General features: G+C 40.2%; 44 protein-coding genes (2 of these 44 only partly in view). 21 read left to right on the top strand and 23 right to left on the bottom strand.

Features of this window, described 5'->3' with window-relative positions; translation table 11 throughout:
- Positions 1 to 1,076, bottom strand: partial view of a GAF domain-containing protein gene (locus HZB59_04825; GenBank protein ID MBI5020738.1) — the 5' portion only. Its footprint begins 718 nt before the window's first position; only the first 1,076 of its 1,794 coding nucleotides appear in the window; the start codon lies at positions 1,074 to 1,076; the stop codon falls past the left edge of the window.
- On the bottom strand, positions 1,073 to 2,107 hold the full coding sequence (locus tag HZB59_04820) for a phosphoribosylformylglycinamidine cyclo-ligase (GenBank protein MBI5020737.1): 1,035 nt from the start codon (positions 2,105 to 2,107) through the stop codon (positions 1,073 to 1,075). Before HZB59_04820 ends, HZB59_04825 begins: the two co-directional genes overlap by 4 nt.
- Before the next feature lie 143 nt (positions 2,108 to 2,250).
- On the opposite strand from HZB59_04820, the gene HZB59_04815 reads away from it, so the two are divergent.
- The 7 genes from HZB59_04815 (at position 2,251) to HZB59_04785 (ending at position 12,891) form a co-directional block, all read left to right on the top strand.
- Entirely contained in the window at positions 2,251 to 2,913 is a 663-nt protein-coding gene (locus HZB59_04815) for a fumarylacetoacetate hydrolase family protein (protein MBI5020736.1), read from the top strand.
- A gap of 5 nt (positions 2,914 to 2,918) precedes the next feature.
- Positions 2,919 to 5,213, top strand: a complete 2,295-nt coding sequence (locus tag HZB59_04810; protein ID MBI5020735.1) for a M23 family metallopeptidase — start codon at positions 2,919 to 2,921, stop codon at positions 5,211 to 5,213.
- Positions 5,214 to 5,266: 53 nt separating this feature from the next.
- Positions 5,267 to 8,026 carry a valine--tRNA ligase gene (locus HZB59_04805; protein ID MBI5020734.1) on the top strand — a complete coding sequence of 920 codons (2,760 nt, stop codon included), beginning with the start codon at positions 5,267 to 5,269 and terminating at the stop codon, positions 8,024 to 8,026.
- Between the two features lie 307 nt (positions 8,027 to 8,333).
- Positions 8,334 to 8,882 carry a hypothetical protein gene (locus tag HZB59_04800; GenBank protein ID MBI5020733.1) on the top strand — a complete coding sequence of 183 codons (549 nt, stop codon included), beginning with the start codon at positions 8,334 to 8,336 and terminating at the stop codon, positions 8,880 to 8,882.
- A gap of 142 nt (positions 8,883 to 9,024) precedes the next feature.
- Positions 9,025 to 11,094: a S9 family peptidase gene (locus tag HZB59_04795; GenBank protein MBI5020732.1), complete on the top strand. Its 2,070-nt coding sequence runs from the start codon at positions 9,025 to 9,027 to the stop codon at positions 11,092 to 11,094.
- Between the two features lie 32 nt (positions 11,095 to 11,126).
- Positions 11,127 to 12,371 carry a DUF418 domain-containing protein gene (locus HZB59_04790; GenBank protein ID MBI5020731.1) on the top strand — a complete coding sequence of 415 codons (1,245 nt, stop codon included), beginning with the start codon at positions 11,127 to 11,129 and terminating at the stop codon, positions 12,369 to 12,371.
- Positions 12,372 to 12,546: 175 nt separating this feature from the next.
- Entirely contained in the window at positions 12,547 to 12,891 is a 345-nt protein-coding gene (locus HZB59_04785; protein ID MBI5020730.1) for an RNA-binding protein, read from the top strand.
- Positions 12,892 to 13,024: 133 nt separating this feature from the next.
- Here the strand turns inward: HZB59_04785 and HZB59_04780 are convergent, their stop codons facing one another.
- Both HZB59_04780 and HZB59_04775 read right to left on the bottom strand, forming a co-directional pair.
- Positions 13,025 to 14,440 (bottom strand): beta-lactamase family protein, encoded by a 1,416-nt coding sequence (locus tag HZB59_04780; protein MBI5020729.1) that lies wholly within the window; start codon positions 14,438 to 14,440, stop codon positions 13,025 to 13,027.
- Positions 14,441 to 14,616: 176 nt separating this feature from the next.
- Positions 14,617 to 15,678, bottom strand: coding sequence for a branched-chain amino acid aminotransferase (locus tag HZB59_04775; protein ID MBI5020728.1), 1,062 nt, complete (start codon positions 15,676 to 15,678; stop codon positions 14,617 to 14,619).
- A 200-nt stretch (positions 15,679 to 15,878) separates the two neighbouring features.
- Here HZB59_04775 and HZB59_04770 point away from each other — a divergent pair, with 200 nt between their 5' ends.
- The 3 genes from HZB59_04770 (at position 15,879) to HZB59_04760 (ending at position 18,784) form a co-directional block, all read left to right on the top strand.
- Positions 15,879 to 16,679 carry a creatininase family protein gene (locus HZB59_04770; protein ID MBI5020727.1) on the top strand — a complete coding sequence of 267 codons (801 nt, stop codon included), beginning with the start codon at positions 15,879 to 15,881 and terminating at the stop codon, positions 16,677 to 16,679.
- A gap of 32 nt (positions 16,680 to 16,711) precedes the next feature.
- Positions 16,712 to 18,181, top strand: a complete 1,470-nt coding sequence (locus HZB59_04765) for a flavin monoamine oxidase family protein (protein ID MBI5020726.1) — start codon at positions 16,712 to 16,714, stop codon at positions 18,179 to 18,181.
- A 399-nt stretch (positions 18,182 to 18,580) separates the two neighbouring features.
- Positions 18,581 to 18,784, top strand: a complete 204-nt coding sequence (locus tag HZB59_04760) for a cold-shock protein (protein MBI5020725.1) — start codon at positions 18,581 to 18,583, stop codon at positions 18,782 to 18,784.
- Between the two features lie 127 nt (positions 18,785 to 18,911).
- Here HZB59_04760 and HZB59_04755 read toward each other — a convergent pair whose 3' ends face one another.
- From HZB59_04755 to HZB59_04720, 8 genes are all read right to left on the bottom strand, one after another.
- Positions 18,912 to 19,127 carry a PGPGW domain-containing protein gene (locus HZB59_04755; protein ID MBI5020724.1) on the bottom strand — a complete coding sequence of 72 codons (216 nt, stop codon included), beginning with the start codon at positions 19,125 to 19,127 and terminating at the stop codon, positions 18,912 to 18,914.
- Between the two features lie 48 nt (positions 19,128 to 19,175).
- A complete protein-coding gene (locus HZB59_04750; GenBank protein ID MBI5020723.1) occupies positions 19,176 to 21,686 on the bottom strand; it encodes a SpoIIE family protein phosphatase in 2,511 nt (836 codons plus the stop codon).
- Positions 21,687 to 21,849: 163 nt separating this feature from the next.
- Positions 21,850 to 23,952 carry a M3 family metallopeptidase gene (locus tag HZB59_04745; GenBank protein MBI5020722.1) on the bottom strand — a complete coding sequence of 701 codons (2,103 nt, stop codon included), beginning with the start codon at positions 23,950 to 23,952 and terminating at the stop codon, positions 21,850 to 21,852.
- 90 nt (positions 23,953 to 24,042) lie between these two features.
- Positions 24,043 to 24,576, bottom strand: a complete 534-nt coding sequence (locus tag HZB59_04740; protein MBI5020721.1) for a hypothetical protein — start codon at positions 24,574 to 24,576, stop codon at positions 24,043 to 24,045.
- A gap of 170 nt (positions 24,577 to 24,746) precedes the next feature.
- Positions 24,747 to 25,451, bottom strand: a complete 705-nt coding sequence (locus HZB59_04735) for a hypothetical protein (GenBank protein MBI5020720.1) — start codon at positions 25,449 to 25,451, stop codon at positions 24,747 to 24,749.
- 138 nt (positions 25,452 to 25,589) lie between these two features.
- Positions 25,590 to 28,775, bottom strand: a complete 3,186-nt coding sequence (locus HZB59_04730) for a S8 family serine peptidase (GenBank protein ID MBI5020719.1) — start codon at positions 28,773 to 28,775, stop codon at positions 25,590 to 25,592.
- 207 nt (positions 28,776 to 28,982) lie between these two features.
- Entirely contained in the window at positions 28,983 to 31,256 is a 2,274-nt protein-coding gene (locus tag HZB59_04725; protein MBI5020718.1) for an MBL fold metallo-hydrolase, read from the bottom strand.
- Between the two features lie 228 nt (positions 31,257 to 31,484).
- On the bottom strand, positions 31,485 to 32,855 hold the full coding sequence (locus tag HZB59_04720) for an MFS transporter (protein ID MBI5020717.1): 1,371 nt from the start codon (positions 32,853 to 32,855) through the stop codon (positions 31,485 to 31,487).
- Positions 32,856 to 32,957: 102 nt separating this feature from the next.
- Here HZB59_04720 and HZB59_04715 point away from each other — a divergent pair, with 102 nt between their 5' ends.
- From HZB59_04715 to HZB59_04700, 4 genes are all read left to right on the top strand, one after another.
- Positions 32,958 to 33,482, top strand: coding sequence for a hypothetical protein (locus HZB59_04715; protein ID MBI5020716.1), 525 nt, complete (start codon positions 32,958 to 32,960; stop codon positions 33,480 to 33,482).
- Positions 33,483 to 33,788: 306 nt separating this feature from the next.
- Positions 33,789 to 34,244 (top strand): hypothetical protein, encoded by a 456-nt coding sequence (locus HZB59_04710; protein ID MBI5020715.1) that lies wholly within the window; start codon positions 33,789 to 33,791, stop codon positions 34,242 to 34,244.
- Positions 34,245 to 34,280: 36 nt separating this feature from the next.
- Positions 34,281 to 35,939: a hypothetical protein gene (locus HZB59_04705; protein MBI5020714.1), complete on the top strand. Its 1,659-nt coding sequence runs from the start codon at positions 34,281 to 34,283 to the stop codon at positions 35,937 to 35,939.
- 53 nt (positions 35,940 to 35,992) lie between these two features.
- A complete protein-coding gene (locus HZB59_04700; GenBank protein ID MBI5020713.1) occupies positions 35,993 to 36,751 on the top strand; it encodes a TSUP family transporter in 759 nt (252 codons plus the stop codon).
- 135 nt (positions 36,752 to 36,886) lie between these two features.
- On the opposite strand, the gene HZB59_04695 is transcribed toward HZB59_04700, so the two are convergent.
- The 3 genes from HZB59_04695 to HZB59_04685 are packed head-to-tail and all read right to left on the bottom strand — an operon-like array spanning position 36,887 to position 38,361.
- Complete coding sequence (locus tag HZB59_04695) at positions 36,887 to 37,276, bottom strand: energy transducer TonB (protein ID MBI5020712.1); 390 nt, start codon at positions 37,274 to 37,276, stop codon at positions 36,887 to 36,889.
- Between the two features lie 24 nt (positions 37,277 to 37,300).
- Positions 37,301 to 37,813, bottom strand: coding sequence for a zf-HC2 domain-containing protein (locus tag HZB59_04690; protein ID MBI5020711.1), 513 nt, complete (start codon positions 37,811 to 37,813; stop codon positions 37,301 to 37,303).
- A gap of 2 nt (positions 37,814 to 37,815) precedes the next feature.
- Positions 37,816 to 38,361 carry an RNA polymerase sigma factor gene (locus HZB59_04685; protein MBI5020710.1) on the bottom strand — a complete coding sequence of 182 codons (546 nt, stop codon included), beginning with the start codon at positions 38,359 to 38,361 and terminating at the stop codon, positions 37,816 to 37,818.
- 307 nt (positions 38,362 to 38,668) lie between these two features.
- On the opposite strand from HZB59_04685, the gene HZB59_04680 reads away from it, so the two are divergent.
- Complete coding sequence (locus HZB59_04680) at positions 38,669 to 38,995, top strand: hypothetical protein (GenBank protein MBI5020709.1); 327 nt, start codon at positions 38,669 to 38,671, stop codon at positions 38,993 to 38,995.
- A 59-nt stretch (positions 38,996 to 39,054) separates the two neighbouring features.
- On the opposite strand, the gene corA is transcribed toward HZB59_04680, so the two are convergent.
- Complete coding sequence (gene corA, locus HZB59_04675; protein ID MBI5020708.1) at positions 39,055 to 40,050, bottom strand: magnesium/cobalt transporter CorA; 996 nt, start codon at positions 40,048 to 40,050, stop codon at positions 39,055 to 39,057.
- Positions 40,051 to 40,316: 266 nt separating this feature from the next.
- On the opposite strand from corA, the gene HZB59_04670 reads away from it, so the two are divergent.
- The 5 genes from HZB59_04670 (at position 40,317) to HZB59_04650 (ending at position 47,112) form a co-directional block, all read left to right on the top strand.
- Positions 40,317 to 42,503, top strand: coding sequence for a S46 family peptidase (locus tag HZB59_04670; GenBank protein MBI5020707.1), 2,187 nt, complete (start codon positions 40,317 to 40,319; stop codon positions 42,501 to 42,503).
- A gap of 85 nt (positions 42,504 to 42,588) precedes the next feature.
- Positions 42,589 to 43,548, top strand: a complete 960-nt coding sequence (locus HZB59_04665; protein MBI5020706.1) for a hypothetical protein — start codon at positions 42,589 to 42,591, stop codon at positions 43,546 to 43,548.
- Entirely contained in the window at positions 43,545 to 44,201 is a 657-nt protein-coding gene (locus HZB59_04660; GenBank protein ID MBI5020705.1) for a DUF1684 domain-containing protein, read from the top strand. The genes HZB59_04665 and HZB59_04660 overlap by 4 nt, the downstream gene beginning before the upstream one ends.
- Positions 44,202 to 44,265: 64 nt before the next feature.
- Positions 44,266 to 45,495: a serine/threonine-protein phosphatase gene (locus HZB59_04655; protein ID MBI5020704.1), complete on the top strand. Its 1,230-nt coding sequence runs from the start codon at positions 44,266 to 44,268 to the stop codon at positions 45,493 to 45,495.
- 21 nt (positions 45,496 to 45,516) lie between these two features.
- Positions 45,517 to 47,112, top strand: a complete 1,596-nt coding sequence (locus tag HZB59_04650; protein MBI5020703.1) for an ATP-binding protein — start codon at positions 45,517 to 45,519, stop codon at positions 47,110 to 47,112.
- A 96-nt stretch (positions 47,113 to 47,208) separates the two neighbouring features.
- Here the strand turns inward: HZB59_04650 and HZB59_04645 are convergent, their stop codons facing one another.
- The 4 genes from HZB59_04645 to HZB59_04630 form a co-directional block, all read right to left on the bottom strand.
- Positions 47,209 to 51,993, bottom strand: coding sequence for a DUF3320 domain-containing protein (locus HZB59_04645; GenBank protein ID MBI5020702.1), 4,785 nt, complete (start codon positions 51,991 to 51,993; stop codon positions 47,209 to 47,211).
- A gap of 15 nt (positions 51,994 to 52,008) precedes the next feature.
- A complete protein-coding gene (locus HZB59_04640; GenBank protein ID MBI5020701.1) occupies positions 52,009 to 52,197 on the bottom strand; it encodes a hypothetical protein in 189 nt (62 codons plus the stop codon).
- Positions 52,198 to 52,202: 5 nt separating this feature from the next.
- Positions 52,203 to 52,805: a hypothetical protein gene (locus HZB59_04635; GenBank protein ID MBI5020700.1), complete on the bottom strand. Its 603-nt coding sequence runs from the start codon at positions 52,803 to 52,805 to the stop codon at positions 52,203 to 52,205.
- A 94-nt stretch (positions 52,806 to 52,899) separates the two neighbouring features.
- Entirely contained in the window at positions 52,900 to 53,580 is a 681-nt protein-coding gene (locus HZB59_04630; GenBank protein ID MBI5020699.1) for a DUF4065 domain-containing protein, read from the bottom strand.
- A 244-nt stretch (positions 53,581 to 53,824) separates the two neighbouring features.
- Here HZB59_04630 and HZB59_04625 point away from each other — a divergent pair, with 244 nt between their 5' ends.
- On the top strand, positions 53,825 to 54,184 hold the full coding sequence (locus HZB59_04625) for a hypothetical protein (protein ID MBI5020698.1): 360 nt from the start codon (positions 53,825 to 53,827) through the stop codon (positions 54,182 to 54,184).
- A gap of 240 nt (positions 54,185 to 54,424) precedes the next feature.
- Here HZB59_04625 and HZB59_04620 read toward each other — a convergent pair whose 3' ends face one another.
- The 3 genes from HZB59_04620 to HZB59_04610 form a co-directional block, all read right to left on the bottom strand.
- The gene (locus HZB59_04620) at positions 54,425 to 55,399 is read right to left on the bottom strand and encodes a T9SS type A sorting domain-containing protein (GenBank protein ID MBI5020697.1); all 975 of its coding nucleotides are present in this window, start codon (positions 55,397 to 55,399) and stop codon (positions 54,425 to 54,427) included.
- 222 nt (positions 55,400 to 55,621) lie between these two features.
- Positions 55,622 to 57,013 carry a T9SS type A sorting domain-containing protein gene (locus tag HZB59_04615; protein MBI5020696.1) on the bottom strand — a complete coding sequence of 464 codons (1,392 nt, stop codon included), beginning with the start codon at positions 57,011 to 57,013 and terminating at the stop codon, positions 55,622 to 55,624.
- Positions 57,014 to 57,118: 105 nt separating this feature from the next.
- Positions 57,119 to 57,671: the final stretch of a T9SS type A sorting domain-containing protein gene (locus HZB59_04610; GenBank protein MBI5020695.1), read on the bottom strand. Its footprint extends 1,709 nt past the window's final position; only the last 553 of its 2,262 coding nucleotides appear in the window; its start codon lies off the right edge, out of view — the gene reads right to left on this strand; its stop codon occupies positions 57,119 to 57,121.

Here is a 57,671-nt window from a genome sequence, read left to right as displayed (position 1 = left end):
GCTTTGCGTATCTCGTCATACAGCTTGGCATTCTTCATTGCACTCCCGAGCTGATCCGAGAGTGTTTCTAAAACAACAACATCAGTTTCATCGAACGCGTGGAGTTTTGTATCTTCAATATTCAAAACGCCAACAACATCTTTATCAATCATAATCGGAACAGTCAGTTCGGATCGTGTGTTGTGATATTCGTATGCAATATACCGTTCATCTTGAAGAACATCGTTGCATAAAATCTTCTCACCATTTTTAAAAACCCAACCGATTAAGCCGCTATCGATGCTTTGCTTATAACCATGCGGTAGAAAATCTATGAAACTTCCCGAATGCGCTGCCAGCTCAACGAACGAACTGTCATCGGTACGAAGAAAAACAGTAACGTCAAAATAATTGAATGTCTTTTGAACCATCGATGCAGCGGTTTTTAACAATTCATCCAGTTGAAGAGTCGAACTCATTTGCCGCGATATGTTATTGATCAATTCAATTTGATTGATACGTTTCCTCGTGTCTTCAAATATGGAAGCATCTTTTAAGGATGTCGCGACATACAATCCCATCAACTGAGCGATTGCGGCGTCCGCTTCGGTGTACAGATGTGGTTTCAGTGAACCGAACGTCAATGATCCGATCACTTCATTACCGGTTTTCATCGGAACAACAAGTATCGACCGAATGCCGAGATCCTGCAATCGTCCTTCAATGGCATGGCTAAATTTAAGTGCCGATTCTATTTCTCCGATAAACGATGCTTGATTTTTCACCACCCAACCCGGAATTCCTTCATCAATAAGAAAATGTTTATGATCGAGTTCGCTCGCATCGGCGATCTGTGAAATGGAATATATCGCGTAATGTGTTCGAGTCTGATTCAACAAAGATACAAAACAAACATCATAAGTGAGCAGCCATTTTGCTTCAGAGCGTAAGATATTCAGAATTTCTTCACGCGATTTTGTATTATCAAATTTCGAAGCTACGTCATGTATGGTATTTAATTTTTGCAGTAAACCTGTACCATGTACAACCCCTTGAACTTTTTCTTTGACGTTCTCAGTGTTTTTCGGTTCTTTCAACGTGTCCTCTTCAGGTGATTGATTTTTTCTTGATCCTGAACTACTTCACCAAGAATAAAAGGCACCTCACCTGCCTCATGTAAAGTTTCCATGATTTTATCCACGCCGCGCTTCGAAGTAATTATAACAATTCCAACCCCCAAATTAAAAACTTTCCGCATTTCATCTTCCGGTACATTTCCGGTTTTTTGAATCACCCGGAAGATTGCTGGCCGCTCCCAACGATTCCAATCGATTTTGAGAGAACAGCCATTAGGGATTACTCGTTTGGTATTTCCAACAATCCCTCCGCCTGTTATATGAGCAAACGAGTGAACTTCGGCTAAGGGAGATATTAGGCCAATCGCTTTCAGATAGGAACGATGTACCTTCAACAATGCTTCGCCAATTGTTGATCCAAGTTCATCGATATAGTCGTCGACTTCATACCGTTCAAATAATACTTCGCGTGCTAACGAATATCCGTTCGTGTGAAGTCCGTTGGAAGGTAAACCTATCAGCACGTCGCCAGCTTTTACTTTTTTAGCATCGAATATTTTTTTTCTGTCAGCAACTCCAACAATTGTACCTGCTATATCATATTCATCATCACGATAAAATCCAGGCATTTCAGCTGTTTCTCCACCTATCAAAGCACAACCGTTTTCACGACATGCTTTCACCATACCGGCAACTACGCTTTCGGCAACTGCAGGTTTCAGTTTGCCTGTTGCAAAATAATCTAAGAAAAATAATGGTTGGGCGCCGCAAACGGCAATATCGTTGACACAATGATTAACAAGGTCTTGACCGATTGTATCATGCTTATCGAGAAGGAATGCGACTTTTAATTTTGTCCCAACGCCATCAACGCTCGAGACAAGAACAGGTTCTTGAATTTTTCCGAATTTCGCGTCATAGAATCCGCCGAATGCTCCTATACCCGATAATACAGCATCTGAGAAGGTTGTTGCAACATTATCTTTGATGCGTTTGACGAAATCATCACCGGCATCTATGTTAACTCCCGCTTGTTCATAACGTTTTACCAAGCGAATCCTATCTTTTTATGAATTAATTTCGATTAATATAATCATTTTATTTTAAATAAAGCAAGATTTAAGTGATATTTCGTCACAATTCCTTGCAACAATCATCATTTTTAACTAAATTTTAGATATTTTAAAATTACTATATGAAAAAAATCAAAATAATAGGGTCAACTGAATCTGTCGAAGTGAAAAAAATTCTTTGCCTGGGCAGAAACTATCTCGAACATGCGAAGGAAATGAACGCCACGGCACCAAAACAACCGGTGATATTCATGAAACCTGCGACAGCAGTTATAATTGGTGACGAAAAAATCATTCGGCCATCGATTTCAAAAGAAATGCATCACGAAATCGAACTTGTTGTCGCGATTGGTGAAAATGGGAAAAACATTTCTAAAAAAAATGCTTACGACCATGTGGTCGGATATGCTGTTGGACTTGATATGACTTTGCGAGACTTGCAGTCTGAAGCGAAAAAGCAAGGATTACCATGGACATTGGCGAAAGGATTCGATACATCGGCGCCGTTATCCGATATAGCTCCTATTTCTAATATTCCCGATCCGCACAATTTACGTATGATTTGTCGGGTAAACGGAGAAGTTCGGCAAAATGGCTATACCGGGAATATGATTTTCTCGATCCCGCAGATAATTGAATATATTTCAAAATATATATCACTCGAAAAAGGAGATCTCATATTTACAGGTACACCGGAAGGGGTATCCGAAGCGAAACCCGGAGACATCATCGAAGCTGAGATAGAAGGAATCGGAAAAATTGTACATGAAGTTACAGGAGAATAATAATTTTGCTCGTTAAACATTTGGCAATAAGAGCTTTGACTTGTTTGATCGGATTATTGAATATTTCTGTACATCCTTCATCGAATAGAGAGACCGAAAATATTCCGGTAACGCCCAAGACTATCCTCAAGTGCTGTGACTTTGATAGTGTGAAAACCGATTTATCTCAGTATCTCTGGCCCACGGATGCAAGCGACCGGATAACTTCCTCGTTCGCCGAATACCGAACGAAACACTTCCATGGGGGAATCGATATTAGCACGAACGGACAAACCGGATACAATGTTTTTTCCGTTCGTGAAGGATATGTTGAAAGAATTTGGATTATGCCGAATGGATACGGAAAAATGTTGTTCATTAAACATCCAGACGGTTATGTCAGTACCTATGCTCATTTGAAATCTTTCAGTAAAAAAATTACCGAGGTTTCTTCAAAGGAACAATATCGTAAAGGAACATATTCAATCGACCTGAAACTTGAACCGAACTCTTTGCAAGTTGACAAGGGTGAAGTGATTGCTTATACCGGAGATACGGGATTTGGTCCTCCTCATCTTCACTTTGAAATAAGAGACGAAAATTTAAATCCGGTAAATCCTTTGTTGATCAGCAGATACAATATCCCTGATAACCTTCCCCCATTCATTAGACGAGTGGTTGTTTCGCCGCTTTCACATAATTCCATTGTCAATAACAACGCTGAGCCAAAATTTTTCAGCCGGATACCGAAGCGGCATGGTTCATACATCATACCACAAACAATAAGAATTCATGGCGATATCGGATTCGGCATCGATGCTGAGGATCGTTCCAATGGAAATTGGAGGGAAACCGGTATTTATCGAATGAAGTTTTATATCGATGATTCACTTTATTATTTCATGGAGTTGAATCGCGTACCTCAACTTGAAACTAAACAAATCGATTTACATTACGACCTCCCTCTTCTGCTTGGAGGGCTTGGGCGTTTTCAAAAATTATATATCTCCGATGGAAATTCGTTACCGTTTTTCAATCACCAACCGAACGGTACGGGAATCATCCACACAGATCGACTCACAGAGGGTGAGCACGACTACAAAATAACTGTCGCAGATATACAAGGAAACGAAAGCGAACTGCATGGAAAAATTTTCGCTAACCACAGTCCAAAAATCGAATTTTCCGATTTCGATCTCAACCAAATTTCCATATCATCATCACAATCGGGCTCAATCAACCAGTTTGTCGTTTCCGGTAAACGAACATATCAAACTAATTGGACAATACATACTTTGGACAAGACCAGATTTTCCAGTCGCGATTCAATCATCGAGCTCCCGATTAATTTAAAACCGTATGATGTGGTTCGTGTTGTAGCAGAAACTAAAAATGGATCTCGCTCCAATCCGCTCTATCATTTCGTCAAAAAACCGTTCGGACCACCCAGAACTATCTTTGTTGATTGGAAAATTATCTCGACCAAAATTGTTATCACTATTACCACTCCGGGCGTTTTCACTGAACCACCGGAAGTATTAGTTACCGAAGGAGCAACGAATCAAATAGTGCCTGTAAATCCTATCGACCTATCCAAGTACGAAGGAACATTTACCCCTTCAACATCATATCAAGGAATTCGCAGTTTAAAAGTGAATGGAGAAGTGAATGGGAAATCATCCGAAGCAGCTTCAGAGATGTCGTTTTTTGTTATCTCACCAAAAACCTCCGGTGAGTTTTCTGCATTGAATGGCGAAATTAAAATCAAGTTTGATTCCGGTTCTGTTTATACTCCATTAATATTTAACATAGATCAACAAAAAAATGCTCGCTCGGTAATATATTCACTTACACCTACAGATATATTACTTCATAGAGGTATTAAAGTATCACTACCACTAATCAAAGAAGATCAGAAAATAGGGATTTTTTACCGATTAAATGGCGGCTGGGTTTTCCACAGTTCGACGATCGATTCGACTGATAATACGCTTAGCGCGATGCTCACCAGGACACTTGGAGATATAACAATTCTGAAAGACGAAAATCCACCTTCATTGGGCCGGGTAAAAGTTTCGGCGCCTAAGAGGTTCTTAAACATATCATTTCGTTACTACGATAATTTATCGGGCGTTGATACCGACGAAATAAAAATGTACATTGATGATGTGCCTATTATTCCTGAAATCGATGGTGAGCATCATCGCGCATTCTACTATGGAGACACACAGTTAACCATCGGAAGACATCAATTACACCTATCGATAAAAGACAAGGTTAATAATTCCAGCGAGTATACCCGATCATTTGTCGTCAAATAATTTCATAATACATTTATTATTTTTCATCAATTTATTTAATAACTATCTCTATTATGCCCGAAATTCCAAAAGCATTTAACCCCAACGAAGCTGAAGCGAAATGGTATTCTTACTGGGAAGATAATGGTTTCTTCCGTGCTACAGCGAAGGCCGAAAAAAAACATTATACAATCGTGATACCCCCGCCAAATATCACCGGTATATTAACGATGGGACATGTTCTGAACAATACTCTTCAGGATGTTTTCATCCGCTGGAAACGGATGGAAGGTTATGAAACTCTTTGGATGCCCGGGACAGATCATGCAGGTATAGCGACTCAAAATGTAGTTGAAAAATCATTGGCGAAGGAAGGTAAAACCCGTCACGATTTAGGGAGAGATAATTTTGTTGATAAAGTATGGCAATGGCGCGAACAGTACGGGCATACAATTATTAAACAATTGAAAAAATTAGGAACCTCATGCGATTGGGATCGTGAACGTTTCACGATGGACGAGGGATTGTCAGAAGCCGTCCAGGAAATTTTCGTTCGTCTATACAATAATGGATTGATATATCGAGGAAAATATATAATTAACTGGTGCCCGAAGGATCACACGGCTATAAGTGACGATGAAGTGAATTTCACAGAGCAAAGCGGCAGCTTGTGGTATATCAAATATCCCATTATCGGATCGAACGATTATGCAACAGTCGCCACAACGCGTCCTGAAACAATGCTAGGCGATACAGCGGTTGCTGTAAATCCAAAGGATAAGCGATTTCAACATTTGATTGGCAAGAAAGTTCTACTGCCAATTTCTGACAGAGAAATTCCTATAATCGCCGATGAAATTGTAGATCCCGAATTCGGTACAGGGATGGTAAAAGTAACTCCCGCTCACGACCCGAACGATTATTGGATTGCCCAGAGATTTAATGAACACACCGATGCTTCAAATCAGATGCCGTTCATAAATATTTTTGATATCTCAGCCCGGTTGAACGATAATGTGCCTCAAAAATTCATAGGAATGGACAGGTTTGAAGCTCGGAAGGCGGTTGTTAAAGATCTTGAATCATCCGGATTGCTGGTTAAGATCGATCCGTACACTAATAACATCGGCCGTTGTTACAGATGCGATACAGTAATCGAACCATATTTATCTGACCAATGGTTTGTAAAAATGAAACCGCTCGCCCAACCGGCACTGCAAGCTGTAACAGAAGGATATATTCATTTTCATCCCGACCGTTGGACAAAAACGTACGAACATTGGATGAATAATATTCGTGATTGGTGCATCTCCCGGCAACTTTGGTGGGGTCATCGAATCCCGGTTTGGTATTGTGTCGGTGATACAGAATGTAAAATCGAATGCAAAGAACCGATCGTCTCAAAAACCGCTCCGGGAAAATGTCCACATTGCGGTTCAACGAACCTTCGACAGGATGATGACGTTCTCGATACATGGTTTTCATCATGGCTCTGGCCCTTTTCAACTCTGGGTTGGCCTCACGACAATAAAGACCTTCGATACTTCTATCCGACAGACACACTCGTTACCGCACCCGACATAATTTTCTTTTGGGTTGCGAGAATGGTGATGGCAGGTATAGAAGTGATGGGTGAAATCCCGCACGTTGATGGTTCCCCACGGTTATCCATAGAACAAAAAATTCCATTCAAGGACGTGTATTTCACCAGCTTGATACGTGACATGCAGGGAAGAAAGATGAGCAAGTCTCTCGGCAATTCGCCCGATCCATTAGATGTGATTTCGGAATTCGGAGCCGATGCATTGCGATTCACCGTACTTTACCTTGCCCCCCTCGGACAAGATGTGCTGTATTCAAATGAAAAGTGTGAACTAGGAAGAAATTTTGCAAATAAGATTTGGAACGCGGGCAGATTTCTCCTCATGAACAAATCTCAATTAGCAGAAAATATTTCATCAACCACCGATTCGGTTGCAAAAATTTCCGACCTCCATCTTGATCTCGCCGATCGCTGGATTCTGTCACGTCTAAATTCAACAATTTCAGAATTAACATCTGCGCTTAATTCGTTCGATATAAACATTGCTACAAAAATGTTATATGATTTTTTGTGGCATGACTTCTGCGATTGGTATGTTGAAATGATCAAAGGAAGGTTGTATGGAACAGAGTCGGATGAGATAAAATCAATCACTCTCGACCGTGCGATTTTAATTTTTGATGAGGCATTACGATTGTTGCACCCTTTTATGCCATTTGTAACCGAAGAATTATGGCAGCATCTTTCTGAACGTCCGGCTGGTTCTTCCATAATGATTTCTCCATTTCCAAAATTTGATAAAAGATGGATCGATAAAAATACAGAAGAAGAAATGCAATATGTGCAAAACGCGATCAACAGCATACGAAATGTTCGCGGTGAATTGACTGTTCCACCCTCAAAAGAAATATCGCTGATACTTAAATTCACCGATAAGACCAAAGAAGATATAATCAAACGATATCAGAAATATTTTCAACGCTTGGCACGTGTCAATAATATTACCTCTTCTACCGATGGAACAAAACCCAATCAAGCAGCAAGCGCCGTTGTTGCAGGAGGTGAAATATTTATTCCCCTGGAAGGCATCATAGACACTGCTGCGGAGAAAGAACGGATTGAAAAAGAATTAAAGCATATCGAAAATATGATTCAGGGAATTGAGAATAAATTATCGAACGATCAATTCGTAAGCAGGGCTCCGAAGGATGTTGTGGAAAAAGAACGAAATAAGTTGACCAATTTCAAAGAGTCTTATACAAAATTGAAAAATAATTTAGATCAATTATAGCTATCTTTTCAGGATATTAATATACTACCAGATGATCCTTATATAATTATTTTGATTATATTCCTCCATTTCTCAAAGAAAGTAGAGCTTTCATAGGATTGACACCGGGCACACTTCAGGAAAAGCTTAACATTTTTCAAAAATGAAAGACTAATCAAAGTACTATCCTTCCATTTATCATCCGATCAGCGGGCATACAAAATCGCGTGATCCACCACACCAAGGGTGATTAGATTAACATCCGGTCTTTATTTTTCTCCACATATTTTGTCAAAATATTTCGACAGTTTAATGAGGTGTGAAAATAATGACGAGAAAAATATTAGCTTTGCTGTTCCTTTTTATAGTAGTCGATCTGAGCTTTGCTCAGGAATTAGGTGTTGTTGATTTTTCGGTCACAATAGTTCAAGCACCGCTGGTAGTTGGAGTTGTCAACGGGGCAACTTACGAAAATCTGATCCCGGGAATTTCATATGAAGCAATCGCAATTGAAAACGGAGTGGCAGAAAACATTAATAGATTCAATGGAGAGGAATCGTTCTCACCCGCACTGATTGAAATTGATGGAATACCGAACGCTCAAATATTCGTCACCTTCTCGCTTCCGCGAAAATTATTTCCAAAAAATGAAGGAAGTGGCGTTGTCAACATGACTTATGATCATCTCTCCGGAAGCTTATTTAATCCGGTTAATGGAAATTATCATTTTTTTAATCCTGAGAATGGCTTTAGGTTCAATTTTCCGAACAACGGCGAGCGTGCGATAATATATATCGGTGGAAATCCAACCATTTCTCCTTTTGCTCCTGTCGATGAATTTTTTGGAATAGGGATCGTTACAGTTGAATATTCTTGATAAGATTGTAATAGATTTGTTTCTATCCCCCTAGAATATCTCCCCAATTTCTGAGGGTGGATCGGAATTGAATCCATCCTCAGAAATCCGTATATTCTCTCTGATTTTCATTACCTTTTTATATTAGCTTAATGGAGTTTTTATGAAAAAGATTTTCGTACTGCTTGTTTTAATTTCTTATTCAATTATAGCGATGGGACAAAAGGGCGCTTTCACGATTGGAGATCTTTATAAATTGAAAGGTGTCAGCGATCCTCAAATCTCTCCCGACGGGAATATGATCGCGTATGTTGTAACAGAAAATTTTCTGGAGAAGGGAAAATCCAACCAAGATATTTGGATAATGTCTGTCGATGGAACCAACCCAACAAAACTCACTGATCATTCAGCTGCTGATAATCACCCGCGTTGGTCTGCCGATTCAAAAAATATTTATTTTGTTTCAACACGGAAAAACGGTCCGCAACTCTGGGAAATTTCAACCACAGGCGGAGAACCGAACCAGATTACTGATTTTCCGATGGGAATTTCAGACGCGGAAATATCTCCTCTCAACAACACGCTCCTGTTCGCAAGCGATGTATTCCCTGATTGTCCGATCTCAGGAGATTGCAATAAATATACAGATAGCACAATGCATAACGGTCCTATTCAAGCACACATGGCTGATGAGTTATTGTATCGCCACTGGACAGATTGGAAAGACGGTAAAAAAACACATATCATAAAATATGATTTCGATACAAAATTGTATTCCGATCTCACCCCCGGTAATTTCGATTCCCCCGCATGGGAACAAGGCGGTATTGGTTTCACTTTTTCCCCTGACGGAAAAGAAATCTGCTTCGTTTCTAACCATGATGTTGATCAGGCCGAATCAACGAACAAAGATTTATTTATTCTATCACTTGAGAACAATGAATTAAAAAACCTGACCCTGGAGAATAAAGCATACGACGGTAATCCGCAATATTCGCCCGATGGCAAATATATTGCCTATAAATATCAGACCATTCCGGGATACGAAGCAGACAGATTCAGTATCGGTCTCTGTAATCGGAAAACTGGCGAACTAACAAGGTTGTCCGATAAATTCGATAATTGGGTAAATGATTTCGTCTGGTCACCTGATTCGAAAAATATTTATTTTACCGCACAGGTAGAAGGACATGTCCCTATTTTCAAAGTTGAAATAAAATCAAAACCAATATCCAAAGTGGTGGATATGAAAACAATCGATGCATTCTCTTTATCATCGAATGGTAAAAAGTTCATAGTAGCAAGACGTGCTGTTGGCGAACCAGTGGAGATTTGGAGTTGTTCAACAGATGGAAAAGATATAAAAAGGCTAACATTCCTGAACAAAGAAGTCGCTGATCAGGTAGATATTCGCCCGGCGGAAGAAATGTGGATAGAGTCACCGACCGGAAAAAAGATACACACTTTCGTGGTCAAACCTCATAACTTTAATCCTTCAAAAAAATATCCGTTGATTTTGAATGTTCATGGTGGTCCTCAATCGCAATGGGCTGATGCATTCCGCGGAGACTGGCAAGTATATCCGGGCTCAGGATATATTGTTGCGTTTCCAAATCCGCACGGTTCTACAGGTTACGGACAAGAATTCACCGCTGCAATTTCAAAAGATTGGAGTGGAACAGTCTATCAGGATATTATGGCAGTTGCAGATTCGTTAGAGAATATTCCATGGGTTGATAAAGACCGAATGGGTGCAATGGGTTGGTCGTATGGTGGTTACATGATGATGTGGCTTGAGGGACATACAGACCGGTTCAAAGCAATCGTTTCTATGATGGGAGTTTACAATTTAACAGCAATGCACGGCGCCACTGAAGAATTGTGGTTCCCTGAATGGGATTTGGGTGGATCGCCATGGGAATCAGATTTATATCAGAAATTATCTCCGAATAATTTTGTGAAAAATTTTAAAACACCATGCTTAGTTATAACCGGCGAACGTGACTATAGAGTTCCATATACCCAAAGTTTGGAATTTTTTACACATCTGCAAAAAATGAATGTTGATTCACGTCTCATAGTATTCCCAAACGACGGACATTGGCCCTCAAGTGTGAAGTCGATGCCATTGTACTATAATGCTCACCTGGATTGGTTCCATAGATATTTAGGTGGTGAACCGGCACCGTACGACATGACAAAAATGATACGCAACCAGGCATTCACTAAATAGCTCATCCATTCACTAATAAAGATATTCACTATTTGGAAACGATAACACCCACCGCAACAACAGAACGTCTCGATTATATTGATATACTCAGAGGAATTTCAATAATCGGAATCCTCCTGATGAATATTGTAATCTTCAGTTTGCCAACCAAAATGTTCGATGTCTCAACTCATCCATGGCCCGGTACAATGGATGTATTAGCCAATTGGTTCACTGTTTTTTTCGTGAAAGACAAATTCTACCATTTATTCGCTCTGCTTTTCGGGATTAGTTTTTCGATTATGATGGAGCGATCTAAATCACGCAATACCGATTTTTTATCGTTATATTCAAGACGGTTGGTGGCACTTTTCTTCATTGGGCTAATCCACGGATTTCTAATTTGGTCAGGCGACGTTTTGGTCATTTATTCAGTGCTTGGATTCATCCTCCTGATAATCCGAAATCATCCCCCGAATCGGTTACTTATTTATTCAATAGTATCTATCTCAATTCCGATAATCATCCCAGTGATAAAAAAGATAATCGAGATGATAGCATCAAACAACTACACTGACGAGGGGTCAACGAATTATCATTCGCTGGCAATGCATCAATTATTCATTTACGGTAAAGGATCATTTTCACAAATCACCGGCTACAGGGCAACAGAAGTTGTGCATTTTTATGTAAGCGGACTTGACTCGTTCACGACCCGTGCTTTTTCGATGATGGTGTTTGGTTTATTCCTGTGGAAAAATAAAATCATTCAAAACATAAAACAATATATTCCTCAATTGAAAAAATTTATGTGGTGGTTTTTAGCGATTGGATTTGCTGGACAATTTTTACGCGTAACCGCTGATGAATTGTCTTTCCCTCACGACAATACTCATCCGCTAATAAAACTCGCGACCCTTTGTTTAAATGTATTCAGTGTGCCGTTGCTAACTTTCGGGTATGCAATAGTGATAATTATTCTCATTCAACACACCAGGTGGAATAAAATATTTAGACCAATAGGATATGTTGGCAGAATGGCTATCACTAATTATTTGTTTCATTCAATTTTCTTCACGACAATTTTTTACGGTTACGGTTTCGGATTGTATGGTCAAATAGAACCTGCGTCCGGAATTTTACTTTCGACCGGTATGTTCATTTTCCAAATAGGATTTAGCAACTGGTGGCTTAGCAAATACCGATTTGGCCCTGTTGAATGGATTTGGCGATCGTTAAACTATGGAAAGATCCAACAATTGCGTCTTAATCCGGAATCGGTCAAAAATCACAGATGAATATGGCTATTTTCGATTAATTTTGGTTATTTTTGGAATTATACTAAAAATTGAAAGATTTGTTATTGGTTTCTCAGAATCTTTTCATATATTAACAAGTGCATTATCCGGTGGAGGTAAACCTGAGTTCTGCACCAGGGTATTGCTTAATTAAAACTAACTATAGGAGTTGTATATGAATTTATTTGTAGGCAATTTGTCGCACGGAGTAAGTGAAGACGACTTGCGCGCAGAATTCCAGGCATTTGGTGAAATAAAAAGTATCCAAATCATCAAAGACAAGTTTAGCGGAGAATCCAAAGGTTTTGGTTTCGTTGAAATGCCTAAGAAGGAAGAAGCAGAAGCGGCAATGAAAGCTCTCAACAGCAAGCCATTAGATGGCAAGGCAATTGTTGTGAACGAAGCTCGTCCACGAGAAGAACGTGGTGGCGGCGGTGGTCGCAGAGGCGGTGGCGGAAGAGGTGGATTCGGTGGCGGTGGTGGTCGACGCGGCGGTGGCGGCGGCGGTCGACGTTTCTAACATCGTGAAAATTCCAAATATATAAAATGCGACTCACACAAAATGCGAGTCGCATTGTTATTCTAATATCGTACCTTTATAAAAAGCGTAATCAAGCGGTATGGAATAATCTTAATTGTTCATCTTATAATGTTCAATGGACAGCGCTGAGGAATGATCGAATCTTTTTCATTGCCTTCATCGCCGTGGGTGGATCGTAATTCGACATCACGATAGCACTGTACCCTTTTCCAATATCAGTTTCGATACCTGAATTTATACCAGGAGCTCCGCCAAAAATTCCCATACCTCCCTGTTTTTTATCATCCTTGTTCACAGGTTCACCCTTCAGAATATTCCATGTGTCTTTTTCCTTAAAGAGAATCCCTTTTTCAAGCGCTGAGACAAACGAAAGTAAGTCTTCGACCGTTGAATAACCTCCGCCTGCAGAGCTCCCCAGGGCAGGTCTGGTATATATATTTTTTCGCCACAGCCGATTCAAACTGTCTCGTGTATATCCCTCAGCAAGATTCGGGATGGGGATATCCGTTTCGTACGAATCTGTATTTGGCATACCGGCAATTTTAAAAATATGCTCTTTAACATAATCGTAGTAACTTTGTCCGGAGACCTTTTCGATGATCAGACCTAAAACGATATATCCACCATTCGAGTATTGCCGTTGAGTTCCGGGTTCAAAGGTTAACGAGTCATTGGCAAACATCGACAGGAAATCACCGAGAGTACGAAAACGATCTTTCGGTGTGCTATCAAATTTCTCACCAAAGAAATCACCAATCCCCGACGACATATCGAGCAGATGACGGATAGTTACTTTCTCTGCCGCAGTTTTGTTCGGATATTCGGGAATATATTTTACGATAGGATCGTTAAATGACAATCTGCCGTGCTCATATAACTGACCAACCGCAATCTGAGTGAATATTTTATTTATAGATCCGAGATTGAATTTTGTATCTGGTCGATTACGTACGTTGAATTCTTTATTCGCCTCTCCGTAAGCACGTTTAAAAATCGGTTTGCCGTTTTTAGCAATCAAAGCTACACCCGAGAATTGATCTTTCGATGTTTCTTCATCGAGATATTTTATGATTGATTGCAAAGCTTCTGTTTCCGACAATTTTGCAGAGCTTGAAGATTGCGGTTCATCCGTATCCTCGATGCGGATACTTAAGATCTTATTCGACATCTCGGTATCAAGTTCGAATAAAAATTGAAACCACTCTTTTTTTTGAGTATAAACAACTGCCGATACCATCGATTCAGAAACAATTTCAATTTTCTTTAGTTCGATGCTTCCCATATCACTCTTCAACTGCTTGTAAACAGCAAGCCGGGTTTCTATGGGTCTCGCCTTCAAACTCTTACTCGAAATATTTTCTAAAAAATATTTCTTCATACTTTCTTCACCGCTATTAAACGCTTCAACATACTTTTCAACAATCTTTGAAGAGTTTATATCTTGCTTCATCTGAGCAAAACAATTAGATTTCACCGAGAAAAAGAGTAGAGTAAAAATCAGCAAGCTACTGATGAATTTGTATTTCATATAGTTTCCTTACCTGATAAACATGTTGTTATTCTAATTAGACAGGATATAAATAGTTCCGTTGACATTACATCTAATGTATAAAACAAATCAGACCGGTTTTCATGTTCATTAAATAGAAATGGCAAGCGGAATCGCTTGCCATAAAGTAAATTAAAGATGCAAACCCACTCTCATCATACTTCCACAGTCCAACCAAACTCATCTTTCACCCTGCCGAATTGGATCCCTGTGAGTGTTTCATAAAGTTTGTGAGCTATCTCGCCGGTCATCCCGTTATTTAATATCATTTTGCTCCCATTCCAATTCAATTCACCTATCGGAGAAATAACAGCGGCTGTCCCGGTTCCGAATGCCTCTTCCAATTCTCCTTTCGTGAAGGCTTCATTGAGTTCATGGATGGAAATCCTGCGCTCGCTCACTCTCATTCCCCAATGTTTCAGTAAAAATATAACGGATTCACGTGTCACCCCCGGAAGAATACTTCCCTCTAGTGCAGGAGTAACAATTTCACCTTTGAGTTTGAAGAAAACATTCATGGCGCCGACTTCTTCGATATATTTTTTCTCAACACCATCAAGCCACAGCACTTGCACATATCCCTTTTTCGCGGCAATAGATTGTGCCTTCATACTGCCGGCGTAGTTGCCTGCGGCTTTCGCGTATCCTGTACCTCCCCGAACCGCGCGAACGTATTCCGGTTCAACGTAAATCTTTACTGGTGCTATACCTTGAGGATAATATGCACCCACAGGTGAAAGAATGATTATGAACTTGTAACTGCCCGATGCTTTCACTCCGAGAAACGGATCAGTTGAAATAATGAATGGGCGGATGTAAAGTGAAGTTCCATCGGCTGTTGGAATCCAATCCCGGTCTACTCTTACCAAAGTTTTTATCGCCTCTACACCGAAATCCACATCGATAAGCGGCATGCACATGCGATCATCGCTGTTGTTGATGCGTTCCATATTTTTACGCGGACGGAATAGAAGTATTCTGCCTTCAGCTGTAAGATACGCTTTCATACCTTCGAATATCGCCTGACCATAATGAAATACCGAAGTTGCAGGATCGAGAGAGAGTGGTTGGTACGGAATGATGCGTGCGTCGTGCCATCCCTTCTCCTCAGAATAATCGGCGATAAACATATGATCCGTAAAATATTTACCGAAACCAAGATTTGATTGATCCGGTTTCGGCTTTGAGTTCTTCGTGGTTTCAATTTTAATTTGCATAATTTTTTAAAATCGTTTGTTATTATGGAATAAAATGAAGAACAGATGGCACTTGATTGCATGGATGTTCTAATTATAATACTTTTTTCAAGACAATACAAACTCATAATTTTATTTCTATTAATTGAAGATATTTTGTAACTTAAATGAAATGAATTATTTATTTTTGTTCCGCACGAAAGCATAAAGGATAGTGATAGGTGAATACACAAATTATTAGAGTTCTGTTTCTTGGTTTTGCCTGTATATTCTTCATATTTGATGGATTATCTCAATCGTCATCTGTATTTATTGAAGAACTCACTTCAAAGGAGGTTCAGGATAAAATTATTGAGGGGAAAACCACAGCAATATATTGTGCAGGCAGCACGGAGCAGAACGGATCGCATCTAATCTTGGGGAAACATAATTTTATCTCTCGCTATATTGCCGAGAGAGTTGCGATTGAGCTCGGCAATGCGCTTGTTTATCCTATCATGCCGTTCGCTCCGACAGGTGATCCATTATTAAAAACAAAACATATGCGTTATCCAGGGAGTATAAATGTTTCGGAGGGTGTATTTGCGTTAGTAGCACACGATGTTGCCAGCAGCGCGATATCATCAGGATTTAAAAATATTATATTAATGGGTGATCATGGAGGAGGTCAGAAAGCTCTTGAAAGTGTCGCTGCTTCCCTTGATTCCGAATGGACGCAACAAGAAGTTCATATATATTATATCCCAGATCTTTATTTCAAATCAAAAGAAAATATGAGGGAATATCTGACGAAAAATAATCTACCCGCCGATACTCATGCCGGAATTGACGATACATCTGAATTATTATTCATCGATAAAGAGAATACTCTGGTACGAGTATCAAATCTGAAATCGACAAATGAAGAAGTGAAACGTGAAAAGGGTATCAGCAAAGCATCTCGGGAACTAGGAGAAATTTTTGTTGGTTATAAGATCAAGAATGCAGTCGACCAAATTCGTTCACTTCTATCTAAGAAGTGAAATAATATTGAAACATGTATCCGGAATCCCCAATGACAATCATGATTAATCGCAGAAAATTCTTAAAACAATTTGTCACCACCGGCGCTATATGGGCAGTTACTCCACTGCCAAATATCATTTCCGATGAAACTCCGATACTCAAGCGAGTCATTTCAAAAAAAATAATTGTACTTGGAGCAGGTTTAGCGGGACTCTCTGCCGGTTATGAATTAACACAAGCAGGTCACGATGTTACAATTCTCGAAGCACGGTCGCGTCCAGGTGGTCGGGTTTATACTTTACGCAAACCATTTACCGATGGTTTGTATGCAGAAAGTGGAGCTACACGTATTCCTGAAAATCATGAATTGACAATGAAATATATCAAACATTTCGATCTACCGCTTGATGAATTCAGACCCATCGATCTGCGCGATGTACATTACGTACGCAGCAAGCGCATTGTAGCCGGACATGGAGATAATATAGATTGGCCCGTGGATTTAACTGTCGAAGAAAGGGAAATGGGATTAACCGGCATGCGGAAAAAATATATCACACCGGTTGTAAAAGAAATGGGCGATGTTTCTTCTTCTGATTGGATTCCGTCTGATACGATGAAAAAATACGATAAGTTGACATGGATAGAATTTCTTCACAAGCAAGGTGCATCTGCAGGGGCGATTCAATTACTCACGATGGGACATAGTGCAGGGTTGTACAAGGATATTTCTGCTCTACAAATGCTGCATGTATCGGCAGAAGGTCGAAAGAGACGACAGATGTATAAAATCAGAGGGGGAAATGATCTTTTACCGCAAGCTTTCGCTGATAAATTGAAAGAGAAGATACGATACAATTCACCTGTGATTAAAATTGAACAAGATGGACAGGGTGTTCGAGCAATTATTTTGGATTCAGGTGAGCAGCAAGTGATTACCGGAGATTACATTGTATGCACGATACCATATTCTATATTGAAAAATATAGAAGTAACTCCTATGTTTTCATCTACAAAGCAGAATGCAATAGAGCAGCTGTGGTATACTTCAATTGCGCGTATCAACATTCAAACAAAAACCAGGTTCTGGCAGGATGAAAAACTTTCGGGATTTGCACATACTGATTTACCTATCATGGAAGCGTGGAACCTCAGTTATAATATGCCGGGTATACATGGTATGTTGGCTGCATATTCATCAGGTGAACCGGCACGCCAAATTATGAATATGAAAGAACACGAACGCATCACTTTTACTCTTGAACAAATGGAAAAGATGTTTCCACAAATCAAGGAACAGTTTGAAGTCGGTGCGAGCGTTTGTTGGGATGAAGAAGAATGGTCGCGTGGAGCTTGGGCATGGCTGAAGCCGGAACAAACTGAAACAATACTACCGTATATCTCCAGTCCAGAAGGACGAATCCACTTTGCCGGAGATCATACTTCACCTTGGTCATCCTGGATGCAAGGAGCTCTACATTCAGGAAACCGTGTTGCTAGTGAAGTGAATAATCTGTGAGATTTTATCCAACCGTTAGGCCAAACTTTCAATTATTTTAGTCGAGATTGTCAATCTGTCTAAGATCACATATACAAGAGTATTAATTGCTATTGATAAGAATTTAATGTATTATAGATAGTCAAATAACAGTACACCGTTAGCACAACCCCACAGGGTTGTTTACTGAACACGTTTTTCTGCAGTATTCGCACGCTTTTAACACCAGCTGATGTACCCGTTGTCTCCTTTCAAGGTCAGAGTCGCCAGCAATCGAAACACGCAGAATCGAGTAAAATTCGAGAATGCGGTATTTTACATAAAAGCCACGGTTTCCGGCGTACACTTTACCGATCCCATAAAAAGGGTCATTACAAAACAATTCCGCCAAAAGCGGAATATTATAGAAAGGATAGTTCCATGGAAAAAGGAACAGTCAAATGGTTCAACGGAGCAAAAGGTTACGGCTTCATTTCACGTCAAGGTGGCGAAGATGTATTCGTCCATCACAAATCGATAGTCGGAGAAGGTTATAAAAACCTTAACGAAGGTGATCAAGTGAAATTTGAAGTTGAAAACGGCCCAAAAGGACTTCAGGCTTCAAACGTATCCGTTATATCGTAAGTTGCGATAGATACAATCACGTTTAAAAAAAGAACCCCGCTTCGATTACTTCGATGCGGGGTTTTTTATTTCTATCCACTTATTATCTTACTCGATAAAAACAACTCAAGCTTGGTGTTTAACTTGATTATTCGTTTTGTGGGGGTTTCTTCTTTTTAAAAATCTTTTCTTTCATCTTATTCAACAACACCTTTGCCCAAACAAACTCGGTTGCCAAAATTCCCAATCCCGCAGGAATAACCAGGATTGAAGGTCCCGGAAGAAATATCATTACAATACCGATCAACAAAACGGTTGAACCGACGATGGCAATGAATATTCTCTTCAAACTTTTTACAGTCATATTGATTTTCAGTCCTCTAATATGATTTACTCAAATGAAATCGAGAACTTAATTATACTTCACGACAACAAAAGTAATATCGTCGTGTTGTTCGGCAGATCCCTGAAAATGCTTCACCGCGCTAACCAGTGATCGTTGCAAATGATTTGCATTTATGGTTTTGTTGGCTTTTATGAAATCGCAGATCGCATCTTCACCATACTGTTGCTGCGTTTCATTCATCGCTTCCGAGAGTCCATCTGAATAGAAGAAAAAGATAGAATCAGAGCTTAGAGACCGCTGAACTTCTTCAAGGTTTTCTTCGAAAATAGGACCACGCTCCAATCCCAACCCGATGCCTTTTGAATTCAGGTGTTCGAGTTTATTATTTGAACCTATGATCGCTTTATTATGTCCGGCACGGCAAATTTGCACCGTATTGTTTTCCAGATTAAACAACGCGAGAACCATTGTTATAAAAGATTTCCGTTCGATACCGTCATAAAGACGTCGATTCACATGGATAAGCATTTCACGTGGTGTTGTATACATGTGCGACGCCAATTGAATCATACCTTGAATTTTCGACATATAAAGTGCCGCCGACATCCCCTTCCCTGACACATCCGCAACAACGACCAGAAGCCTCTTAGGATCAAGCAAGATATAATCAAAATAATCGCCACCAACTGTGAGAGCCGGGATTGAAATTCCTGCGATATCAAGGTGTTCCAATTGTGGGCTAGTTTTGGGGAATAAACTTTGTTGAATCTTGCGAGCAATTTCCAACTGTTCTTCCATTTTTTGCTTTTCAATTTCGCTTTTATGCAATCGCGCATTTTCAATAGCTATTGCTGCCTGGCTTGCAACGGTGGAGAGAAGATCTATATCTTCCTGAGAATATATTTTCCCGGACATTTTCGGACCGACGTTAATTGTCCCCACCATCCTATCTTGAATAAACATAGGAACAGAAAGTACGATACCGGATTTAATAATTTTTTCTCTATCTTCTTGAATTATCGGGATAGAATCAGGTTCCACATCCAACAACGCGAGAGAAAGAGGTTTCTTGGTTGTCTGAAGTAAAGCTATCAATCCGTTTGTCTGTTGAACAAAATCCGAATAATGCTTCGGGATATTCTTTGTTAATGAATAACAACCTTCTATTTCGTCACAGAGTATAATGGCAATTTTTTCAACGTGCATTGTTCCAGAAATTCGATTCGCCATTGAATCGAGAATTTGTTCTAAGTTCATCAACCGTGGAAGTTCCTGACTGAATTCGAGTAAAGCTTTTTGATAATTATACCGTTCCTGATAAAAACTTCTATCAATCCAATCCTGCGTCTTTCTTTTTATGGGATCGAAAACGAGGGCGATCGATATAAATGCAACCGCATTCATCACCTGATTATTTTCCATGCCGAGAAAATACGACAGCAGGTTCCCTATCCCAAATACTATCATTAAATATATCGCAGCAAGAGTCGCGGTGATAACACCGTAGATAAGACTCCGCTTAATAATTAAATCAATATCCATCAAACGGTACCTGAAAATGCTATACCCAAAAGCGAGCGGCATGCCGATTACAAGAGCTATAGGTAATAAGAAAATCAGTTGTAAAAAAAGAAATGGCTTAATGAGCAAGATGGCAAATATATAAGAGAAAGCAATCAATCCTAACGCCGATCCAATTAATATTGGCTTCAATTGCTTCTTGCGCGATTGCTCTACACTGCTGAAGTAAGCATGAATAAAAATACCAAGTCCGGTGGTGAATGACCCAATCAAAATTAACGGATTGATGACTCCAACAAATGGTGGCAACACAAGTTGTTGTCTGAATAGGATCGTAAGCATGTTAATAACGCTTACAGAATATAGTGATACCGTTATCCAGCGATTATCGAAAGCTTTTTTCCTCACGGGAAAATAAAGAAAGAATCGTATGAAAACAGGTGGGGCGAAAATTAGCGCCGCGAACAATCCGATACGGGCAGTTAAAATTTGCCATTGAGCAAAATGCTGCGGATCGAGACGCGTGATAAACAAACCGAAGAATAGCATGGTCCAAAGACTGAACCCGCCGAATAACTGCTGAGTCTCTCCCTGAGGTTTAGTCATTACAACGATAAATCCGACGATAAGAAAACCCAATCCCAACGAGAATAGTGAAAGGAAAAAAACATCAAAATTCCTCACAATTTCTATTTCAGTTTCAAATTGTTTGTTGTCTCGTTCAATCGTATAAACAACTTTACCAATGATTCTAATTGAATCGATAATTCTTTGCGCCCTGTTGGCATTTTGAAAATCGAGTCCATTTACTTTCAATAGGATATCACCGTTTTTAATTCCCGCCTTATCGGCAACACCATCAGGAATTACATCGGAAATAAGCAGGCCTTGTTTACCTTGATCACGCGGGCGCCATCCGCATTCATCACTTCCCTGCACATTGTAAACCATGACAGAAATGAAATTCATTACACACAGCGCAAGCACGATCATGGAAATGAATGAATACAAAATCCGGATCGTATTTGGACGCATTTTCCTAAGCGGATTCTTCATAGTAGAGAAATAAACAAATTGTTAGTAGGCATCAGTTTCTTGTTAGAATTCAAAGATATCAATGCAAACAAAATAAGCAATGATGTTGTGAAAATCAATTAAAACAAACCCCCAATCGTCGCTGATCAGGGGTCGTCATTTTGCTGATATTCAATTGATTTAGTTAATTTAAACCTCTTCGTTTCAACAGAGCATCAACTTTCGGTTCAGCACCTCTAAATCTCTTATATTCAACCATTACATCTTCGCTGCCACCTTTTTCAAGAATATTTTTTCTGAATGAGGTTGCAGTTGCCTTATCGAACAAACTCGTTTCTTTAAACGCTTCAAACGCATCCGCATCGAGCACAGCCGCCCAGATGTAACTGTAATAGCCGGAAGAATAGCCACCAGAAAAGATATGGGCAAAATTGGTGCTTTTATACCGCGACTCAATCTGCGGAATCAAACCGATTTTTGAAAGCGATTCTTTCTCGAATGTCGGTACATCCTTTTCACTATTGTTCGTGAGAGTATGCCAATCCATATCGAGAAAGGATGCGGCAAGATATTCAACAGTTTCAAAACCTTGATTGAAGAGCTGGGAGTTTCGAATTTTATCTATCAATTCTTTCGGCATCGGCTCACCTGTTTTGTAATGTTTCGCATACATATTTAAAACTTCAGGTTCCATTGCCCAGTTTTCCATTATCTGCGAAGGGAGTTCAACAAAATCTTGAGGAACAGATTGAGCATTTGGATAAACAGTGTTCGATAGTAAGCTGTGAAGACCATGACCTAATTCATGGAATAATGTTGCAACATCATCTACACTCATCAATGATGGTTTATCCGCAGTCGGTTTCGCGAAATTGCCAACATTAAAGATAACCGGAGTGATATAGTTGCCATCCATGTTCGATTGGTTCCTAAAATTACCTGACCAGGCGCCGCTTCTTTTACTATCGCGTGGGAAATAATCGGAATAGAAAATACCGATATGTTTTCCATCTGCCTCTTTAACTTCATACACTTTTACGTCCGGATGATAGACCTGAATATCGTTTCTCTCAATAAATTTTATTCCATATAATTTTTCAGCTACATCAAAAGCACCTTGGCGGACATTTTCCATTTTGAAATAAGGTCGCAGCATTTCTTCGTCAAGGGCATATTTTTCTTTCTTTACCTTTTCGGCATAATACCACCAATCCCACGCTTCAAGTTTGAATCCGTTTCCTTCTTTATCAATTAATGTCTGCAAATCCTGAATCTCTGTCCCCGCACGTTTTAAAGCCGGCTTCCAGAGATCATTCAAAAACTTATAAACATTCTCGGGTTTCTTAGCCATATACCTGTCGAGTACAAAATCTGCATGGGTCTTGAATCCTAACAAGTTTGCCCTGTCAACCCGCAAAGCTGCGATTCTAGACAAAATTTTTTTTGTATCATTTTCGTTGTTATTATTACCGCGATTGATATAAGCTTTGAATAATTTCTCTCTCAGTTCTCGTTTATTTGAATATTGGAGGAAAGGAATGAAACTCGGTTTCTGAAGCGTGAACACCCACTTCCCTTCATGACCTTTTGACTTTGCCATTTCTGCCGCCGCCTGGATTACATCATCCGGAAGCCCTGCTAAATCAGCTTTGGTATCTATAACCAATCCGATTGCTATGGTTTCCTTCAATAGATTTTCCGAAAACTTAACGGCGAGTACACTTAGTTCTTCATTAATTTTTCTGAATTTTTCTTTCGCCTCATCTGTTAAATTCGCACCACCTCTAACAAAACCTTGATAGTAATTATCGAGCACAGTCTTTTGTTCAGTTGTAAGCGTAAGTTTATCTCTGTCATCATAAATTCGTTTCACTCTTTCAAAAAGTTTAGGATTGAGAGATATATCATCGTTGTGTTTCGATAGGATCGGGGCTATTGTCTTCGCGATTTTCTGCATCTCCTCGTTGGTGTTCGCATCGTTCAAGCTGGCAAACATATAATCGACTTTTGTCAACAGCTTACCGCTTTTTTCCAATGCTTCAATTGTATTTTTGAATGTCGGATTCTCGGAATTCTGTGTGATTGCACCGATTTCTGCATCGTGCTGTTTCATTCCTTCTTCGTAGGCAGGCATGAAATGCTCTACCTTTATATCGTTAAAGGGAGGTGTTTCAAACGGTGTTGTCCATGTTTTAAAGAAAGGGTTATCCATATTTTTTTTATCCTGTGCAAAAGTGAGTGCACTAAGCAACAATATGGAGGCAAAGGTATACCATACTATTTTCATTTGTTCTCCTTGAAAAGACGATTTATTATGTTGGATTTGATGATTAATGAGATTATAACGAATTGATGATACGGCAATTATTTCTAAAAGTCAAACAGCTACTTTTTTCATTTTATCTATTTGCTTCAAAACCTTCCTGCTGCAGGCAAGAAGTCCTCCACCGGCATACGGCAGTAACTGTTCAATTGTTACACGCAATTCATTGATAATTGCCGGTTCTTGCTTGGCAATTCTCGCCAGCACGTACATTGAAAATGCTCTGATAGCTACAGGGCTACTTGGATTCGCAATCTCGTCAAAACAAATGGTAACTACTTTGCCGAGATGTTTGCGGGGAATTTCAATATACCGAAGTGTGCGTGTTACATTTCTTTTAACAGCACAATGAACAGCCGGCTCTTGCATTTTCTTCAGCATTGCAGGAAGCCATGGTGGAATTAATTCAGGATACTTCTCGCCTAAAATCCCGACTATCCATGCAGAACGTTGAGTAACAATCGGTTCACCGTTGAGGAACAGGTCCATCAATAGTTTAAAACGGTTCGGGTTACTGCCGATCCATCTGGCAATTTTTACAACCTGCCGTTTAGAATGTTCTTTGAGAATTTCGGATTGGAGGTTCATAAGTGAAGGAAATTAACAAGATTTTGGAAAATATTCAAATCTGTTTACAACTGGTGGTGGTTATTCACTAACAGGTTATGAGCTAAGCTTGAATAGATCTCAGCTATAATAAAAAAAGGCAAACCTTTAAGTTTGCCCTTTCATAATAATTCTTCTTACAAATAAAATCGTTAAAGCCCCACACCCAATAACAGTCGGATTTGGAACTCCGGTTTCCCTTCTTTTACAGTCCCGACTTTAAATGCCGAACCGATGGTCATCCAAAATTTTTCGGTTCCATGCGCGATAACAGGTCCTATGTAATTTCCGTTCTTCCCTCCCTTTGCTTCCATTCCAAACTTGAACATCTCGCTAACTTCATAACTTGTACCCAGCGCGTATTCTGTTTGGTACTCCCATTTATCCTCGTACTCATAAACAAAAATCGGGTTCATAGCTATATTCAACTTCCCGAAATCTTTAGCGAGAATAATTTTCCCTTCAATCTCATGTTCCGAGAAATCAGTATTCCCTTTATATTCAAGATAAAGAAGCGGATCGAAGATATATTCACCCCGCTCGCCAAGGCGATACCGTCCGCGCAACTTATATCCGTCGTAGCTTAATGCTTCACCGGGATTTTGTTTGAATATTTGATAAATCCCGAAATCAAATCTGTCGGTCATACCAACTTCCAATTCAAGCTGATGTTCAGCTATCGTATTCCCTTTTGAATGATTCATATCGAGAGAAGATAGGGTTGTATATTGCTCGAATTCACCCCTTCCCGCAGAGAGAGTTTGGTATTCATAAGTCCAAACATACCTCCGATTATCCGCGGCGGCATTGTATGCAATTATTAAACTTAATATAAACAGGTACCCATAGAACTTCATATTTTTCCTTATAAAAATAATGATTTGTTTTTATGATAAACAGAAATATTTGGAGGAAAGTGCCGCGTGGGTTTTTATATAAAATAAAAAAGGGCGAACATTACTGTTCGCCCTTCAAGTTTAATTAAGAAATATTTCTTACTTCACAAGCATCAGTCGTTTCGTATCGGCAAACGATTTACCTGTCACGGTTGAGGCATTCAACTTACAATAGTAAACACCACTTGAAAGTGACGATGCATCAAACCTGATTTGATGTGTACCGGCAGAACGGTCTTCGTTATTCATGAGAACCGCAATCTCCTGCCCGATAACATCATATACTTTTAACGTTACAACTGCATCCTCAGCTAAATCGAAACTGAGTGTTGTAGACGGATTAAAAGGATTCGGGTAATTTTGATTCAACTTGAATTCCGTTGGATTAACATTCGATTCAGTAACAACAGGCGCACTTACAGCCGCTTTGCTCAGTGGCGAGGTGGCACTGACATCGAAGTAAAGCTGATCGAATTCAGCCGCTTGCCGCGCGCTGGAACCTGAAGAAGCAGTGGCGCCAAATCCAAAGTATCCGTTCGTAAATACGGTATAAGTTGAATTTGTCACGCTTCCCTGATTAACCGTTGTGTTTGCCGCTGTAGGTTGAGTAGAAGCAACCACACCAGTACCACTAGCAGTTGGTAAAATGGAAGTATAGATATTCCAAACAGAACCGGTTGTGCGAGTAACTCTCACCAGGAAACCGTAATCAGTGATTCCATTTGTCACAGTTCCTGTTGATGTTAAGATTGTTGTTGCAACTCCGTTCGTTACCCTTTGCAGAAACAGGTTATCACCGCCGCTATTATCGCCGAATAAAATTCTATATCCATCAACCGTTGTCGATGTTAAAGTTGCTTCATTAGCCCACAACCAAACGACGCTATAGTTTGTGGAAGTAGCAGCTTGAGCACGTCTGCCCATCCAGAACGACCACGATTGTTCTGTTCCCCATGACGCGGTTCGTTGAGTTCTGAGATAGAATGTGCCTGCCGCGGCAGCACTCAACCGTAGTGTATTTGAACCTGTAGCACCTGCACCGGCATCGCTGTTCGCAACAACCTGGAATGACGTTGTTGAACCTGCCCATACCGGATTTGCTGTGAAGTTGCCATCGGCAAATGTTTCAATCGGCGCCATCGAGTTCGTTGTGGTGAATGTGTAATCAACCGAAGTTGCTGTGTTGTTTGATGCATCGGTAGAACTAACGGCATAGTGATACGTTGTGTTCATGCTGAGTGCTGTCAATGTAACACTGTGCGCTGTTACCATTGTAGCATTTGATGCAGAACTGCCGTATCCTGTTGTCAATCCGTAATTCACCACTGAATTGGATGATTCGTCTGTCGTCCAGGTTATTGTCGCGCTGTTAGATGAGATGTTGATTGCTTGAACATTCGAGATTAAGGGTGGAATGACATCGGGAACGCTGATGGTAAAGTTAGCGTTGCTGACATCGTTCGTTGCAGAATTTGTAACATCAGAGACACGGACTTTGGAAGTGGTGGATGGTGTGTTCGGCACTGTCCATGAATATGTTCCTGTGTTAGGAGTAGTTGCAACAACGGTGGAGTAAGTTGTACCATCTGTTGTATACTCGATCATTACATTAGCGATTGTGCCTGTGAATGTCCATGTAATGTTGTGGACAGAATTTGTAATCCAATTTTCGGCACCGTTCGGCGATGTGACTGTGACAGATGGTCCTGCTGCACCTGCGGTTGCTGCTGCTGCATCAACTTCACCATAACCTGTATATCTATCCCAACCTGCACCCGATTCAACGTTAGAGATATCAATTGCGGTGCTGCAGAGTTGATCGCGTACTTGTGTTGCTGTCCAAGTTGGATTCTTTGAAATTATCAACGCACAAACACCTGCTGCATATGGTGTTGAGCATGATGTCCCGTTAAAATATAAATCATAATCAGTTGCATCATAACCATTCGCACCAACGCGATCTGTTGTCGGTAGAATTGTCGGAGCGATAACGTCAACTGCTGTGGCGGCATCTTTGGTTGTTACGCCGTAGTTTGATCCCCACCATCTTTCACCGTCGCAGGTGTAACCGTTTGGATCGGTTGATACACCCAAATTAACTTCAGTGGAGAGGTTGCTGCTGCGTTTTCTGTCACCGCAATTTGAGGCAGCACCCACACCGATTACGTTTGTCATTGCTGCCGGATAGCTGATTGTTGATTTATTTTCATTTCCTGTTGCAGCAAGAACAACTGTACCTTTATTCCATGCATAGGTACAAGCTGTTTGTGTTGCCGCGTCAGATGATGTACCACCTAAACTCATACTTATCACGTCTGCGCCTATATCAGCGGCGTAGGTAATTGCGCTACTGATTGCAGAGAAATACATTGTACCAGCTGCGTTTGCAACTTTACAAGGTAATATTTTACTTCCTCCTGCTATACCGGCTACTCCAACACTGTTATTTACAACGGCAGCCGCAACACCCGCACAGCATGTGCCGTGACCTGCACCTGAAGCATCATCGTTAGGATTATTATCACCAACTCCGAAATCCCAACCGTGGTAATCGTCAATCTTACCGTTACCGTCGTCGTCTATTCCATTTGTTTCCTTGCCGCCTCCGCTTTCACCAGGGTTTGTCCAAATGTTTGCTGCGAGGTCAGGATGTGCCCATTCCACACCACCGTCGATAATGGCAATAACGACTGATGAACTGCCATATCCCTGAGAGTTATCCCATGCGGCTTCTGCGTTTGCATCAAAGCCAACCGTACCAACTAATGGTCCGTTGTGCAGATTTGTGCTCCAATTGTAGCTGGGCATTTGAGCGGTGTTGTTATGTCCCCATTGTTTTGAATAGTTCGGATCGTTTGGAATTACTTGTGGATATACTTCCCAATCCGGATTTGCAGATTCAACGTTCGCATCGGCTGCATACGTTCGCGCCAGAGCTTCAATGTCGGTGGTTTCCGGTACCTTGAGAATATAAGTACGATCAATACCGAGATTTTTAGCAAGGTTTTTATCTTTCGGTTGGTATAATTCATCCTTGCTGATTGAAATAACATTCGCTTGTTTATGGATAAGATCAAGCGAACTGATGCCTGTCGCAGAAACCGTCTTAGAATTTTTCTGGGACTTTATGTTATTGATCGGCGTGGAGCTCTTATACTTCACTACCAGAACACCCGGTCGATAACCTTTCTTTGATGTCTGGTCCGTCCCCGGACGAATATTACCAGATATGGCGAAGCTGATCATACCCAGTAGAACGAATATAGTGATCAACGATTTGTACATGCGGACATACTCCTATAAGTTAAATGAATGATGATTGTGGATTAAGAAATATATTTATGATATACAAATAAATCGGACTTGTCAAGAGAATTTTTTCAAAAGAAGAAAAAATGTCTTGTCTATCACAAATCTATGTTAAAATCATTTTCAAAAATCAGAGAAGGGCAAGCAGGATTGCTTACCCTTCAGATATAATCCAGATGATTTTTACTTCAGAAGCACCAATCGCTTTGTATCCGCGAACGATTTCCCTGTTATGGTTGAAGCATTCAGTTTGCAATAATAAACACCGCTTGCGAGCGTTGAACCATCAAAACGCATTTGATGTGTTCCGGCAGAACGGTCTTCGTTATTCACAATAACCCCAACTTCACGTCCGATAACATCATATACTTTTAATGTTACTACTGCATCCTCAGCTAAATCGAAACTGAGTGTTGTAGACGGATTAAAAGGATTCGGATAATTTTGATTTAATCTGAATGTTGATGGAGCGTAAGCAAACTCTGGACTAAATGCCGATTTGCCGAGAGGCGATGTGCTGGTTGTATCGAAATATAGCTGATCGAATTCAGCTGCGATTCGAGCACTAGCGCCGGATGAATGTACCGCCACGAAACCGAAGTATCCATTAGCAAAGTTCGTATAAGTCGAGTTTGTCACACTGCCTTGGTTGATTGATGTATTGGCAGCAGTCGGCACGTCTGTCGCAATTGCTCCACTTCCGATTGTAGTCGGCAATGTTGAAGTATATAACGTCCACACCGAACCGCTAGTACGCGTAACACGCACCATAAATCCTATATCTGTTAAGCCATTGAGAACAGTTCCAGACGAAGTGATAATATCGGTTGCAACATTATTAGTTACACTCTGGAGTACAATGTTATCGTCTCCTGTGTCATCTCCAAATTTAATTCTGTAACCGTCAATAGTGGATGCCGTTAAATTTGTACCGTTAGCCCACAGCCATACTATGCTTTGGTTTGCAGTTGTAGCTGCTTGCGCTCTTCGACCAATCCAGAATGACCAAGATTGCGAAGTACCCCATGAAGCTGTTCGTTGAGTCCTGAGATATCTGGTGCCGGCTGATGCGGTTGTATAATTCAATCGCAGTGTGTATGAATTTGTTGCTCCGGCTCCCACATCACTACTTGTGACAACTTGAAACGCAGTTGTGTTTCCACCCCAGGTCGGATTTGTGGTGAAGTTACCGTCTGAAAATGATTCAATAAGTGTAGAGACTGGAACTGGTGCTGAGGTTGTAAATGTATAGTCGGTTGATGTTGCTGTATTGTTTGCCGCATCCGTTGACTTCACTCGATAGTGGTATAACGTGCTTGCAGTTAATCCACTGAGTGATACGCTATGACTTGTAACCATTGTTGCATTTGTAACTGTAGAACCATAAGAAGTCGTGAGACCATATTCTACCACTGAGTTTGAGGCTTCGTCAGTCGTCCATGTGATAACCGCACTTGATGATGTAATTGAAGACGCTGTTACGGCAGAGATCACTGGAGGTGTTACATCAGGTGCACCACCATCACCGGTATAGTTGTGAGTAGTTGTTCCATAAGATACAGTATAACTTGTCCCGGAAGTTCTCAATATGACATGATTGTTTGCCACAACTCCTGCGCCAGCCGGTATTGTTCCACCTGAACCGGTTGCAGTTTGATAGATGTAGCAATTTGCAACATCAAGACGATTAATAACCTCCTGCGTTGGATGGCCATATGTGTTTGTTCCCACCGAAATAATTCCAACCTCCGCTTGTAATGTATTAACGAAAACCTGATTTGTGCTATACTGACTTCCATGATGGTTGATTTTAAAAGCATCGACATTCCCTACCTGTGGAGCAAGAGGGGTTTCGTTATCGGCATATGTGGATACTTCTCCACCTAAATCGCCGCCTGTGAAATACTGGAATGAACCATAATTCAATTTCCATCCGACACTTAAATCGTTCTCACTTCCGGTTGAATTAGGTACAACTCCGTAATTATAAACCTCGCCGTCGGTAGCTAGGCACTGCATTGTAACTCCACCGCCGAGGTCAACCGTTTGACCAAGTGTGACTTTAACTCTTCCTGCTGCCGTAGCCGCAGTAACATAATCGGTAAAAGCAACCGTTGTTGGCAATGGTGCATCACTTCCCCTATCATAAACAGTTCCAATATTAGCGGCGCCCAAGCCGTTTATAACTTCATCAAGCCCGCCAAGATGATCGGCGTGATAATGTGAGCAAACCACATAGTTCAGAGAGGTGATACCGAGCGATGAGAGGTATGGTAAAATAATTCCTGTACCGTTACCTGTATTACCTCCGTCTATTAGCATCGTAACGCCGGTGGGAGATTTAATCAATGTTGCATCTGCCTGACCGACATTTAGATGGTAGATTGTTAATTCCTGCGCCAATAAAGAAAATGTGAACAGGAAAATGAATAGTACAACAAATAAAAAATATTTCATGAGAACCTCATGTAATGATTTTTGATGTGGTGATTTAGGTTGGATATTCATGCGGACAAGAGAATAAGATTTAATCACACCGAAATCAGCGCGGTATGAATAATGCCTCCGAAGTTTAAGTCGAACTTCGTTCAATAGGTAGAATGATTTTTTAAACAGTTAGAATATAAAGATTTTAACAATCGATGTCAATACTTTTTCTTAAAAATTATTGAATAAAAAGAACTTTTATCTCACCTTCCCTCTTGCCAGCGAGGCAAAAATTCCGCCCACACAGATCGCGGCAAAGACTGCAAATATAATTTTTAAACTTGATGTGAACTGAGGATAATACTCAGGTGTGATTTGAACTCTGCCGACACCGACAGAAATTATAAGCATCACAATTCCCATACTTAACATCTGTCCGGTGAGTCGCATTGTTCCAAGCGTTGCAGAGGCGATGCCGTAAACTTCTTTCGACACAGATGTCATGGCTGCATTTTGGTTCGGTGACGAAAATAATCCGAACCCGACCCCGAGGAGAGATAAATTCATGATTATGAACAATATCGATGAATCTGCCTCCAGCAGACTGAAAATAAGAAGTCCAATAACTGTTAATCCCATCCCGAGTGAAGCCATGATACGTGGTTCGTATCTATCAGACATCCTTCCCGCCACAGGTGATAGAACAGCCATCAAAATCGGTTGAGCAACAAGTACCAGACCTGCCATCTGCGGAGACAGACCTTTTACAGATTGAAGATACAGACTCAAAAGAAATGTAATAGCGGATGTAGCGCTGTAGTTGATTAGAGCGGCAAGATTGGAATAAGCAAAAACGGTATTCTGTGTGAACAATCTGATCGGTAAAATTGGATTATCAGCTTGCATTTCCCAAAAGATAAAAACTGTGAGAGAAATAACTCCGGCACAAACAGATATCACTCCAACTGATTGTGGAATTCTGGAAAAACCGAACATCAGCAGGAACATTGTCACGCTGAAGAAAACACCTCCCCACAAATCAAATTTTCCTTTTGCTTCTTCTGCCCATTCGCCGTGAAGTTTAGTGGCTCCAAGAATAACGACAATGATGCTCGTTATAAAATTTAAATAAAAAATGCTTTGCCAGCCGATATGTTGAGTAAGAAATCCCCCGACAAACGGACCAAGTGATAGACCGAGATAAACCGAGGCAACGTTTATTCCTAAAACTTTCCCTCTCTCCGTCGGTGGTGTTACAGAAATTAAAATCGCCATGCCGGTTCCAAAAATCATTGCCGCGCCAACACCCTGTATGGCGCGAAAGATTATCAGCATTGTACCGCTGAAAGAAAAAACTATGAGGAGTGAAATCAATCCATATATCAACATTCCGTAGAGGAAGATTTTTTTCCTTCCAATCATGTCGGCTAATTTGCCAAAAGGGATCAGGAATATTGAGGCAGACAAAATATACGAAGTTGCAATCCATCCAAGCTCAATAGTATTTAATCCAAATTCCTTCCCAATCGACGGAAGCGCTATATTCAAAGCAGACAGCATAAACGGCGTCAGGAAGGAAGAAAGAGTTGAAATGATCAACGCGATTTTTTTATTGCTTGATTCGTGCATAAGATCTAAAATATGAAAAATGTTGATATGTGCCAAAAATAATTTAATTAATTAGGAATACTTAATTTTTTCTCTAAATTATGCAATCAGGAGTAATAGAGAATGAAACATAAATTTATCTCACTAAGTATCATCTTACTTTACTTTACTGCTCTCAGTATTGCACAACAACCCGACAGCAGTAGAGAAAAAGCACATTTCGAGTTTGCTCCATCACTTAAGAGCATTCAAGTCGACGGTTCGATTATTCTCCTTGCCTATGATTATGGAGGATCCGTTGATATTGATTTTTTAAAGTTTACCGGAAAAAACAATTCATCGCTTGGGACACGATTAGGAATTGAATATTTGTCTTCGGGTGATTTCGGTGGTGGCAGGAAAAGTTATCTTGATTATAATTTATTAGTTCGACATACTGTTTCGGGAAGTCAATTCAGATTCGATGCAATCGGCGGTTATGCCTATCAAACCCGGCAAGAGATATCACATCAATCAGGATTTAAAATTGGTTTAGAGTTAAGGTGGAAAATTGCACCGAGTGTCTTTGGGATGCTCGTTAAATGGAATAAGATTGTATTATTTCATGGTTTCGTGGGTGTCGGATTATATCTAGGTTATGATCGTTAGTTAGTAAAACATCGCTATATCGATCCAGTCTATAGTAACACAATCAAATATCAAACTCATCCCTCTCCCTGCCCTCCCCCTTCTCTAAAATTAGAGAAGGGGGAGGGTTTGGGCGGGAGTTGAGTACCTACTTGAAAAATCACATCTTATGCTCGTTTGCTTTTTCCCCTCCTATCCCCTATTTTAAAGAAACTCCGCGCTCTCTGTTCCTCAGCGATGGAAAATTCACTGCCGAGACAGGGAGAGCAGGTTATCACACTTCTTTATAATATACTTGAAATGTTATCAAAAAATAAGGTAAGAAAAATGAAAACTATTAGCTTACAGTTTTTTCTTATTTTCCAACTTGTTGTTCTCTGCGGTTGTTCATCAAGTCGAACCAATTACTATACTTCGTTCGATTTTCATTATGTATCCGGAAGTATTCAAGTCAATACATTTAATGGTTATCTCGTTAAAGATTTAGTGAAGGATGGTAATATTAAAACGTTGTATTCAATGTCAGCTTCATCAAAAGAAGCTGTCTTAGAAAAATTAAAGACGATAGGATTTTTTGACCAACCTGATAAAATCAGCATTGGAAATTTACAATCAATCAGAGTTGAATATAATGGTATCGAAAAGTTTGCATCTTGGGGTGGCTTTGATTCGAATAATGAATATCAAACAAAATTAGATGAATTGGGAAGATTAATAGTAGAAATTGCCGTATTGAGTCCTGAATTCCAATCACTGCCTCCTGCAAGAGGGGGTCGTTTATAATTCTTAGTAGATACAAAATCATTTTATGAGGTAACTATGAAAACATTAATCAAATATATACTTATGTGCTTCTTCATTTTATCGATTCAATCAATAGCACAACAAAAATCTATGACACTCAAAGAAAAAATCAAACGTTTCGCTCCTACGGAAATCAAAGGAGATATATCAAAACTATCAAAGGGTGATCGAAAGGCGCTGGCAAAATTAATTTCAGCCGCCAAGATTATGGATTCACTTTATCTTCGACAAGTATGGAGCGGAAATACAGATCTGCTCCATAAATTGCGCGCAGATAAATCTTCCGGAAGGGCTGAACGCTTACGCTACTTTCTCATCAACATGAGTCCGTGGTCAGGCATCGATCATCAGGAACCATTCATAGAAGGAGTACCGAATCCACGACCACCCGGAGCGAATTATTACCCTGAGAGTATGAAGAAAGATGAATTCGAGAAATGGCTTGCTACTTTACCCGAATCTGAGAAAAGCAAAGCAACCGGCTTCTTCTACACTATCCACAACGAAGAGGATGGTAAATTCAAAACCGTTCCATATAACGAAGAGTATAAAGATTTACTCGCACCTGCTGCAAAACTTTTACGTGAAGCGGCTGAGCTAACTGATAACGCAACATTGAAAAATTTCCTCACCAAACGTGCCGATGCATTCCTGAGCAATGATTATTATGACAGTGATGTAGCGTGGATGGAATTGGATAGTCCTATCGAACCGACAATTGGACCTTACGAAGTTTATATGGATGAAATGTTCAACTACAAAGCGGCATTCGAAGCTTTCATCACTTTACGCAACGATGTTGAGACAAAGAAGCTTGCGAAATTTTCTTCATACCTTCAGGAAATCGAGAACAATCTTCCAATCGATCCAAAGTATCGCAATCCGAAATTGGGCGAGTCTTCTCCTATCCGTGTAGTGGATTTGGTTGTAACAGGCGGTGAGTGCAGAGCCGGTGTGCAGACAGCAGCATTTAATCTTCCAAACGATGAAAAAGTTACGGCAGAAAAAGGCAGCAAGCGGGTGATGTTGAAAAATGTCCAGGAGGCAAAATTCAAAAAAGCATTGATACCCATTTCTAAAGTCGCAATGGATAAAGAACAGCAAAAGCTTATTTCATTCGAGCAGTTCTTCACACACATACTTGCGCATGAGTTGATGCACGGACTCGGTCCACAGAATATTACTGTCGATGGCAAACAAACCACAGTACGACAAATGTTGAAAGAACTAAATTCCGCATTTGAAGAAGCCAAGGCCGACATTTCGGGATTATTCATGTTACAATATCTTATCGAAAAAGGCGAGATAGAAAAATCATTTGAGAAAAAGATGTATGCGACATATCTCGCAGGTGCATTCCGTTCAATTCGATTCGGGATCAAAGAAGCGCACGGCAAAGGAATGGCATTGCAGTTCAATTATCTTCTTGATGAAGGAGCTTTCAAGTTCGATGAAAAGACGAACAAGTTTAGTGTTAACTTCGAAAAGATAAAGGATGGGATGAAGAAATTGACCGGTGAGATTATGACAATTCAAGCTGAGGGTAGTTACGACAAAGCTAAAGCAATGCTGGATAAGTACGCAGTCATGAATCCATCGATGCAAAAGATTTTAGATAAATTAACCGATGTTCCCGTCGACATAGCGCCACATTACCCTTTGGCTGAGAAATGAATGGGTTAAAACGCCGACATGAATTGTCGTGGCAATTTTTATCATAAACTCTAATGCTTGAATCTATTTGGTTTTTACCACTTTTATTTGCTACCGGTCTCACCGCCGGATTAGTTGACTCCATCGCAGGCGGTGGTGGCTTACTGACACTTCCCGTCTTGCTGGGTATCGGACTTCCACCCCATGCCGCGCTTGGAACGAATAAATTCCAATCGAGTTTCGGCAGTTTCACTTCAACGATGTATTATCGGAAACATAATATCGTCAGCATCCGCGATGGATTGATTGGAGTTATTTTTACTGCAATCGGAACGGTTCTGGGTGCGTGGCTCGTGCAGCAAATCGCATCAGATATCCTCGGACATCTCATTCCATGGTTGTTGCTGGTGATTGCAATATATACTTTTGTAACGCCGAAGTTCAGCGATAAAGATGGTGAGGCAAAACTTCCCAAGAATAGTTTCTTCTTTTTCTTCGGATTGATTTTCGGATTTTATGACGGATTCTTTGGCCCGGGAGTGGGATCGTTCTGGGCTTTTGCTTTTGTCATTCTGCTCGGATTTAATTTGAGGAAAGCAACCGGTTTCACGAAGCTGATGAATTTTACGAGCAATATCGTATCGGTCATTATGTTCCTCATAGGTGGTAATGTCTGGTTCCTAATATCATTTGTTATGGGCGCGGGACAAATTATTGGATCTATCATCGGTGCACATTTAGTAATCAGGAAAGGTGCAAAATTAATCCGGCCGGTATTCATTACAATTGTTATTCTGACTACACTCAAGTTATTATATCAAAATTATTTTTAATCTTACTCTCATCCAATCAGATAATTATTTTCAATTGCAGTTTCTCCATTACGAAATAAAAAGGGGTAAGCACCTGATAATTTCTTAGCAGATGCCTACCCCATTTTTCGATAGTTCCCTATTTAAGCTAACCTGCTATTTTTTCTTCCCTTCCTTAGAGAGTTTAAAATTGAATGGGAGAGTTACATAAACCCCAACAGCTTTGCCATCCTTAATAACCGGCTCGAATTGCCAGTCTAGCGCAGCTTTCATCGCGGCAATTTCAAGCAATTCTGAACCGCTATCATTCTTCTGAACTTTAACCTCTTTCACGAATCCTTTTTCACCTATAAAGACCTGAAGATAAACCATACCCTCTATTCCGGATATTCTGGCACTGTCCGGATAATCAGGATTGACGCGTTTAATTACAACCGGTGCCGGTTCAGTTCCTTGCATTTTATCGTCTGCTTTCTGCAAACTATTTAATATATCCGCATTCGCTATTGATGCGAACAAAATTAATAAAAAAGCTATTCTAAACATGATTAACCTATTCCTTTCATCTGATTATTGTTGATAATTTGGATTGTATCTTGCATTCTTTAAAACAGGTTTCCCGATAACTTCAACCGGGGGTAATTCATAAAAAAAGATAACCGTTGATGGTTGAACTGCTTGCCGTTGCTGAAGAGTGAGAACCATATTTTCATTTGTGGATTTATTAAGTGAAGTACCGAAATATATTCCACCCAAAATTGCAATAATAATTATTGCCGCAGCAAGTGGCAACGAGAGTACAACTTTCTTTTTAAAGAAATTGAACAAGCCTGACTCTGATAATTTTCTTTTCGATGACTGTACTCGATGTTCCGCTAATCTCTGAAATAATTTATCATCGATAGCCGAAGGATACTTTATTTCCTCGCGTTCCTTGATTGTATTCATTTTTGTCATTATATCTATGTATGACTGGCATTCACTGCAACCGGTAATGTGCTTGAACAATTCTATCTGTATATGGGTATCAAGTGAGCCGTCTAAAAATAAATTTGCTAGTTCTCGATAACGATCACATTCCATTTTTATACTCTTTCTTCAAAAATCGGTTTCAATATTTTATACAACTTTTTCCTCGCTTCGAACAAACGTGACTTCACAACGGTTTCCTTTAAATCGAGTATCTCCGCAATCTCTTTATATGATAAATCATTATACAATCTTAACAGAAGTACCTCTTTATATTCCTGCGTGAGTTGCTCAATAGCTTTTGAAAGTAGACCTACTTCTTCCTCACTATCGTACTGACCATGCAAGGATATGCCGGAATCAATTTCGTTCTCAGGATCAAACGGGGATGTTCTTTTAAATTTTTCAATGTAAGACAGACATTCATTGCGTGCGACAGCATACAACCACTGTTTCAACCTCTCCGGCTGGTTGATCTGATTCTTTCTCGCATAAAGCTTAAAAAAGATATTTTGGACTAAATCTTCAGCGGCATTGCCGTCGTCCAACATTTTAAAACAAAAAACATAAATGGGATGTTTGTAGCGGTTATACAAATTCACGAATGCAAGATCATTCCCATCGCAGAATGATTTCACAAGTATGGCATCCGAAATCATCATCTATTTAGGTCCATGGTAATTTTAATAATATACAAAATACCGATTTTGCCGCTTTAATTAAACATTCATTTGTGTGAAACGAATATCGTCACTTAATCTAAGACTCATTTAATATAAGACTGATTAAACAAACAAAAGTTGGAAGAAAATTAAAGTTATTTTCCATAATTATGAAATTTAGTCGCTTATTAAAAATATTCGATAATCGGAACATTTGATTTATCATGACTAATGGAGTATATTTCATCCAAATTAATCCGTTTTCAGCAAAATACCTTATTAGATTAATAATGATATCACACGGCAAATGAACGTGATTTTAACAATCGATGTCGCTCATCCTTCACGAAAACCTGAACAGGTTGAGCACCAACTTGAAGAAACGCTATCGCAAGTCCGCAAATCTTCTACTCTTCATGTTATTAAGATTATCCATGGACAAAACGGAAAGACCAAACAGACTGTTCGCAATTGGGCTTACAGCAATCGTCGGCGATTACGAGGAATTATTTATGGGGAGGATTATTCAGTTTTTGATGAGCAAACTCAAGAACTGCGTAAAGAGGTTGGTCAATTTTCAGATATAGATTTAGAATCTTCCAATGAAGGAATTACAATTCTCTGGGTAAAATAAGTTTTACATCAAATGATTAATTATCTCTGAACTCACAACTCACAATTCACAACTCATTTTTACAGCCACTTATTCTTCTTAAACACCCACAGCATAAATCCGGCCACAGCAGCCATAAACAATGTGGCAATCCCTATCCCCCATTCCATTTCAGCTAAAGGGATGACGCGGAAATTCATTCCGAAAAAACCGGTAATAAAACTTAACGGTAGAAATATTGTAGAGATGATGGTTAAAACCTTCATCACTTGATTTAGTCGATTGGAAGTTACAGAAAGATAAGCATCGAGTAATCCCGCTACCATATCCCGGTACGAATCTGCGAGATCGCTCATGCGAACCAAATGATCGTAGACGTTACGATAATAAATTGTTTCCTCCTCAGTTATCAATGAAAATTCGCCGCGCGATAATCGATTCAACATTTCACGCTGATAAACCGCAACCCGCCGTACGGTCATTATATTTTTTTTCATGTTGAGAATTTCAACCATCGATTGTTGCGTTGGTGCATGAAACACCTCGTCTTCCATTGTATCGATTGTTGTATCAAGTGTATCAAGAATCGGCGTATAACTATCCACGATCTCATCTATTATTAAATGGAAAAGAAAATCAGGACCTTTCCCCAAAGTCATGGGATTCTTCGATACCATTTGCATTGCATAATTTATGGAACGTTGAGGTTTATAATGATGCGTTACCAATAATTTCTTGGAGAGAAATGCGCTGACCTGAGAGGTTTTGATTTCCATACGCTTTCTGCCATCATCTTCAACCAGCACAGACTCGACAGGATTGAAAATAATAAAAAGATAATCATCGAAATCTTCAACTTTCGGAAGATGTCCCTCATCTTCCTTCCCATTCTGACAATCTTCAATGGCAAGCGGATGATAATCGAGAAGCGATATTAACAGCGTTTCCTCTTCAGCTTCCTGCGGATCTTCCATATCAACCCAAACAGATCCCTCCGGTTGTTGAAGATACTGGTTGAATTCTTTAATCGATATTTTTTTTATCGTGTTGTTTAAGTAATGGAATATGTTGATCATAGTTTCCCCGTCAACAGTTACGAACTAAAATTTGATTACTATCGTGTCACAAATTAACAATCTTTTATCTAAATTACAATTCATTCATATTTCATCTTATCCAAGTTGATATTTAAAATCATCCTCCATTATTCAGCGTTGAATCCATTATTATCAATGAAGATGCGAAAATAATTTATTATATTAATAGAATAGATTTGGAAAACCTTTAAAGGTAAGAAGATTAGAACAATTTTAACCATCATTTTCAATTAGTCGGAATTGCTATGAAAATTCATCGATCCATCATCCCACTACTCCCATATTCCATACTCTACATTGGATTACTTTTCATCCTCTCATCCACATTTAACCTCTTAATAGCCGACGAGGGAATGTATCCTCTAAGCGAGATTCACAGATTGAATCTCAAATCGAAAGGATTAAAAGTTTCACCAAAAGATATTTACAATCCGGGGGGAATAGGATTGATAGATGCGATAGTCAATATCGGAGGTTGCACAGGTTCGTTCATATCGAACGATGGATTGATACTAACGAATCACCATTGCGCATTCGGCGCCGTCCAGGCTGCCAGCACAACAGAGAACGATTATGTTACAAACGGTTTTCTGGCACAAACCCGGACCGAAGAAATATCGGCTAAAGGTTTAACAGTACGGATAGTCGATTCTTATAAAGATGTTTCAAAAGAAATTCTAAGTACATTAACAGATACGATGGATTTGACTGCGCGTACTAAAACAATCGACAAGAAAATTAAAGAAATCGTTACTGAAATAGAAAAACAAAATCCGGGCAAACGGGCCGAAGTTTCAGAAATGTTTACCGGTAAATCATACATACTTTTTATTTACACTTTTTTAAAAGATGTCAGATTAGTATATGTTCCTCCACGTTCAATCGGTGAATTCGGCGGCGAGAACGATAACTGGGTTTGGCCCCGTCATACCGGAGATTTTTCATTTATCCGTGCTTACGTTGCGCCTGATGGTTCTCCCTCCGGTTATTCTTCGGATAACATTCCATATAAACCGAAAAAATTTCTAAAAATCAATCCGAACGGAGTTGATGAGAACGATCCCGTTTTCATTCTCGGATATCCGGGAAGAACTTTCCGACATCGGACATCTTATTATTTAGGATATGAGGAAGATATTCGGATGCCGTACGTTGCCGATCTTTATGAATGGCAAATAGAAACTCTTGAAAATGCCGGCAAAAATGATCGCACAGTTTCGCTTAAACTCGATTCAAGGATTAAAAGCTTAGCGAACACGATGAAAAACTACCGCGGCAAGCTTCAGGGAATGAAACGGCTTTCGATTGTTGCGAATAAAGCAAATGAGGAAAGAGCCCTTCAACAATTTATCGATTCAGATCCAAAACTGAAGAAGCAATATGGTAACGTGCTTCAGGAAATTGCTTTGCTTTATAATGAGATGCGTGAGCAATCAAAGTATGAAATGACTTTTGATTATCTGAGGCAAAGCTCTTCGTTGCTTTCTTCCGCATTTTCAATTTATGAAGCTGTTAGGGAATTAAAGAAACCGGACCTCGAAAGAGAATCTGCATACATGGATAGAAATTTTGCCCGAACTAAAGAATCGATTATTTCATCTTTGAAGAATTATCATGAGCCGGTGGATAAAATATTTTTCAAAGAAATGCTCATGCGGGCAGCACGATTACCGAATAATATAAGGATACCGGCAATTGATAGTTTGATCGATTCAACCGACATGGAAACTGCAATAGATAAATATATCAGCGATATTTATACTTCAACAAAATTAAAAAATGAGAATTTCATTCTTAATGCGTTTACGAATACGCCTGAAGAAGTAGAACAACTCCGTGATCCTTTTCTTGAACTGGCAAAATCTTTATATCCCGCGGTAAAGCAATTACGCGAAATCAGGCAACGACGTGAAGGCGCACTTTCAAAATATTCCGCTCTGTTTGTTGAAGTAAAAGAAATATTCCAAAAGAAAAACTTTATCCCTGATGCCAATAGCACTTTGCGTTTGACATTCGGAAAAATTGAGGGATATTCGCCGGCAGATGCGCTTTATTCATCTCCAATCACAACCGTGAAAGGTATAATCGAAAAAACAACCGGTGCAGATCCATACAACACTCCTGATAAATTGATTGAAATGTACAAAGCAAAAAATTTCGGTCGCTATATACACAAGAAAAAGAAAGATGTGCCTGTTGCATTGCTATACAACCTTGACACAACCGGCGGAAACTCGGGAAGTCCGCTGTTGAATGCCAAAGGTGAAATAGTCGGCGTGAATTTCGACCGTGCATTTGAAGCAACAATCAACGATTATGCCTGGAGTGAAGACTACAGTCGATCGATTGCGGTCGACATCAGATATGTTCTCTGGATAACGGATAAATTCGCCGGTGCTGAGCATCTGCTGAAAGAGATGGGTGTGAAATAAATTCAAAATGGAGATACAGTACCTAACTCAACTCCGAAGAAAACTCTCACTCAATATTATTTTTTTAAATTGAAGGATAACATTCATGTTTAACCTGATTTTAATATTAATTCCGCTGCTATTCCAACAATCGACCCCTGATCAAATATCTTATTACGGTTTAGTGGCGCTCGACGATAAAACTCTTATCGCGATCGGTGATAACGGTACCATTGCCAAAACAATTGATGCGGGAGATACATGGAAAATCGAACGGAATGTATGTAAGATAAAAGAACCATTTTCCGGTATCGCTTTCAGCGATTCAAAAACCGGATGGGTGGTGGGTAAAGAAGGAACAATATTAAAGAGTACAAATTCCGGTGCAACATGGAATAAGACAAGTGGTAAATTCACACGCGACCTGAATTCAATTCATTTCATCAATCCGATGCTCGGATGGATAACCGGCTCCAGAGGGTATGTACTGCACACGACCGATGGCGGTACCACATGGAATAAACAATACAGCAATACTTTGAATGAACTAACTTCAATTTGGTTCACAAACAGTTCCGATGGCATCGCTGTTGGAGCGAAGGGGACAATTATTTACACTACCGATGGCGGCATTACATGGAAAAACGCTCAGAATAAATTAAATAATTTTTTCAAATCTGTATATATGACGGATTCCTTGAATGCGTGGATTTGTGGTGGATACGGCGCGATTTTAAATACAACTGATGGCGGTGCAACTTGGTCCAAGCAAAATGAAGAGGAAAAAATGCTGGTTTTTAAAACAGATAAGTTCAACTATAAGGTTCGATTTGCGAATAACCATATCGGTTGGATTGTTGGATCAGATGGTCTGGTACTTCACACCACCAATGGCGGCAAGATATGGGAAAAGCAAAATAGCACAACAGAAATCCCGTTGACCGACATTGTTCTGACAAAAACCAATAACGCGTTCGCAATTGGATATCACGGCACATTATTATCGACTATAGATGAAGGTAAAACCTGGAATCAAGTTATGATCAAGGGGAGAAAGAACAAATGAAAAATATTTTTTTTATTCTCATAGTTGTTTGGGGAATATTGTCGGGATGCGGCAAAAATTCAAATTCAAGTCATAATTTTAGCACCGAAGACAGTTCGCGAATTGTTCAGGAGATTATTCATCACAGAGCCGAAGTCGATTCCGCATTCAGAAGCGAACCATCATCCCCTTTCAACCAGGATTCTTCAATCCATTTTACCGGAATCAAATGGTTTCCACCAAATCTGAAGTGCTACTTTTCCTCTAAGTTAAACCGATATCCGTTAACCGAGGTTGTAACCGTTCTAGGAACAAAAGGAGATGAGCGTGAGTATGCTAAATACGGCTACTTCAAGTTTTTATATTCAGGTAAAGAGTATCGAATTAACGTTTATAAATTCACTTCCAAAGACACAGCAAGATATAAGATATATAAAAACTACCTCTCGGTTTGGTTTACAGATGAAACAACCGGAAAAGAAACATATCAGGTTGGCAGGTATATTGATGTTGGAGAAGAAAAAACCGACCCCAATCATCTTTACACTTTAGACTTCAACAGCGCATATAATCCATACTGCGCTTACAGCGCGCGTTACTCTTGCGCCATTCCGCGGAAAGAAGATCATCTTCCTTTCAAAGTTTATGCGGGTGAGATGAAATATCACGAATGACTTTGTTGCTTTTCTCCTATTTTCAAGGTAAATTTGATTTGTTTTTAAATAAGAATATGAATCGATGCAACTGAGAAAATTATACAGAACAATTGAAAAAATCGCTTCCCGCCCATTCACCACCGAGGAAGAATTGCTTCAACATGTAATCCATGAAATCGTTCAGAACGAAGAAATAAATTTAAAAGGCGGACGCATCTGGAAGTTTGACGCCAAAAGCGCGAGCTATGAATTATTCTATCAGGAAGGCGATATTGAGCTGATAAAAGAACGATATAGGATTAAACTGAAAGAGTATCCTATCTTCCTCGAATTACCGAAACTTCGAACAGTTTTAGGAAGCGAGCAAGATTGGTACCTGAAACAACGCGGGATATTGAAATATTCGGCAACAGGTATCGGTGAAAAAATTCAATGGCGCGGAAATACACTCTACCGTTATGTAATGGCATTCAACGCCGATGATTTGGATGAAAGTTTAACCAACACTCTGAATATCATAAGCGCGGCTTTGAGCACCGTACTTCGCACCAAAAAAATTGAACGAGATGCTAAAGTGCTGGAACGCGATCTCGATAAAGCGAGTGAAATTCAAAAAAGCATATTGCCTCAGCACGAAATGAAATTCCATTCATTCGATGTATATGGAGTGTCAATTCCCGATCGGATTGTGGGCGGCGACTTCTTCGATTATCTTCAATCGGAAACAGATGATGAACGAATCGCTGTTGTTGTAGGCGATGCCGCAAGCAAAGGATTTTCAGCCGCGGCGCAGGCGCTCTACACCTCGGGCGCTCTCAGAATGGGCTTCGATTATCAAACTAAAATCTCATCCCTTCTGCAGCGAATCAATAAACTTCTGAATAAAACCTTTTCAGAAGAACATTTCGTATCACTCGTTTACACTGAATTAACCGACGATAAAAACGGACTGATAATATACGCGAACTGCGGCCATAATAATCCCATCCTGCTACGGAATAATTCTGAAACAACGGAATATATTGAAACAACAGGTCAGATGCTTGGACCTTTCCCGAATGAAAATTTCCGGACAGAGAATTTTCACATGGATCACGGCGACATCCTTCTCCTTTACACGGATGGAATTGTTGAAGCCACTAACGAACAAGGCGATTTTTACGGCGAAGAACGCTTGATCAGGTTGTTGATTGCATCACGTTCTCTTACCCCGAAAGAAATTACATTGAAAATACTTGAAGATGTTCAATTATTTAATAGTTTAGGCACACATACTGATGATAAAACTCTTGTTACAATCAGGCGCAATTAACATTTACGGGAAGGAGCCATTATGAGCACACAACTAAAACGAATCGCAAATGTTGCAACTGTTACGAGCGGAAACATAACCGCCGTATTCGCAGATGATGTAGCTTCTGCAGCTTCACCAAGCGATGTAATAGGCAAACTGGGTTCATACGTCATGATCCCGAGCGGCGATCGATCTATTATCGGTACAATATCGTCGACACGTTACCACGATCTATCGGCGGCAGACGACAAGCTGTCACTCAAGCCGGCAAAGAAAATTATAGAAATCCAGTTAATCGGCACTCTAACCGACGGCAGATTCACACGCGGAGTTTCGTCATTCCCCGTTCTCGGCTCTCCTGTTTATCTTGCCGCTTCTGAAGATTTAAAAAGCATTTTTGCCACCTATCGGCATAGCAACTTCTCGGTTGGTTCTCTTTCGATCATGGACGAAGAAAGATTTTTTCTCGAACCGAATAAATTTTTCGCTAAACATATAGCTCTCTTCGGCTCCACCGGCTCCGGTAAATCGTGCACAACCGCCTCCATCATCCAGAAAATCCATAAGTTCGAAAATGCGCACGTCATTCTTCTCGATCTTCACGGCGAGTATGAACCTGCCTTCAAAGATCAGGGCAACATCATCAAGATAACCGAGCTTGAGCTTCCATACTGGCTGATGAATTTCGATGAACTGTGCGAAACATTCATCGATGAAGACGATCCTCATTCGCACAATCAGATGATGATTATGAAAGATGCCGTACTCGATTCGAAGCGCGGTAAGAATCTCAACCTGAAAGAATTTTTAACAATAGATACGCCTGTATATTTCGATTTCCTCGAAGTTTCGGCGAGAATGCGCTCGCTGGATACCGAAAGAACTTTAGGCGGCAAAGAAGGTCCTTTCTACGGTCAGTTCACCCGTTTCCTCGTCCGTCTTGAAAGTAAAATTCAGGATAAGCGTTACGAATTCTTATTCAAACCTAAAAAATACAGATCGTCTGAAACTTTTTCAGAGTTGCTCACACAGCTATTCGGAATTGTGAACAACAAACAGGTTACAGTTTTAGATTTAAGCCGAGTGCCTTTCGATGTCATCAATGTTCTCGTATCGTTATTAGGCAGGATTATTTTCGATTTCAATTTGTGGAATCAAAACCGACAAAACTTCCCTGTGCTGATTGTGTTCGAAGAAGCGCATACATATTTATCTTCGCAGGGGCGCAGTGTTGCCGCGCGTAAAACGGTTGAGCGCATCTCGAAGGAAGGAAGAAAATACGGCGTCAGTTGCATGATTGTAAGTCAGAGACCTTCCGAAATTTCCGAAACAATAACGGCACAGTGCAATAATTTCATAGCGTTGCGTTTGTTGAATCCGAACGATCAGAATTACGTCCGCAAGCTTGTTCCCGACGCGCTGGCAAGTTTAATAGATGTACTGCCAACCTTAGGACAGGGTGAAGCATTTATTATTGGCGACGCGGTTGCAATACCAGCGCGTGTACAAATTGATATGCCCTCCCCGGCACCTGCAAGCGGTGATATAAAGTTCTTCAATAAATGGTTAAAGAAAGAAGCCGACACCAGCGTTCCTGATGTGGTGAACAATTGGTGGAAGCAGATTAGATCGTAAGATTGGATTGAACTCTGATGTATATCGTGTATCCTTCATCATAGGTAAAAAGAAGTGACATATCTTTAATTGTTCACAAAAGATATTCCAATTAACTTATTTTCCCACTGCTAGTCGAACGATTCCGTCGGAAACATATTCCACTTCATTATTCATCATGAGATCTTTCAATATGTATTCTATTCGTTCCGCTGTCTTATCATGAATTGATTGAATTCCGAACAAGTGAGCGACTTGTGTGACAACCTCACCGCTGTTTGTGGAAAATTGATGGCGTAACACTACCCTGATTGCTTCTGCTATTTCTTCATTACATATTAACTCAATACGAGGCAAAGGATCATCGATCCTCCTTCGTACTAAAACAGGATTTTGTTCTTTAGATGACCATAAGAACCCGTTCTTCAATTTTATCAAACCAGCATTTACAGCGTGCTTCGTAGCATCTTTGACAATGGAATTGATACGTTGACCAGCCCGGCCTAAACCCCACAGCATTCGAATACGGCGAACTACCTCATCAAAATGTACCGGTGCTTCAACTATTACAACATTAACAACTGCATTTGCCAAGTATCTAGCTGATTGTTTGTGCAGATCCCCACCTATCTGAATCCCTAACGACTGGCAAACCTGATAAGGAGTCGCAAGTTCTTCAATATTAGGAATTGAAAAATTTCGATATGTGCTATTTGGCGATATTACCACAATTGGTTCGATCTCTGAATTGCTTGTCTGTCCTTTCTTAATCACTCCTGAACTATCCAGTTCATTAGCAGCTTCCCTGACAACGGCTATCAGACGATCTTGAACCTCAATTCGGTTGCGATACCAATCCGTTGACCAAATTCGATGGATTTTCCAACCGAGGCCCTCAAGCACTTGTTGCCTTAATCTATCACGATCCCGAGCAACTGTCGAGGAGTGATATTTGGCGCCGTCGCACTCAATACCGAGTATGTACCGTCCTAGATTCTTCCTGTCAACAACGGCTAGATCAATTCTGAACGATGCACAGCCTACCTGCTTGCTAACAATGTATCCTTTACTTGTGAGGAATTCAAACACAGAGTCCTCGAAAGGTGAATCGGTGTCCGCAGATGGTCCCTGAGTGCCAATTATTTTGCGATTCTCAGCAAATGCTAAGAATGATTTCAGTGCTCTGACACCAAACGGTGTATCTACCTCAATGTTTAGATCTGACGCCTTGAAATTGGAAAAAACCACACACTTCTCTCGTGCACGTGTTGTAAGAACATTTAGCCTGCGGTGGCCACCATCATGATTCAATGGTCCAAAGTTTTGTGATAACTTTCGCACTTCATCAAAACCGAAACCTACACTTATAAAAATAACATCCCGCTCATCGCCTTGAATCGTTTCAAGATTTTTCACAAAGAAATGTTCATCTCGTCCACTTCTAAAATACTCTTCCATCTCAGGATTATGACGAAGTTGCAATTCTACTTCTTCCTGTATGGCTTGCTGTTGTTTAATATTAAAGGTGCCGATTCCCAAACTCTTTGTTGGATGTTTTTTGAAGTGGTGGACAGCCGCCTCAGCTACAGACCTTGCCTCAATTCGGTTGACACCACTCTTTCCGCGATCATAGACTCCATTTGGTAAATGCACAAAATGTAACCCAAGATCATCATCCTTACCAATCGACGAAGGAAATATAAGGAGAGAATTATCGTAGAATTCTCGGTTGGAGACAGCAATTAGTGATTCATGCCGGCTACGATAGTGCCAATTCAAGGACTTCATTGGGAAAGCTCTTTTACATTGATGAAGGATACTCTCTACATCTGCTACCGTTGCTTCTTCGGTCTCTTCTTCCTCTGTACCCTCACCGATTAGGTGGCTGAAGAAGTTCGTAGGTGGAAGTTGCCTTGTATCTCCCATGACAATAAGCTGTCCCCCACGAAGCAAGGCGCCGAGCGCATCCTCTGGTTTTACCTGGCTTGCTTCATCAAAAATAATAACATCAAACTGTACTGTTCGCGGATCAAGAAATTGAGCAATAGAAAGTGGACTCATCATAAAACAAGGTTTCAGTTTTTGAATTAGAGTTCCACTCCTAATCATAAGCTTGCGGATTGGCATATGGCTACGCTTTCGACTAAACTCTCCAAGAAGCACTCCAACCTCTGAACCTCTGGCACCACCATATACAATTGGTTTATTCTTCTGAAGCTTGCTAACGAGACGCTTTCGATTCGTAGTTATAAGCAATTGGTCAACTTCCGAAAAGCGCTTGATGTTTTGCTCATGTAATTTTCCAATGAAATCAGCAAGATCAGATTTTTGATCAAAAGCAAATCGTAGAAGATCATCAGCAAAATTTCCTTCAAAACAAGAAACCAAACTATCAGGCATAATCGAATCTGAATCCACAAGTGGCACAGCAGAGGCTGCAACTGTTTCAATGCACGCATTCCTATAACGCATGAACTGAGACCATGTGTGTAGTGTATGCGTGTTCCTTGACAATTCTGTTAGACGGGATTTGAGTATTCCGAACTGTATATTGTCTCGCTCATTTGAAAATGCCAACAAATAATTCAATCCGATGCGTGTCTTTAGGTTGTCTAATTGAACTTCCAGATCAATAACTGAATCCAAAAGAAGTTTGTATACTTTTTCTATCTCAAGCCTGTTAACTCCTTTTTCAATAATGGACAGAGCATTAGTTGTTGCTGTCCCTGCATTTAAGGATGCACGGAAACCGACGATCCAATCTGCGAATGTAGATAGAGTTTCAGTATTTGTTTGTCTACCTTTCCATAGAGAACCAAATAGCTTACGTGCTGTTATTTCATGAGAGGCAACTCGAGTCTGGAGGTGTTGTACTATAATCAGTTGCTCGAGATGCTCGATTATCTGTTGCCGTTTTTTGAAAGGTCGACATTCGCATAATCCCGCAATTTCACGTTTTAAGTACCAATACTTTTTATTGATAAATCTGAATATGTGCTTTGATTCAATCTTATAATCATGTAGCAACGATTGAAGATCATGATCTAACGAATTTTCCTTGAAACAGGATAGTGCTATAGCCCATTGTTTCTGGAATTCCTGTAGATCGTTGATAATTGACTGTGCTTGCTCTTTTAATGAATCCCACTCACGGTTTTCAAGAATTATGCGTTCTATTTTCGGTGCAGAAGCTACTATGATGGAATTTGAAACAACATCTTGGATATCACCAAGGCAACCAGGTCTTCTGATACCGCTCTTTTCTGAAAACTCTTGCGCAACAGAGGCAAGTTTATTTAATCCTACAATACATTTCTCAATCAGATTACCAATTTCATATTCATCAGATGGCAGGATAATCGGAGGGTTACACCCTCGCCATACATTTTTTGAGACTGGCTTAACAAGAGAGTAAGAAGATGCTAAGTCGTTCAAACGAGTTTGGGCTAATGACCATTCCTCAATGGTACATTTCTCTGGCGAAGAAATCTTGGCTCTAGGTATTGTCATCCCTGAATGCTTGAAATGTCTTAGGCTCTTCTCCTTCATTTGGTATAGAGCGAATGGCGAGAGTTGGATATTGCCGATCGGCTCCCCTAGAGCATGAGCATATCCATTCAACTTGTTCTTGAGATCTTCATGTAATTGAAAGTCCATTCCTTGATCGCCGGTATGAGTCGTACCAACTTGGAGAGTTCTTTCTAGTTCTTTAAGCACCTCCCTCTTATTGGCCTTACGGCTATGTAGCTCCAGACAAAATTCCCCCAATCCGGCATGATCTAATCGGCTCTTCACAACTTCAAGCGCGGCCATTTTCTCACTGACAAACAAGACAGTCTTGCCATTTGCAAGTAGCTCAGCAATGGCGTTTGCAATTGTTTGGGATTTGCCAGTTCCAGGGGGTCCTTCAACAACAAGATTATGACCGGCTTTAACGTCTTCAATAACAGCAATTTGATAGGGATCAGCATCGAGAATATGGTAAGTGGTTTTCCATTGTATTTTCTGATCTACCTCTTCCACATTGAACCCGACCCTATGGGTCACATCTCCTGAAGGAGAAAGAATCGCCTTGATGAGAGGATGCTGAGTAAGTGATTCTTCTGTAGGCCAAGACTTCGAATCTAGATCCTTATACATCACAAATTTTGTGAAACTAAAGAAATCAAGACAAATCTCATTCACCACTTTCCAGTCGGCCATAGTTGAAATAGCATTGGAGACTGCTACAAAGTATTGATCTATATCGGTCTTTCCTTCAGGCATTTCAAAGAATGGTAAAATAATTCCTTGTTCTACAAGCTTTGCACTCAACGAAATGTTTGAATAAATATCTTCCTCATTCCATTTCAGTCGGTAAGATTTCCTAACATCCGTTCTTTCAAGTTCGACTGGAACAAGTATGAGGGGAGCTCTTCTCATTTCAATTGCATCAGGAGACTCTTTCCATTCTAAGAAACCAAGAGCCAAGAACAATACGGTATACCCTTGTTCCTCAAAAACAGATCGTGCCTGTTGGCTGATGTAGAATAATCTTTTTTGCAATCCCTCGGAGTCCAAATCGGTTTGTAGATAACGATCAAGATGGCGGTCTGCTACTTCAGTCGTGGTAATTGGTAAATGCCAGAGCTCGGTAAGCCCCTCATCCGATGATCCATTTTTTTCCTTTTCACCAAACAACGATTCGCTTGAACCATTCTCAGAAATGTTGTCGCGTTGTTTCTGTGGTTGGAATTCCATCATCCTTTCTTGAAGTACGAGAAGGTCATAAACTTCACGGGGAATTTCGTTTATAGCCCTAATGGACCTCGCCTTTGTGGGCCTGAAATTGAGAAGGCGATTCCTCATCGTAAGGTCAAGAAGATTCTTTCTTGCAAATTCTATTTGTACTTGTATATCCATGATGATTGAGCGAACTTAATTAAGTATAAGTTTGCATAAAATATTCAGCATTTTCAAGGCGAGTAAATTATCACCTTCAACAATCAGGTTGCCGCTTCCCGAATCACCGACAGATAATTCAGGAACATCTTTAAGCAAATGAAACGACACGTGCCGGTGATGATTCTCTACGACTTTTTTACCAATCCAGTTTAGTGAGGGCATAAATTTTAAATAGCTACTCCTTGTCTTTTAGCTTCATTCAAAATATCATTTCCATATAACTTTAAAATTTCAATTTCTTCTTCATCAATTGTTCCACCAAGATATGACACGAGCCAAATCCTAAAAAGACTGAAGAATTCATCAGACAGCATTGCCGGGTTTGTTTTGGCTGGAAATATTTTTACTGCAAATGCATGTGCTATTTGAATCAACTCAAAACGTGCAATGCTTTCCTCTATATGAAACATCGGGAATGGGGGAATATAAAATTTACTCGGATATTGAAAAGCTTGAACATTTATAACAAACTCTCTATGAATTTTAGGTTTATCAACTGTGTAAAGCGGTACACATATGATTAATTGCTCGGATGTATTAGTTGCCCAACGGGTTGGTCCTTCCGCAATAACAATTGCAGGACGCATTTTACCTTTGATTGCAAACAAATGTTCGTCTGCTTTCAAACCGATGCTTTTCACCGGGAACTTGAATTGCCGTTTATCAAGTTGGCTAATCATAGCTGGCAGTTCAACTTCGCTTGGATCTTCTAATACATTAACATCAAGAATCAGCTTATCTTTATTTGGATATAATGATGGTATTTCCACAATTTGACCAACAGAGAACCCTGCGGTTGGTCCAGCTTCAAAGCAAGTTTCCACAAGTCCCGATATGTCAATCCCTTTGCGTGTCAGAGTTGTTTTATGGTTTGATTATTATCTTTAGATGTCGTAACGATTCCGCATCAACCTGTTCCTCTTCATCCCATGCTTCAATAGCTTTCTGGTATTCCTTACCCTCGTGTTTTTCTGTTACCCTTTGTTCACTAAGTCTTTTGAGTGTCGGGGCAATTCGCTTCCTCAACTCCGCAACTCTTTGTTCAGTTTCTTTCGAAGCTTTTAGTGGAATTACAACCTTATTAGTTTCCTTTTTTATTGTTGTGAAATCTAATACATCCCCCCGCTTATCTACCGCTTCCATCGGTTCTGTTTCAAAATATACATAGTCCAGCAGATCCTCAAGAAGTCTATCTTTCCACTGCCCAACGATCTTTTTAATAATCAAACTAACTTTGGTGTCAACTTCAGATTTATACCGACTTAACCCTTCAGCAACTTTAATTAGAATTAAGTTCTTTTCATTCTTAATTTTCGCCTTTGTCTGAACAAAATCTCTTTCATTTAGAATGTCATCTATTGCAAGAGCGTACGGACCATAATGATAAAAAAGCCACTCGAGATCGGTCAAACGTTCGTTGTAATTTCTGTAATATTCGACTTCGGTGAGGTAGAGTAATTTTACAAGCTGTGTTTTCCCAAACGATGTATGTTGAATTGATGATTCTTCGAGAATCTGAAGCAATATATCTTTAGTTGTTGGCATGCATTCCTCTGTTAGAAAATATCGTTAAATTCTAACAAAAAAACAATCAAAGATGTGTATATTAATGATGTGTTTTTATACATTTCTTATTCAAATTATTTTAATCCGCACAACCTCCTATTCACTATCAAAACATCCATATCCACATTGCCACCCTCAAAAACAAGTCAATTTGGGCATAATCCTATGTCGGATCGTCGCAATCCTGTTAGCAGTTGCCGTAATGTCTAAAGGGATTGCCCCAATGTCTAACGGAGTTGCCGTAATGTCTAAAGGAATCGTCCCAATGTCTAACGGAGTTACCGCAATGTCTAAAGGGATCGCCCCAATGTCTAACGGAGTTACCGCAATGTCTAAAGGGATCGTCCCAATGTCTAACGAAGTTATCGCAATGTCTAAAGGAATCGTCCCAATGTCTAACGGAGTTACCACAATGTCTAAAGGAATCGTCCCAATGTCTAACGAAGTTATCGCAATGTCTAAAGGGATCGCCCCAATGTCTAACGGAGTTATCGCAATACCGAACGGAGTTGCAGCAATGTCGAACGGAATCGTCGCAATGTCGAACGGAGTTGTCGCAGTACCAAACGGAGTGGCGGTTTGATATTTCGAATTGTTAAGCTAGAAGTCCGTTCTAAGTTCAGTAGGAATACCTTTGGGAGAACGGACTCTACGCTTTGTTATCCGTGTAGTCCGTTCGAAGGAACGGACTCTACTCATTGTTATCAATGTAGAGTCCCTGCCTGCGGCAGGCAGGCTTTCCTCAGAAAGGACTCTAGAATAAATAAAGTGCAGTCGTTATGAACTGCACTTCTAAACAAAATGTTTTTTATTTACTTTGCGTTTACTTAAGCAGCAATAATTTTTTCACAGATGTGAAGTTGCCTGCCTGCCCGCCATCTGTTGGGCGGGCTTGTAGACGGTAGTAATAAACACCACTTAATAATCTGCTCGCATCAAACGTCACCGACCTATCTCCTGATTCCTCGATACGATTCACCAGCATCGCAACTTCCCTTCCAAGCAGATCAAAGACCCTGAGCGTTACGTGGCTTCGCGTCGGCAATTGATAGCTGATTGTTGTGCTCGGGTTGAATGGATTAGGATAATTTTGTGCAAGAGCAAAGGTCACAGGGCTTGGGTGAATCTCCTCAGACACATCATTTACCAGATTACCTTCTCCGATTACAACAACGTTATCATATTGGTGAGAACCCGTGTAATACTCCAAACCAATTTTACCCAGTGCATATTGACTGTCGGTCACATCAAGATTCCAGGTTGATGGTTCCAGATCCGAAGTCCGCCAGACCTTGCACTTGATTTGTGTGCTATCCGTGCGTACCTTCATCGTGTACCAAACTCCTTTATACATTCGATTATTGTTCTCGTTGGTAAACCACGGAACTGTGCTGATAATTTGTGAATTATGATCGCGGTTATCCATATCACGGGCCAACTGGATCCAAGACTGCGAACCGACTCCGTTGATGCGGAAAACGTAGTTCATCGTATCGTTCATCCAACGAAACACCAAACCTGGATGTTCTGCGTCGCCGTCGTCGATCTTCATCACATCTACTTGGAATGTAAAATTACTAAAAATATACTGAGGCTCGATGAGAAAATGGTGGCCTGCAACTGTCCCAGTTGAAAGGATCCCATCTGCAAAAGTCCATGAACCTGTTTGCCAAGTCCATTCATTTGAATTCCCTTGATTGAAACTGTCCACAAACGCAATTGTGCCCTGACTATTTCCGATATTGAAATCGAGAAAAAAAAGAAATACTACAACTAAAACAACTGTTAATTGCTTCATAGGCATATCTCCTTGATGATTGATAGATTTTGTGTTGTATGCTATTTTGTCTTTGTTCATCAATAAATAATTTGATTATCATTAGATCAAAATATCTTAATATCCATAGTTTCGAACTCTTGACTCTATCCTATTCGGTTATCAATCTCTCCAGTCATTAATAATCTGCAGTCCGCTTGTAGACTGCACTTTTAAACAAAATGTTTTCTATTTACTTTGCGTTTACTTAAGCAGCAATAATTTTTTCACGGATGTGAAGTTGCCTGCTTGCCCGCCATCTTTTTGGCGGGCTTCCCCGCCATCTGTTGGGCGGGCTTGTAGACGGTAGTAATAAACACCACTTAATAACCTGCTCGCATCAAACGTCACCGATTTATTTCCTGATTCTTCGATACGATTCACCAGCATCGCAACTTCTCTCCCAAGCAGATCAAAAACTCTGAGTGTTACATGACTTCGGGCTGGCAGTTGGTAGCTTATCGTTGTGCTCGGGTTGAATGGATTAGGATAATTCTGATGCAATAGAAACCCTTGCGGCATATTCTCAGTGTAATCATTTACTCCCGTAACGAAAGTTGAATTATAGACATCCTGAGCACGATTAGCGTTGTCCAACATCTCCTGGATCGTATTCCCTGAGACGATTGCATAATACAATTTTATTGAATCACCAGGTTGCATTGTCACTCCGCTTATCCCAAGGTAAACGCGCCCGTCGCTCGGCACTGACGGTGATTGATTGGAATCTAAGCATGGAACTCCACCTTCGCAGGAAATCCATGCGTGGAGGGCTGAATCATTTGTGCCCGGTCCCTGATGTGTTGTAAAGTCCCACCACCTAAAGACCAAACGTACTGAATCAAGCGGTATTGATGTACCCAGGAAAGTAACACCGAGTGGTGTAGAGCCCCGATCGATAGCATTGTGCATGTATGCTGTCTTTGTTGCTGCATCGAATGCAGCATAATTATTTGAAGAAAAATTCCCAACGCTAACCGGTCCAATATCCATATCTGCCATAAAACCTGCAACAGCATTTTGCCAAATCTTATTTCCTATGTTTTGAATATTATACTCTTGAATTACAAAAGCATTGGTATACATTCCCGGTTGCCAGGCATAAGAATTTTGAGATACTTTCACTCCCATTGGAATGTGACCGGATATTACCGGTGTATGGAATGTGTCTGTTGCAGAACAGTAGAAATCTTTATCCGATTTCTGGGATGTTGAGAGGATAGAGTCACCTTGCTGAGGAAGTATTTCCTTTCTTGCATCATAACCATTATAACCTTCGGTTACCCTTGCAACACCATCAATCATAGCACCAATCCATGGACCGGCACCATAGAGGTGTTCAATTCCAGAGCCGGTTGGATATTCCAACCCGAATCCGTCCGGTGTGGTTCCATCCCACGCTTGAAGACCCAGCACCATTTGGTTACTTATCCATACCTTCATGTCAAATCCTTGGAGTGCCCGCTTCGCCCAAGCGACTGTTACCTGTGAAGGTATATTTTCTTTCTTTGGTGAGACGGGCGCAATCTGTTCTCCTGCCGAAACTTGGAAACATAGAACAAGTACTAAAGTAAATATTCTTATAAATCTATTCATAAATATTCTCCTTTTATTTTTTATTTGAACAAAAGTATTGAACGTAGTTTTTATATGTCATGACTTATTCCAGCGTAGTTCTATAGGTGCTACTTGTAATTGTACTCACCTGAGCAATAACAGTTTTTTCGTATCAACAAAATTTCCGGCTTGTAACCGATAATAATAAACACCACTTAATAATCTGCTCGCATCAAACACCACCGATTTATTCCCTGATTCCTCTATACGATTCACCAGCATCGCGACTTCCCTTCCAAGCAGATCAAAAACTCTGAGTGTTACATGGCTTCTAGCTGGCAATTGATAGCTGATTGTTGTGCTCGGGTTGAATGGATTAGGATAATTTTGTTTTAGTGAAAATGTCAACGGAGTTACCGGTATTTCTTTTTCTCCTGTCAGCACAGGCGGGGATGGCGGCATCTCATCGGTTGATGCTATCTTGATCCGGCTCGTAATATTACCTGTCGTAACCGAAGATAAATATAACGTGCCGGTTCCTCGAACCTTTACCCAATATCCTTTGCCCGGTAATATTGAATCCACTCTGAAGTACGATTGGTTAAATTCCCAAAAATCCGATGTTGTGAGATTAGAAGGATCGGATGTGATAGATGAAACCGCTATAGGGGAAGATACCGATCCTATCATATTCCAT

It is taken from the genome of Ignavibacteriales bacterium, from assembly GCA_016214905.1.
In the GTDB taxonomy this organism is placed as follows: Bacteria; Bacteroidota; Ignavibacteria; order UBA10030; family SZUA-254; genus PNNN01.
This window is presented reverse-complemented; position numbering and strand designations above follow the sequence as displayed.

Bases quoted from the DNA above. Each gene is read 5' to 3' on its own strand.
- HZB59_04815 (MBI5020736.1), top strand. From the start codon at position 2,251: ATGAAAAAAATCAAAATAATAGGGTCAACTGAATCTGTCGAAGTGAAA.
- HZB59_04805 (MBI5020734.1), top strand. From the start codon at position 5,267: ATGCCCGAAATTCCAAAAGCATTTAACCCCAACGAAGCTGAAGCGAAA.
- HZB59_04800 (MBI5020733.1), top strand. From the start codon at position 8,334: ATGACGAGAAAAATATTAGCTTTGCTGTTCCTTTTTATAGTAGTCGAT.
- HZB59_04795 (MBI5020732.1), top strand. From the start codon at position 9,025: ATGAAAAAGATTTTCGTACTGCTTGTTTTAATTTCTTATTCAATTATA.
- HZB59_04785 (MBI5020730.1), top strand. From the start codon at position 12,547: ATGAATTTATTTGTAGGCAATTTGTCGCACGGAGTAAGTGAAGACGAC.
- HZB59_04780 (MBI5020729.1), bottom strand. From the start codon at position 14,440: ATGAAATACAAATTCATCAGTAGCTTGCTGATTTTTACTCTACTCTTT.
- HZB59_04775 (MBI5020728.1), bottom strand. From the start codon at position 15,678: ATGCAAATTAAAATTGAAACCACGAAGAACTCAAAGCCGAAACCGGAT.
- HZB59_04765 (MBI5020726.1), top strand. From the start codon at position 16,712: ATGACAATCATGATTAATCGCAGAAAATTCTTAAAACAATTTGTCACC.
- HZB59_04760 (MBI5020725.1), top strand. From the start codon at position 18,581: ATGGAAAAAGGAACAGTCAAATGGTTCAACGGAGCAAAAGGTTACGGC.
- HZB59_04755 (MBI5020724.1), bottom strand. From the start codon at position 19,127: ATGACTGTAAAAAGTTTGAAGAGAATATTCATTGCCATCGTCGGTTCA.
- HZB59_04750 (MBI5020723.1), bottom strand. From the start codon at position 21,686: ATGAAGAATCCGCTTAGGAAAATGCGTCCAAATACGATCCGGATTTTG.
- HZB59_04745 (MBI5020722.1), bottom strand. From the start codon at position 23,952: ATGAAAATAGTATGGTATACCTTTGCCTCCATATTGTTGCTTAGTGCA.
- HZB59_04740 (MBI5020721.1), bottom strand. From the start codon at position 24,576: ATGAACCTCCAATCCGAAATTCTCAAAGAACATTCTAAACGGCAGGTT.
- HZB59_04735 (MBI5020720.1), bottom strand. From the start codon at position 25,451: ATGAAGTTCTATGGGTACCTGTTTATATTAAGTTTAATAATTGCATAC.
- HZB59_04730 (MBI5020719.1), bottom strand. From the start codon at position 28,775: ATGTACAAATCGTTGATCACTATATTCGTTCTACTGGGTATGATCAGC.
- HZB59_04725 (MBI5020718.1), bottom strand. From the start codon at position 31,256: ATGAAATATTTTTTATTTGTTGTACTATTCATTTTCCTGTTCACATTT.
- HZB59_04720 (MBI5020717.1), bottom strand. From the start codon at position 32,855: ATGCACGAATCAAGCAATAAAAAAATCGCGTTGATCATTTCAACTCTT.
- HZB59_04715 (MBI5020716.1), top strand. From the start codon at position 32,958: ATGAAACATAAATTTATCTCACTAAGTATCATCTTACTTTACTTTACT.
- HZB59_04710 (MBI5020715.1), top strand. From the start codon at position 33,789: ATGAAAACTATTAGCTTACAGTTTTTTCTTATTTTCCAACTTGTTGTT.
- HZB59_04705 (MBI5020714.1), top strand. From the start codon at position 34,281: ATGAAAACATTAATCAAATATATACTTATGTGCTTCTTCATTTTATCG.
- HZB59_04700 (MBI5020713.1), top strand. From the start codon at position 35,993: ATGCTTGAATCTATTTGGTTTTTACCACTTTTATTTGCTACCGGTCTC.
- HZB59_04695 (MBI5020712.1), bottom strand. From the start codon at position 37,276: ATGTTTAGAATAGCTTTTTTATTAATTTTGTTCGCATCAATAGCGAAT.
- HZB59_04690 (MBI5020711.1), bottom strand. From the start codon at position 37,813: ATGGAATGTGATCGTTATCGAGAACTAGCAAATTTATTTTTAGACGGC.
- HZB59_04685 (MBI5020710.1), bottom strand. From the start codon at position 38,361: ATGATGATTTCGGATGCCATACTTGTGAAATCATTCTGCGATGGGAAT.
- HZB59_04680 (MBI5020709.1), top strand. From the start codon at position 38,669: ATGAACGTGATTTTAACAATCGATGTCGCTCATCCTTCACGAAAACCT.
- corA (MBI5020708.1), bottom strand. From the start codon at position 40,050: ATGATCAACATATTCCATTACTTAAACAACACGATAAAAAAAATATCG.
- HZB59_04670 (MBI5020707.1), top strand. From the start codon at position 40,317: ATGAAAATTCATCGATCCATCATCCCACTACTCCCATATTCCATACTC.
- HZB59_04665 (MBI5020706.1), top strand. From the start codon at position 42,589: ATGTTTAACCTGATTTTAATATTAATTCCGCTGCTATTCCAACAATCG.
- HZB59_04660 (MBI5020705.1), top strand. From the start codon at position 43,545: ATGAAAAATATTTTTTTTATTCTCATAGTTGTTTGGGGAATATTGTCG.
- HZB59_04655 (MBI5020704.1), top strand. From the start codon at position 44,266: ATGCAACTGAGAAAATTATACAGAACAATTGAAAAAATCGCTTCCCGC.
- HZB59_04650 (MBI5020703.1), top strand. From the start codon at position 45,517: ATGAGCACACAACTAAAACGAATCGCAAATGTTGCAACTGTTACGAGC.
- HZB59_04645 (MBI5020702.1), bottom strand. From the start codon at position 51,993: ATGGATATACAAGTACAAATAGAATTTGCAAGAAAGAATCTTCTTGAC.
- HZB59_04640 (MBI5020701.1), bottom strand. From the start codon at position 52,197: ATGCCCTCACTAAACTGGATTGGTAAAAAAGTCGTAGAGAATCATCAC.
- HZB59_04630 (MBI5020699.1), bottom strand. From the start codon at position 53,580: ATGCCAACAACTAAAGATATATTGCTTCAGATTCTCGAAGAATCATCA.
- HZB59_04625 (MBI5020698.1), top strand. From the start codon at position 53,825: ATGTCTAACGGAGTTGCCGTAATGTCTAAAGGAATCGTCCCAATGTCT.
- HZB59_04620 (MBI5020697.1), bottom strand. From the start codon at position 55,399: ATGAAGCAATTAACAGTTGTTTTAGTTGTAGTATTTCTTTTTTTTCTC.
- HZB59_04615 (MBI5020696.1), bottom strand. From the start codon at position 57,013: ATGAATAGATTTATAAGAATATTTACTTTAGTACTTGTTCTATGTTTC.